The organism is Streptomyces sp. NPDC012935 (assembly GCF_042900345.1).
Taxonomy (GTDB): Bacteria; Actinomycetota; Actinomycetes; order Streptomycetales; family Streptomycetaceae; genus Streptomyces.
In genome coordinates this window covers 864,847-921,267 of sequence record NZ_JBIBBC010000001.1, presented here as the reverse complement: position 1 = coordinate 921,267, position 56,421 = coordinate 864,847, and the positions used below count along the sequence as shown (strand labels likewise).

Here is a 56,421-nt window from a genome sequence, read left to right as displayed (position 1 = left end):
GTCCCGCACGCAGCCTGCTTCGACACCGTCTTCCACGCCGGCCTGCCCGCCGCCGCCCGCGAGTACGCGGTGCCTGCCACTTGGCGCGAGAAGTACGGGATGCGCCGCTACGGCTTCCACGGGCTGTCCTACGCCTGGGCACTCGGCCGGACGGCCGAGCTGCTCGGTCAGCGCCCCGAGCACCTCCACCTGGTGATCGCCCACCTGGGTGGCGGCTGCTCCGCCTGCGCGGTGCGCAACGGGACCAGCGTCGACACCACCATGGGCTTCACACCGCTGGAGGGGCTGGTGATGAGCCATCGCAGCGGAAGCGTGGACCCCGGCGCCCTGACCTGGCTGCAGACGCGGCACCGTCTGTCCGCCGACGACATCGAGGACGTACTGAATCACCGTTCCGGTCTGCTCGGCCTCTCCGGCACCTCCGACGACACCCGCGACCTCGTCCGCAGCCGGGCAGCGGGCGACGAGCGCGCCGCTCTCGCCCTGGACGTCTTCACTCATCACTGTCGCCGCGGCATCGCGGCGATGGCCGCGTCCCTCGACAGGCTCGACGCCCTGGTCTTCACCGGGGAGATCGGCGAAGACCAGCCCGAGGTCCGTGAAGAGGTATGCACCCGGCTCACCGCCCTCGGCCTGACCGGTGGCCTGCGCACGCCCGACGACGAGAGCCGCCCGGCAATCGTCAGCGGGCCGGATGCGGAAATACCGATCGTGGTCGTACCCACCGGAGAGGCCCAGCAGATCGACCACGAGACCCGAACCCTTCTCCGTGGCCCGTGAGGCGCATGCGCGCCTTCCGCCCCGCCTCGTCGCGTTCCTGCGGTCAGCGCCCCCGCCCGCCCAGGATGATCTTCCAGACACGCGTTGCCACCTGCAGATTGAGCCGGGTGTCCACATCCGCCAGGTCGCGGTCGCTGATCTCACGGATGCGCTGCAGCCGGTAGCGCAGCGTGCTGCGATGGACGGTCAGCGTGGCGGCCGCATCGTCGTAGTTGCCTCCGCAGTCGAAGTAGCGCGAGAGCGTCTCCACCAACTCCGTGTCGTGCCCTGCGTCGTAGTCGATCAGCTGGCCGAGCCACTCTCGCACGAAGCTTTCGAGCTCCCGGAGATCGTTTCCGGGCCCGAGGATCCGGTACAGCCCGAGGTCGTCGAAGAACGTCGTCCCGCTGCGCTGGCGGGAGTTCTGCCGCACCTCCAGAGCCCGTAGTGCCTCCTGATAACAGCGGGGAATGCCGTCCGGGGAGTCGCAGCGGGTGCTCACCCCGATAGCTCCGTCGGGCGTCCCCAGCTCATGGGCCAGCGCCGCGTACACGGCATCGTCGTCGGGCCTCGCTTCGGTCAGCAGGACCATTCGGTCGCCGCGACGGGTGATCAGCGGCCGGGTCGCCGTGGTGGCCGTCGCTTGCTCGACGGCACGGGTGAAGGAGCTGGTCGCGGCATTGCCCGGCCACTGCACCACGACCACGTAGTGAGTACGTTGCAGGTCGTGGCCGACGGCTTCGGCCCGGGCATAGGCGCTCGTCTCGTCAGTGCCCTCCAACAGGTCGTCGATCAGCTGGCGGCGCAGCCGCAGTTCGACCTCGGTGAGTTCGCGTATATGTACGAGCTCCTGGGCAAGCGACCGCTGGGCGTGATCCAAGGCGAACATGGTGTGCTCGTTGGCCGTCGCCTCGGGGTCCTCGATGGCGAGTACGCCGAGGACGTCGCCGCGCGGCCGGGCCAGGGCGATCAGCCGGTCCTTGACCCTGACCGGGCCCGCCTCGCGCGTGACCTGGCTCAGCATCTCTTCCTGGGAGGTCGAGGACCGCACCGGATAGGGGTCGGGCCGGTCGGGACCGGCCCAGGACCTCAGGTTGCCGAACCGGTCCTCGATGAGCGCCGACAGCCCGGTGAGCTCGTACAGCGCTTGGGTGATGGCGTCCTCACCGCCGCCCCGGGCGGCGACACGGGCGAGGGTCTCGTCCACGGTCTTCTGCAGGTGCAGCTCGGAGCGCACTGTGTCCAGCTGCCGTAGTGCAGTGTCCCGTTCGGTGCGGAGGCGGCTCAGTTCGCCGGCGTTGTCGTGCTGCGGGGCGCGCGTGACAGTCAGTGACAGGGCCGCGGATGTGAGCCCTACAAGGGTCGCGAGGAGGAAGTGCCCCTGCTCATCGGGCTCGGAGTGGGAGGAGACCACGATGTAGCCGAGCAGACTGCCGGCCCCGCGCAGGCCGAACGCCCAGGTCCAGGACCTCTCTGGAAGGGATACGGAGCCGTCGGCCTCGCCCAACTCCTTCATCCCCGCGTCGTCGACCGTTGGCGCTCCCTCGTCGTGGCCGGGGATGCGGGACAAACCGTCGTCCGTCGCGAGGTATCCGGCCTCGGCGTGGTAGGGACCAACGGCACTGACGTGCCGCATGGCCAACCGCACGATCTCACTCTGCTCCGCGCAGGTGAACAGGGTGTGGGACAGCACCAGCAGCCCGTGTGGGTCCAGCGCCGCGAGCGGAAGGGGGTCGTGCCGTTCGGTGCCCGCGGTGTTGCTCGGGTGGTTCACCTTCTTGTCGGAGACGTGAGGGGAAAGCCTCCGTGACGGATGGGAGGCCATGGTCACTCCGTTCCCCTCCGGTCATCGGAGGCGATCGAGCGAGTTGTGGGATCCATGCCTGGGCGTGCCCTGGGCACCCAGCCTACGCGGCGATCCGACTTGTCCGATTTGAGCCTTGTTCTCGTGGGCCGACCGACCGCGTCGATTTCTGACCTATCGGGTGCAGGCGGAGCGCGCTGCTCTCTTGCAACTCTGGGCTTGTCAGGGATCACCGGGCGCATCGGTGGCCGTGGCAGGAAGGACTGGTTGATGAACGAGCAGGTCCGCAGGACCATCGCCTCGTACACGACCTACCAGGAGGCGGAACGCGCCGTCGATCACCTTTCCGATCACGGTTTTCCCGTCGAGAGGGTGGCCATCATCGGGCAGGACGTGCGCCTGGTCGAGCAGGTGACCGGCCGCATGGGACATGGCGGGGCCGCGCTGCAGGGCGCGGCGAGCGGCGCCCTGCCCGGCGCCCTGATCGGGTGGATCTTCGGGCTCCTGAACTGGCTGGACCCGGTCGTGTCCGGACTGCTCCTCGCCTTGTACGGGCTGGTTTTCGGAGCAGTCGTCGGCGCTCTGCTCGGCCTGCTGGTGCACGCGGCCCAGCGTGGCCGCCGGGACTTCGCCTCGGTGAGCTTCATGCAGCCCAGCCGGTACGACGTCGTCGCCGACGAAGCGGTCGCCGACGAGGCGGTGCAGATGCTGGCCGAGCTGCCCAGCTGGACCGGCACCAGCACAAGCAGCGGCGCTTGGAAGAGCAGCCGCCCGCGGAACGGTCCCGCCGTCACCTGAGCGAGTGCGGAAGACCGGGCGCGACTCCGAGGCGAACGGGGGCCGCCCGTCGCGGAAGGAGTTCCTCATGGCCAAGGCAGTAGGCATCGACCTGGGCACCACGAACTCGGTGATCGCCGTCTGGGAGGGCGGCGAGTCGGCGGTCGTTCCCAACACCGAGGGCAACCGCACGACGCCGTCCGTGGTGGCCTTCACCGACACCGGCGAGCGCCTGGTGGGCCAGCTGGCCCGCCGCCAGGCGATCCTCAACCCCAAGGGCACCATCTACTCGGCCAAGCGGTTCATCGGCCGGCACTTCGACGAGATCTCCGAAGAGGCCAAGGCCGTCGCGTACGACGTGGTCGAGGGAGACGGCGGCGCCGCCCGCTTCAAGGTGCGCGACAAGCTCTACGCGCCTGAGGAGATCAGCGCGCAGGTGCTGCGCAAGCTCGCCGACGACGCCTCCAAGCAGCTGGGAGAACGGGTCACGGAGGCGGTCATCACGGTGCCCGCCTACTTCAACGACGCCCAGCGCACCGCCACCAAGGACGCCGGACGGATCGCCGGCCTGGAAGTGCTGCGGATCATCAACGAGCCGACCGCGGCCGCCCTCGCCTACGGCATGGACAAGAAGCAGCACGAGACGGTGCTCGTCTTCGACCTGGGCGGCGGCACCTTCGACGTCAGCATCCTCGACGTCGGCGACGGCGTGGTGGAGGTACGGTCCACGGCGGGCGACAGCCATCTGGGCGGCGACGACTTCGACCGCCGGCTGGTCGACCAGCTCGCCGACGGCTTCCAGCAGGAGAACGGCATCGACCTGCGCCAGGACCCACAGGCCCTGCAACGCCTGTTCGAGGCCGCCGAGAAGGCCAAGACCGAGCTCAGCTCGGTGACCCAGACGCAGGTCAGCCTGCCGTTCATCACGGCTGACGCCTCCGGGCCCAAGCATCTGACCACGACGATCATGCGGTCCACGTTCGAGCAGATCACCGGCGACCTGGTGGAGCGCTGCCTGGGCCCGGTGCGGCAGGCCATGGACGACGCCAAGGTCAGTGACAGCGACATCGACGAGGTCATTCTCGTAGGCGGCTCCACCCGCATCCCCGCCGTCCAGGCCCTGGTGCGGAGGCTGACCGGCGGCAAGGAACCCAACATGAGCGTCAACCCCGACGAGGTCGTGGCGATGGGCGCCGCGATCCAGGCCGGGGTCCTCAAGGGCGAGGTCAAGGATGTCCTGCTGCTCGATGTCACCCCGTTGTCGCTGGGCGTGGAAACGCGCGGTGGCGTGATGACGAAAATTATCGAGCGCAACACCACCATCCCGGTGCGCCGCGCCGAGACCTTCTCCACCGCCGAGGACAACCAGCCCGCCGTCGATGTCGTCGTCCTGCAGGGCGAGCGTGAGAGGGCTGCCGACAACCGGGTCCTGGGTCGCTTCCAGCTCACCGACATCCGCCCCGCGCCGCGCGGCGAGCCGCAGATCGAGGTCACCTTCGACATCGACGCCAACGGCATCCTCAACGTCACCGCGCGGGACAAGGACACCGGCAAGGAGCAGGGCATCACCATCAGCGAGAGCTCCAACCTCGATCGCAGCGACGTCGAGCGGATGGTCCAGGAGGCCGAGCGCAACCGCGGCGAGGACCAGGCCCTGCGCGAGGCAGTCGACGCCCGCAACGAACTGGACGCCATCGCCTACCAGGTCGAAAAACGCCTCGGCGAACTCGGCGACGCCGCGCCCGCACACGAGAAGGCCCGCGCCGAGATGCTGGTGGCAGAGGCCCGCGAGGCGGTCAAGAGCGAGGCCGGGGTGGACAAGGTCCGGCCGCTGACGTCCGAACTCCAGCAGGTCTTCGCGGGGCTCGCAGCCCACCAGGCGGGAGCCGCAGCGGGCGGTCCGGCGGGCACCGGATCACCGGACGGATCCAGTCCCGGCGAGGCCGCGCCGGGCGGCGCCGGGGACGACGACGATGTGATCGACGCCGAGTTCGACAAGGGCTGAGGTGGCCCGCCATGCCCAAGCCACACCGGGGCCGAGAGCCCGACCCGCCGCCCAAAGGCGCCGTACAGCCGCCGCGCGGGAACCTTGAGCAGCCCGGACCACCGGCCGAGGAGGCCGAGCCGGGGCCCGACGCCGCAACCGCCCCCGCCGCGCCCGAGGACGAATACGCGGCCGCGCTGCGAGAAGCCGAGGACCGCTGGCGCCGCGCCCTGGCCGACCTCGACAACCTGCGCAAACGCCACGCCAGGGAGCTGGAGCGGGAGGCCGCGGCCGAACGCGCCCGTACGGCCGCAGCCTTCCTGCCCGTCGTCGACAACCTGGAACTTGCCCTGAGCCACGCGACCGCCGACCCCGACGCGATTGTCGAAGGTGTCCGGGCCGTGCGCGACCAGGCCGTGAACGTCCTGGAGCGGCTGGGCTACCCGCGCCACGCAGAGAGGGGCGTGCCGTTCGACCCGGCCCGGCACGAGGTGGTCGGCGTGGTCCAGGATTCCGACGCCGATCCGAACACCGTGGTCCAGGTGCTGCGACCCGGTTACGGGGAGGCCGAGCGGCAGCTGCGGCCTGCCGCCGTGACCGTCGCCAAGCGGGAGTGACCTCCATGGCACGCGACTTCTACGAGGTGCTCGGCGTTGCGCGCACCGCCGACCCGGACGAGATCCAGCGGGCCTACCGCACCCTGGCCCGCAGGTACCACCCCGACGTCAACAAGGACCCCCAGGCAGAGGAGCGGTTCAAGGAGATCAATGAGGCCTTCAGCGTCCTGTCCGATCCGGAGCAGCGAGCCCGGTACGACCGCTTCGGCGAGGACTTCCGGAAGATCCCGGAGGACTGGGAGGAGCGAGTCGCCGCCGGCGCCGGCGCCGGCGGCGGCTTCTGGGGGACCACCGGCGGCGGTCCCCGGGTGCGGTACTCCACGGCAGGCTTCGGGGGCGAGGGGGTCGACGTCGAGGATCTGTTCGGCTCGCTGTTCGGCGGCGCCGGGCGGATGCGTGTGCCCGGCGCCGACCAGGAGGCCGAACTTCCGCTCACCGTCGAGGAGGCCTATCGGGGCGGCCGCCGTACGGTCACCCTCGCCGGGCCGGCCGGGCAGCGGCGCTACCAGGTCGACGTGCCGCCCGGCGCCACCGACGGGCAGCGCATCCGGCTGGCCGGGGAGGGCGGGCGCGGGAGCGGCGACGACGCTCTCGCCGGGGACCTGTACCTGAGGGTGCGGATCCAGCCCCACCCCGAGTTCCGCCTCGACGGCCGGGACGTCCACGTGCGGCTTCCGGTCACCCCGTGGGAGGCGGCGCTGGGCGCGACCGTGCCGGTGCCCACACCGAGCGGTGCCACGGCGAAGGTGACCGTGCCCGCCGGGTCCTCCAGCGGACGGCGCCTGCGGCTGCGCGGCGAGGGCATGCCGGGCCCGCGCGGCGCGAACGGAGACCTCTACGCGGAGCTGCGGATCATGGTGCCGCCCCGGCTGAGCGACCGGGAGCGCGAGCTGCTGGAGGAACTTGCCGCTGTCTCCTCGTTCGACCCCAGGAGGACCTGATGAGCGACCGACCGGCCGGGGCCCGCCCGTCCCACGCACGCACGCACGAGGTGGCCGTGCAGTACGCGATCGTGCCCGTGCCCAGGCTCTCCCTGGAGACCGTGGCCCGCCGCTCAGGCCTCCATCCCGACCTGATCCGTCGGTTCGTCGCCCTCGGACTGGTGGACGCCGACCGTGATCCCTCCGGACGGCTGGTGTTCGCCCCCACTGCCCCGGCCGCCCTGGCCCGCGTCCAGCGGTTGCGCACCGGACTGTGCCTGAACTACGCATCCGTCGGTCTGGTGCTCGACCTGCTCGACCGCATCAGCTTGCTCGAAGCCGCGCTGCGGCGTGCAGGCGTGAGGAGTGATCTACCACCATGGACATGAACCGCCTGACACAGAAGTCCCAGGAAGCCCTGCAGGAGGCCCAGAGCGCCGCAGGCCGCCTGGGCCACACCGAGGTCGACGGCGAGCATCTGCTGCTCGCCCTCCTCGACCAGGACGAGGGCCTGATCCCGCGGCTGCTGCAGCAGGCGGGCACCGAGCCCGAGGAGTTGCGCGCGGCCGTACGCGAGGAGCTCTCCCGCCGGCCCAAGGTGACCGGCCCCGGCGCGGCACCGGGCCAGGTCTTCGTCACCCAGCGCCTGGCCCGGCTGCTGGACGCGGCGGAGCGGGAGGCCAAACGCCTCAAGGACGAGTACGTGTCCGTGGAACACCTGCTGCTGGCCCTGGCCGAGGAGGGCGCGGCGACCGCCGCCGGGCGCATGCTGAAGGAGCACGGCGTGACCCGGGATTCCTTCCTCGGCGCGCTCACCCAGGTCCGCGGCAACCAGCGCGTCACCTCCGCCAACCCCGAAGTGGCCTACGAGGCTCTGGAGAAGTACGGTCGCGACCTGGTCCTCGAGGCTCGGTCCGGGCGGCTGGACCCGGTCATCGGCCGTGACGCGGAGATCCGCCGCGTCACCCAGATCCTCAGCCGCAAGACCAAGAACAACCCGGTCCTCATCGGCGACCCCGGCGTCGGCAAGACCGCCATCGTAGAGGGCCTGGCCCAGCGCATCGTGCGCGGTGACGTGCCCGAAGGCCTCCGCGACAAGACGGTGTTCGCCCTCGACATGGGCTCGCTAGTGGCAGGCGCCAAGTACCGCGGCGAGTTCGAGGAACGCCTCAAGGCCGTGCTGAGCGAGGTCAAGGCCGCCGAGGGGCGGATCCTGCTCTTCGTCGACGAGTTGCACACGGTCGTCGGCGCGGGCGCCGCCGAGGGCGCCATGGACGCGGGCAACATGCTCAAGCCCATGCTGGCACGCGGCGAGCTGCACATGATCGGCGCGACCACCCTGGACGAGTACCGCAAGCACATCGAGAAGGACGCCGCCCTCGAACGCCGCTTCCAGCAGGTGCTGGTCGACGAACCCAGCCTGGAGGACACCATCTCCATCCTGCGCGGCCTGCGTGAACGCCTGGAGGTCTTCCACGGTGTCAAGATCCAGGACACCGCTCTGGTCGCGGCGGCGACGCTCTCCCACCGCTACATCACCGACCGGTTCCTGCCCGACAAGGCCATCGACCTCGTCGACGAGGCGTGCGCCCGGCTACGTACGGAGATCGACTCCATGCCGGCCGAACTCGACGAGATCACCCGCCGCGTCACCCGCCTGGAGATCGAGGAAGCCGCCCTGTCCAAGGAGACCGACCCCGCCAGCAAGGCCCGCCTGGAGGAACTGCGCAAGGAACTGGCCGACCTGCGCGGCGAGGCCGACGCCAAACACGCCCAGTGGGAGGCCGAACGGCAGGCGATCCGACGCGTGCAGGAACTGCGCCAGGAACTGGAGCAGGTCCGCCACGAGGCGGAGGAGGCCGAACGCGCTTACGACCTCAACCGCGCCGCCGAACTCCGCTACGGCCGCCTCCAGGACCTGGAGCGCCGACTCGCCGCAGAGGAGGACCAACTGGCCGCCAAACAAGGGCAGAACCGGCTGCTGCGCGAGGTCGTCACCGAGGAGGAGATCGCCGACATCGTCGCCGCCTGGACCGGCATCCCCGTCGCCCGCCTCCAGGAGGGCGAACGCGAGAAACTGCTGCGCCTCGACGAGATCCTGCGCGAGCGCGTCATCGGCCAGGACGAGGCCGTCAAGCTCGTCGCCGACGCCATCATCCGCGCCCGCTCCGGCATCCGCGACCCGCGCCGCCCCATCGGCTCGTTCATCTTCCTCGGCCCCACCGGCGTCGGGAAGACCGAGCTGGCCAAGACCCTCGCCCGGGCCCTGTTCGACTCCGAGGAGAACATGGTCCGCCTCGACATGAGCGAGTACCAGGAGCGGCACACCGTCAGCCGGCTCATGGGGGCCCCGCCCGGATACGTCGGCTACGAGGAGGGCGGCCAACTCACCGAGGCCGTACGCCGCAAGCCGTACTCGGTCGTGCTGTTCGACGAGATCGAGAAGGCGCACACCGATGTGTTCAACACCCTGCTGCAGATCCTCGATGACGGCCGCATCACCGATGCCCAGGGACGCACCGTCGACTTCCGCAACACCGTGATCATCATGACGTCCAACATCGGCTCCGAGCATCTCCTCGACGGCGCCACCGCCGAGGGTGAGATCAAGCCGGACGCCCGCGCCCTGGTGATGGGCGAGCTGCGCGGGCACTTCCGCCCGGAGTTCCTCAACCGCGTCGACGACATCGTGCTGTTCAAGCCGCTCGGCGAGTCCCAGATCGAGCGGATCGTGGAGCTGCAGTTCGACGAACTGCGCCTCCGCCTCGCCGAACGCCGCATCACCGTCGAACTCACCGACGCCGCCCGGGAGGTGATCGCCCACCAGGGCTACGACCCGGTCTACGGGGCCCGGCCGCTGCGGCGTTACATCTCCCACGAGGTCGAGACCCTGGTCGGGCGCGCCCTGCTGCGCGGCGACGTCGAGGACGGCGCGACGGTCCGCATCGACGCCCAGCACGGAGAGCTGGTGGTCACCTACGACCAGCCCGAGGACGTGAAGGGAGCGAGGGCGGCATGACTACCGTGGAGGCCGCCAACGTCACCTGCCCGCACTGCGGGCGCACCAACCGGGTACCCGTGGTGGCCGAGGGCAGCCCCAGGTGCGGCAACTGCAAGCACCCTCTGCCGTGGACGGCCGACGCGGGCGACGACGACTTCACCGAGGTCGTCGAACAGGCCACCGTGCCCGTCGTCGTCGACCTGTGGGCCACCTGGTGCGGCCCCTGCCGCATGGTGAGCCCAGCGCTGGAGAAGGTCGCCGCCGATCTCGCGGGAAAGATCAAACTGGTCAAGGTCGACATCGACAAGAACCCGCGCCTGGCACAGCGGTTCGAGGTCCAGGCGGTACCGACGCTGCTGGTCCTCGACAAAGGACAGACCATCGCCCGACAGGCGGGTGCCGCACCTGCCCCTGCCCTGCGGCAGTGGGTGGAGCACTCGATCGCGGGCCACGAACCGGCCGGGAAAGGGTGATCGGCCGTGACCGTAGGAACAGACCCACACCTCGCCCTCGTACGCCCTGTAACTCCGCGCGCCCCTGGGTGCGAGGAATGCCTGGCCACACGTTCCCCCTGGGTCCACCTCAGGCTCTGCCTGACATGCGGCCACGTCGGCTGCTGCGATTCCTCGCCGAACCGGCACGCCCGCCGTCACGCCGCCGCCGACGGCCATCCGATCGTGGCGTCGCTGGAGCCCGGCGAGGACTGGCGGTGGTGCTTCGTCCACGAGGCGCTCGTGTGATGCCCGGCGACGAGACGCGGCCGGGCACAGCGCCGGTGCCGGACGAGGCGGAGGAGAGCGTGCCCTTCGAGACTCCCGACATCTACGGCGCCTATCCCCGTCTGTCGGACGACCAGATGGCCCGCCTGGCGCAGCACGGCCAGAACCGCGCGGTTGACGCGGGTGACGTGCTGATCCGGGAGGGGGAGCGGTGCGAGGCGTTCTACGTCGTCCTCAGTGGCTCGGTCGCCATCGTCGAGGGCTACGGCACACCCGGCGAACGCCTGCTGCGTGTCCACGGTCCTGGCCGCTTCATCGGCGAACTCGGCCTCCTGAACGGACAGGTGGCTTTCTACACCGCCGTGGTCAGGGACCCCGGCGAGATCCTCTCCCTGTCCATGGATCAGCTGCGTGACCTGGTGACCCGGGACTCCATCCTCGGTGATGTGGTGCTGCGCGCCTGCCTGGGCCGCCGTGCTCTGCTCGTCGGGCAGGGCGCCGGCTTCCGCATCATCGGCTCGCGCTATTCGCCCGACACCCGGCGGCTGCGCGAGTTCGCCGCCCGCAACCGGCTGCCGCATCGCTGGATCGATCTGGAGACGGACGAGGAGGCCGAGGCGCTGCTGCGCCGCTTCGCGGTCGGTCCGGAGCAGACGCCGCTGGTGATCTGGCGGGACACGACACTGCTGCGGAATCCGAGCAACGCCGAACTGGCCCGGTTGATCGGCTTGCCGCCCCTGCCGTCGGGCAACGGCCGTGGCGATCTCCTCATCGTCGGCTCCGGTCCGGCCGGTCTCGCCGCCGCCGTGAACGCCGCCTCGGAAGGCCTCGGCACGACCGTGGTCGAGGCGATGGCCACCGGCGGCCAGGCCGGGACCTCGTCCCGAATCGACAACTGCTTCGGCTTCCCCTCCGGCATATCCGGCGCCGAACTCACCGAGCGGGCTGTGCTCCAGGCGGGCAAGTTCGGCGCCCGGATCAGCGTCCCGGCGGAGGCGGCCCGGCTCGAACGGCGGGACGGCCACTACGCCGTCAGGTTCGCCGACGGCAGCGAGATCACCGCCCGTACCGTCGTCCTGGCCACCGGCGCCCACTACCGCCGCCTCCATGTGCCCGGCATCGAGCCGTTGGAGGGCGCGAGCGTCCACTACTCGGCGACCGTCTACGAGGCCCAGCAGTGCCGTACCGACCCGGTGGCGGTCGTCGGCGGCGGCAACTCCGCGGGGCAGGCCGTGCTCTTCCTGGCCGGGTACGCACCGCAGGTGTATCTGCTCGTCCGTGGGCCGAGCATCGAGGCGCACATGTCCCGCTACCTGATAGATCAGATCGAGCGCCACCCTCGGGTGCACGTGCTGCTGCACACCGAGATGACCGAGGCACTCGGCGACAAGGCGCTGGAGGCGGTCACCGTGGTCGACCACCGGACGGGCGAGCACCGCCACCTCGCGGTGCGGGCCCTGTTCGTCTTCACCGGCGCCGGCCCCCACACCGAGTGGCTGTCCGGCGCGCTCGCCCTCGACGCGCGCGGCTTCGTGCTCACCGGCGCGGAGGCGCAGGCCTGCTCCGTTCCCGAACTGTGGCAGAGCCAGGGCCGCGACTGCCTGACATTGGAGACCAGCCTGCCTGGCGTCTTCGCCGCCGGCGACGTCCGCAGCGGCTCGGTGAAGCGCGTGGCCTCCGCGGTCGGCGAAGGCGCGATGAGCATCCACTTCGTGCACCGCTACCTGAACCACACGGCTGCGCCCGGCGGCACCGACAGTTCCTCGCGCACCCGTCCGAAGGAGTCCGCTTGGCTCGCATGACACCCAGCGGGCGACGAGATCACGAGAAGGAGAAGGAGGCGATGGGAATGACCGCGCCCGTCCGGCGTCACCGCGGTGGCGCAATGCAGGGCAGCCCCGTCGGCTGGGCACGCAATCCGCTGACGGAGTTCGACCAACTGCTCAGCGAGATGAGCGGACTGATCGAATCCACGGTGGGAGCCACTGCACCCGCAGTCGCGTGGACACCCCTGGCGGATGTCACGGAGTCCGACGACGCCTTCCACGTCGAGATCGAACTCCCCGGCGTCAAGAGCAAGGACATCAACGTCGAAGCGAACGGCCAGGAGCTGGTGGTCACCGGAGAGATCAAGGAGAAGGAACGCAAAGGCGTCCTGCGCCGGAGCACCCGCCGCACCGGATCCTTCGAGTACCGGCTGCGGCTGCCCGGAGAGGTCGACTCCGAAAAGATCAATGCGCAGATGTCGGACGGGGTGCTCAACATCACCGTCCCCAAGGCCGAGGTCGCAAAGCCCCGGCACATCGAGATCAGCGAGACGAGTGATAGCACCGAGAACAAGGGCTGAGACGCGAACGCCGCGGTTCCGGGCACCCATCCGGCACCGCGGCCGGGCCGGCGCGCTCGACACCCGGGGTGACTCATGAACCATCTCCCCTGTCAGAACCCCTCACGGCGGCGGAGACTCGGCACGCGCCTCCCCACCGGCGTCCTTTCGTCGCCGCAGACGCCAGGCGCGCAGCAGCCGAAGGGGGAGCAGGCCCAGCGGTGCTCGCCGGCCCATGTCCGCCTGGTCCTCGCGGTCGAATGCCTGTGCGTAACGCGCGGCGTCCTGGGCCGTCGGGTATCGCTTGCTGCCCTCCGCTCCGCACCCACGCGCGCAGTGCCAGAGCATCGTGTCGCCCTCATGGAGAAAGCGAAAACGGTGTCCCAGAAGGTGGCAGCGCAGCACAGAACACCACCCTATGCGGACCGGTCCCGTCCGGCCTGTTGTTCCTCTACAGGCAACAGCCCATGGCCCTGAACGAGGAGGCATGGCATGACCACCACTGCCGAGCTCGGTGTCGTCACGACCAAGGTCCCCGCCCGGCTTGACCGGCTGCCGTGGTCCCGATTCCACTGGCGGATCGTCATCGGTCTGGGAACCGTCTGGATTCTGGACGGACTCGAAGTGACGATCGTCGGGGCGGTCGCCGCCCGTATGACCGAGCCGGGCAGCGGCATCAACCTGACCAGCGCCGACATAGGCACTGCCGCCGCCATCTACGTGGCAGGCGCATGTGCGGGCGCTCTCCTGTTCGGGAGGCTGACCGACCGCTACGGGCGCAAGAAGCTGTTCATGCTCACGCTCGGCATCTATATCCTCGCCACCGTCGCGACCGCGTTCGCCCACGACGCCTGGTATCTCTACCTCGCCCGCTTCATCACCGGTATGGGCATCGGCGGAGAATACGCCGCGATCAACTCGGCCATCGACGAGCTGATTCCGGCCCGTAACCGCGGGCAGGTGGATCTGGCCATCAACGGCAGCTACTGGGTCGGTGCGGCGCTCGGCAGCCTGGTCGCCGTGCTGCTTCTCAACGAGGGTCTGCTGGCAGCCGACCTCGGCTGGCGGCTGGCCTTCGGCCTCGGCGGCATTCTGGGCCTGGGCATCATGCTGGTACGCCGCCACGTGCCGGAGAGTCCGCGCTGGCTGTTCATCCACGGGCATGAAGACGAGGCTGAACGCATAGTCGACCGTATCGAGGCCGAGGTGCACCAGGAGACCGGCCGTGAGCTGCCGGAGCCGGACGAGGCGGTCACCGTGAGGCAGCGCGATGTCATCCCGTTCACGGAGATCGCCGCCGTGGCTCTGCGGCGGTACCCACGTCGCGCCATTCTCGGTCTGGCGCTCTTCATCGGACAGGCGTTCCTGTACAACGCGATCGTCTTCGACCTGGGCACGATCCTGAACGGCTTCTTCGACATCGGCTCCGGCTCGATCCCCTACTTCCTTGCCCTCTTCGCGATCGCCAACTTCCTCGGACCACTCCTTCTCGGCCGACTGTTCGACACCGTCGGCAGAAAGCCGATGATCGCGGGCACCTACTTCGGCTCGGCAGTCGTGGCAGCCGTCCTCGCCGTCCTGCTCATCAACGGCTCCCTGACGACTTGGTGGTTCTTCCTGCTGGTCTCGCTGACCTTCTTCGTGGCGTCCGCGGGAGCGAGCTCGGCCTACCTGACGGTGAGCGAGGTCTTCCCCATGGAGACCCGAGCCCTGTCCATCTCGCTGTTCTTTGCGATCGGCACGGCCGTGGGCGGAATCACCGGCCCACTGCTGTTCGGCCACTTGATTCACACTGGCGATGCCAACCTGGTGGCCATCGGCTTCCTCGTCGGAGCGGCAGCCATGGCGCTGGGCGGGCTGGCCGAGGTCTTCTTCGGTGTCCGGGCCGAACAACAGTCCCTGGAGAACATCGCCCGCCCGCTCACCGCTGAGGAGACCGAGGCGGACTGGCGCAACGAGCCCGCCCCACAGGACGCACGAGACCGCCTCCGGCCCGCGCACGTCCGGCAGGCCGAGCACGAGCGGGAACTGCGGATCGCCGACCGCACCGCCCGCCGCCGGGAGCGGGAGCGCGCCGGAGCCCGCCGTTACCGGCCGGGCACCGGACCGGGCAGCACCTTGTACTCGCCGGGGATGGCCGGCACCACGGGCACGGCAAGCCGTACGTCCGCCATGGCCGAACAACGCCTCGACGACGAGATCGAACAGATCACCCACGCGCTCCAAGAAGCCGGCCCCACGAGCCGCGACCGACTCGAACAGGCCGTGGGCGGCCGTACCTGGGGCCCCGGTCGCTTCCGCCGTGCCTTGCGTGAATCCGTGCGGGAGTCCCGGGCCAAGGGCCTCGCGGACGGCAGCTACGCGCCGACGGACGGACCCGCACGGCCGGACAGCCCACCGGGCGACCGCCATGACCAGCGGTGACCGGGGCAGAAGGAGGCAGCGATGAAATACGACGGTTTCCTCGCCCGTGTACGCGAGCGAGGCGAATACAACGACCAGGACGAAGCCGCGGACGTCACCAACGCCGTGCTGGAAGTGCTGGCCCAACGGATCAGCCCGGGAGAGGTCAAGGACCTCGCATCCCAACTGCCCGGCCCGCTGGGACAAGTTCTGGAACATGCCACGCCGCAGCAGGCGCAGAGCTTCGGGATCGAAGAGTTCTACCGCCGGGTCGCCGAGCGCACCAATGCCCGGCCGCGTACGGCGCAGTGGGACGCCAGCGCGGTCCTGACCACCGTTGCCGACGCTGTCACGGGGGGAGAGCTGAATCAGATCATCAGCCAACTCCCGTCCAGTTACGCGGTCCTGTTCGGCAAGGCCGACCTCGCGGACTGAGCCCGTGGGCACCCAGAACGAAAGGCCCCCGAAATGGTCGATACAGGTTTCTCCTCGTTCGACACCATGGTGGACAAGGCCAATCGGCTCCTCAAAGACGTCGAGGAGGCCTTCGAATGGCCCAAAGACCGCCGCAAGCAGTCGTATGCGGCACTTCGGGCCGTACTGCACCCACTCCGGGATCGTCTCCCGGTCGAAACGGCCGTACAGTTCGGCGCCCAGCTGCCGACCATCGTCAGGGGCGTCTACTACGACGGCTGGAAGCCGGCCGAGACGCCCGTGAAGATGAACAACGAGGAGTTCTTTGCGCGGGTCCGGAGCGAATTCCCCTATGCGGTCGAGGGCGGCAGCGAGAAGCTGGTGCGCACCGTACTGAAATCCCTGGAACGCCATGTGAGCGCCGGCGAATGGCAGCACCTCAGGTCCCGTGTGCCGAACTCGTTCGCCGCGCTTCTGCCGTGACCAGCCCTTGCCTGCGCGGATTTGGCGCTGCAGATGTGCGGCGCCATACCTGCCGTCTCCCGGAGACTTAGCCATGCTCGGCATTTACCGACGTCAGCGTCGGCGTCCGCGGCATACCAACGCCACGGCTGCGCCCTCCGGCCCTTGCGGTCACGGATGAGGGGGCTGCCACTCGAACATCAAGATCGTGGCGTCGTCGCTGAGTTTGTCGTGCCGATGCTCGAGGATGGCATGGATGAGCAGGCGCAGCACTTCCGGGGCGCTCTGCCCCGCTGCGGTCGACCGGATGATGTAGTCGGTGAAGCGCTCCAGGCCGAACTCTTCGCCTGCCTCGTCGCGTGACTCCACGACGCCGTCCGAGTAGAGCAGTATTCGGTCACCGGGTTCGAGGCTGACGTCGTGCACCTCCCGGGCGGTCCCGGCGAGACTGGCGGGCAGACCCAAAGGGGTCTCAGGTGCCCGCTCCAAGGCCTTGTGGAGCAGGCGATGGCGACGGATGAGCAACGGAGGCGGGTGGCCGCAGTTGCACCATCGCAGCACACCGGTGGGCATGTGCAACTGGGTGAAGATACCCGTGCAGAACTGCTCCGGAAGCCACTTCGCCAGCGCCTCGTCCACGGTGCCCGCGAGTTGGTTCAGGTCTGCCCCGCTGCGCCGGGCGTTACGGCAACCTGCCATGGCGACAGAGGTGGCGAGTCCGGACGCCAGGTTGTGCCCCATGCCGTCGAGGATCGTTGCGTGCAGAACGTCCTCGGTGAACGCATGGTCGAAAGCGTCGCCGCCCAGTTCGTACGCAGGCTCCAGAACCGCCGTCGAAACGACCCGCCCGGTACCGATCGATCGGGGAGGGAGAAAAGCCCTCACCATCTCCGTGGGCAGGTGCATCGGCCTGGTACGCATGCGCTGCGCGATGGTGTCGCTGTAGGTGCGCTTCGATGTGATGATCAGCGCGAGGAGCAGCGCCATCGTTCGACAGCGCCGTAGCTTGAGCCCGTCCAAGGTGCTCATGTTCAGCTCCACGACGCCCAGCCGCTCCGCTCCGTCGGCCAGGGGCAGCCAGACGTTCATCCCGCCGGAGGGGCCTTGTTCCACTCGGAGAGAGTCGGTGCGGTAGGCCCATCCGGCCAGGGAGGTGTCGAGGTTCAGTTCCGATTCGCCTTCGACAAGCGGCACCAGCAGTCTTTGCTGGACGTCGACCAGATAGATGGCGGCCCTGCCCAGACCCATGGCCTCGGCATACCGGTTCAGGACCACGGGCAGTTCCGCAGGTGATGCAAGCTGGGCTGCTCTGACCAGTTCCTCCAGCAGCCGCTCCCCGGACCCGTTGGACACGTTCCTGTCCATGCCTTCGATGATCCCCGCGAGGTGGAGCCGCCACAATCTGAGCCCTCCGACACCTGAGATGTGGGCCGATCAGCCTGGCGTGCCAGGGCCCCTGACGGATCGGTCGGGAATCGGGATCGGGTTCGGCTGACACCAGCAGGTCGGGGATCGCGCGGATCCCCGCAAGCCGCACAGCGGTCCGCTCCAGCAGCCGGCGGGTGCCCGCCGCGGTCTCGGTCGGCTCACCGACCAGATGCGTCAGCCGCCCCATAGGCTTTTTGCCCATCGCGCGTCAGGCGTGGTGCTCCACCGCAGGACGAACCCGACGTGGACGCGGCGCTGCAGCGGCTGAGCAGGATCGTTGCGGCGGAGGAAGCAGAGCGCGCTCAAGCTGTTTGGCCCACGGCCTGCTCCGCCTGGTCCGGTCGCCACTCACAGCAGGAGGTCGAAGACGGCTCGAGCCTCGCCCCAGTGCTGGGTCTGGGGGTTCTTCAGGTCGGGGTGGAGGATCTTGAAGCTCTGGGCAAGGGCCAGGCTGAGTCCACCGATGATGTCCGGATAGGCCGCCTCGGTCTCCTCGTCGGGCGTGCGGTCCAGAGCCGGGTGGGTGGCGAGCTGTTCCAGGATCGGCTTGAGTTCTACTTCCTGGTCGATCTTCCGGAAGTGGTGAATGCTCTCCTGCAGGCCTTTCGTGATCGGTAGGTCACAGGTCCGGATGACGTCGCGCCCGTTGGCCTTGGCAGTGGCCTGGGCGACGGTCAGCAGATCGTAGAGCTTGGCGTCGACGAAGTCGCTGTAGCGTTTGAGATCGTTCTTGTCGACGTCCAGCCCCCCGGCCGCACGGAAGAACCTTTCGAACCTGGCGATGGACATCACGGTCATGACGGCAACCTCCGGCTGCGGGCGTCGGGTGGCTCCCGGCCCCTGGGCTTCCCCGTCAGCCTGGCCGACGGGGGTACGCGAACGCATGCGCATACCGGGCCCAATTAGCCTCCCTGTATTGCCCTGCCAGGCCCAGGCGTCCGACTGCCGGGGGAGTCGGACGGGCGTGCGGATCGACAGCAGGGTGAACACCGCGTCGCCGAGCGGCCGCGTAAGGGGTGCCCCCGATATCGCTGCTGATGCGGTCGAACGCTGCGGTGTCGAACACGCCAGGGATCGCTCGGGAGATGCCGGTGGACAGCGCCCGGGCCCGGTTGACGCGGGCCTCCCGCCTATCAGCCGCTCCGACGCCGGCAGGACGTAGTGCTGTGCCGCGCAGCCGTTCCGGATTCCCCGCGTGGCAGGGCTTTGCCGGACTCCGGCTCCCGGGCGGACGCCGAAGCGGGGTGGTCGGTGGCGCGGAGTGCGGTGCCTGCCGGGGTGTGCCTGAGCGAGTCCTCGCGCTGGCGGACGCGATCGCGGCCCGGTGCTGGGAGCAGGCCTTGTGCTGGGAAGACGAGGAGATCCGGCCGTACCGCCTGCACCTGCAGGCGGAGGCCGGCGTGTCACGCCGCGTCGACGTTACCTCTGCGGCTTCTGTGGGCACTTGGGATCGCGGGGCAGCCGACGAGGAGGGCCCAGTCATGCGGGTGTCGCAGGGCGTTACGGTCGTGGCTCTCCTGGCGGATCCGGACGCACCGACGGAGATCGCGCAGCGCATGGCCCGGACACTTTCTGCTCGGCTCGCCGACAAGTCGGGCCAGGGGCGACGGTTCGACGTCGAGGTGGTCAGTGAGCCCTTCACCTCGGGGACGGAGGACCCACCCACCTTGATGCGCCGGATCATGGACCGTGGGAGTGCGGAGAACTGGGACATCGTCGTGGCCCTCACTGACCTTCCGCTGCACTCACACGGGCGCAGGCTCGCTGTGAATCTGAATCACGAACACGGCTTGGCGCTGCTCTCTCTTCCTTCACTGGGGGGCCTGCGGCTGCAGACGAGGGCCCGGCGGGCCGTCGAAGAAGCCGTGCTTGGCTTGGCGGGTCCGCAAACCACTGGGGCTGAAGGACCTCCGCGAAGCCAGCCGCTTCTGGGGCCCTTCGTCAATCGTCTCGCGCCTATTCATCCGGGCCCAATCGGTGAGAAGGAGACCGACGAACTTCGGTACGTCGTCAGCGGGCCCCGTGGTTACCTCCGGGTGCTCGTCGGTATGGTCCGCGCCAACCGGCCGTGGCGCCTGGTGCCGGGCTTGTCGAAAGCCCTGGCGGCCGCACTCGCCACGGGAGCCGTTGCCACCGTGAACTCCACCGTCTGGAGCCTGGCCGCGTCCCTGAGCACGCCACGCCTCGTGATCGCCATGGTCGGGTCTGTCGCGATCATGATCGGCTGGCTGATCGTGGACGCGGAGCTGTGGCATCGATCAGCAGAGAGCTCGCCGGAGGCGAGGCAGAGGGCGCGGCTCTACAACGCCTCGACGGTCGTGACCGTGGGTATCGGGGTGCTCGTCTGCTACGTGGGTTTGATGGTCATCAACTGGGTGTGGGCGCTGTTCATCCTCAACGACCAACTTTTCGCTTCCGTGACACGAAACCCACTGCACGCCGGGGAGTACTTGACGCTGTCCTGGTTCGTCGCTTCGGTCGCCACCGTGGGCGGCGCGCTGGGATCAGGCCTGGAGAGCGACGAGGCGATCCGGGCAGCCGCATACTCCAAGCGCGAACAGGAACGTCGCCACGCGCTCCAAGGCGACCACGGTGACCAGCCCTCGAAGTGAACCGCTACCTGCCCAAATGGCTCCCGGACGCGCGTGGGCATCGCCGCTCACCGCTCGTCGGCGTACCGGGCGTTCGTGCTCCACGCGGCGGCCCTTCGGCGACGACGGGGCGTCCCGGTAGGACAGCGACGGCCTTGTTGCGGTGGACAACATCTGCCGCACCGTCTGCGAACGCCACGATGACTGGGCAGTCGTGGTCGACGACGACGTCGAGCTGGTTTCAGCAAAACATCGAGATGCCCCTTACGGCGCTTACACCACCATCAATCAGCTCGCTGCCGCTCCTGGACTGTCGGGTACCGCCCAAGGCCTGGCCGTCTTGCGTGGTCGACCACCTGGCTTCCTTGCGATCAGCGCACCATGGGCGACTGGGTCGGCGATCTTGGGGTCTCGTCCTGGAGGGTCGCGGCCATCACTGGAAGTCGCCGGCTCGGATCAAGCGAACATCCACATCCTCGGAGTGGTACTGAACAGTTCACTGCGCTACTGAACTGACCACTGAACTGTTTCGTGCGCAACTGAACTCTTCAGTGCCGTTCAACACGATCAGTCGCTCTTCTTGTCCCGCCCCGGCAGGAACTCCTGCATCTTCGCCTTGAACCCCTGCCGGATCATCGACCCGCGATCGGCGTCCCCCTTCAGGATCGACTCGGCCGTCGCCTCCATCTGGTCCCAGGTGGCGTGCGGCGGGATCGGCGGTACGGCCGGGTCGGTGAGGAACTCGATCACCGCGGGTCCGTCCGCCTCCAGCCCCGCTCGCCAGGCGGCCGTCACGTCCACCGGCTTCTCCACGCGGATGCCGGTCAGGCCGAGGGAGCGGGCGAAGGCGGCGTACTGGACGTCGGGGAGCTCCTGGGACGGCAGGAAGGACGGGGCGCCCTCCATGGCGCGCATCTCCCAGGTGACCTGGTTGAGGTCGTGGTTGTTGAAGATGCCCACGACCAGGCGCGGGTCCTCCCACAGGTCCTTGTACTTCGCCGCGGTGATCAGCTCCGCCAGGCCGTTCATCTGCATCGCCCCGTCACCGACCAGCGCGATCGCCGGACGGTCCGGGTGGGCGAACTTCGCGCCGATCGCGTACGGCACCCCGCAGCCCATCGTCGCGAGCGTCCCGGACAGCGACCCGCGCATGCCCGGCCGCATCGCCAGGTGGCGGGCGTACCAGTTCGCCGCCGAACCCGAGTCGGAGGAGACGATCGCGTTGTCGGGGAGCAGCGGGTCCAGGGCGCGGGTGACGTACTCCGGGTTGATGGGGTCGGCCGACAGCTTCGCCCGCCGGTCCATGACCTCGTGCCAGCGCGCCACGTTGTCGCACACCGTGTCGTACCACTCGCGGCCGCGCTCCTCGGAGCGGATCAGCGGGATCAGCTGCTCCAGCGTCGCCTTCGCGTCGCCGACGAGATTCACCTCGTACGGATAGCGCATCCCGACCATGTGCGGGTCGATGTCGATCTGCACCCCGCGCGCCTTGCCGAAGTCCGGAAGGAACTGCGTGTACGGGAAGGAGGACCCGATCGTCAGCAGGGTGTCGCAGTCCCGCATGAGCTCGTACGACGGGCGGGTGCCCAGCAGGCCGATCGCGCCGGTGACGTACGGCAGTTCGTCGCTCAGGGCGTCCTTGCCCAGCAGTGCCTTGGCGACGCCGGCGCCGAGGAGTTCGGCGATCTGCTCCACCTCGGCCCGGGCGCCGGACGCGCCCTGGCCGACCAGGATGGCCACCTTGTCACCTGAGTTGAGGATCTCGGCCGCGCGGCGCACCGAGTCGTCCGCGGGGGTCGCCGTCCAGCTGCCGCTGTCGAGGCTGGAGGGCACCATCTTGAACTCGTGCGTGGGGGCGGAGTACTCGAGTTCCTGGACGTCGCCGGGGATGATGATCGCCGTGGGGGCGCGTCGCGCGTAGGCGGTGCGGATCGCCCGGTCCAGGACGTTCGGCAGCTGCTCGGGGACCGTCACCGTCTCCACGAAGTCCGAGGCGACGTCCTTGTACAGCGTGTGCAGGTCCACCTCCTGCTGGTACGAGCCGCCCATCGCGGTGCGGTGCGTCTGGCCGACGATCGCCAGGACGGGGACGTGGTCGAGCTTGGCGTCGTACAGGCCGTTGAGCAGATGGATCGCACCCGGTCCGGAGGTGGCCGCGCACACCCCGAGACGCCCGCTGAACTTGGCGTAGCCGACCGCCTGGAAAGCGGACATCTCCTCGTGCCGGGACTGGATGAACAGCGGCTGGTTGTCGGCGCGTCCCCACGCGGCGAGCAGGCCGTTGATGCCGTCGCCGGGATAGCCGAAGACGTGCTCCACACCCCACTCGCGCAGGCGCTGCAGGACGTGGTCGGCGACCTTGGTGCTCATGCGGGACCTCCTGGGCTCCGTGGGACTGCGCGGCACCGCTCCGAGTGACCCCGCGCGCGGGTGGAAAACCTGCGTGGGTGTTTGCGGACCCGGAGTGAGGGCAGGCGAACAACCAGTGCTTCGGACAGGAGGCACGTCCGTGGGAGCGGCAATTCCCGCCACGGGTGTGTCCGGTCCCCGGCGCGCGCCCGCACTCCCTCGGTGACCGTCCAAGCCAGAGCACAACCAAGGGAGTTGCGACGCACGATGCCCACCTCAGTGAGCGCGAAGCACCACCCGCACGACGACGCCCCCGACACCGCGGAAGACTTCCGCAAGCTCGCCACCCTGCCCGAGGGGCAGCAGCGCGACACCGTCCGCGAGAGGATCGTCGAGGCGTGGCTGCCCATGGCCGACCGGCTCGCGGGACGTTTCCGCAGCCGCGGCGAGAGCTTCGACGACCTGCGCCAGGTGGCCGCCCTCGGGCTGGTCAAGGCCGTCGACCGCTACGACCCCGAGCGCGGCAACGCCTTCGAGAGCTATGCCGTGCCCACCATCACCGGCGAGATCAAGCGCCACTTCCGCGACCACATGTGGACGCTGCACGTGCCGCGGCGCGTCCAGGACCTGCGTAACCGCGTGCGGTTCGCGGTCCAGGACCTGCAGACCGTCTCGGGCCGCAGGCCGAGCGTCGCGGAGATCGCAAAGCACGCCGACATGAGCGAGGCCGACGTCAAGGTCGGTCTGGAGGCGCTGGAGAGCTTCACCGCTCTGTCGCTGGACGCGGAGCTGCCCGGCAGCGAGGACGGCTACTCGCTCAGCGACGCGCTGGGCTCCGCCGATCCCGCACTGGACACGGTCGTGGACCGCGAGGCCGTGGCGCCGCGGCTGGCGGCCCTGCCCGAGCGTGAGCGCGCCATTTTGTACATGCGCTTCTTCGGTGACATGACGCAGAGCCGGATCGCCGAACAGCTCGGCATCTCACAGATGCACGTGTCCCGGCTGATCAGCCGGTGCTGCAGCCGGGTGCGCGAGCAAGTGCTCGATGACGTGGGCTGACACAGCCGCGCGCCGATCAGGGCGTTGCTGTCACCGCCAGTGCGACGTGGCGGGCCATGGTGTCCATCGCGCGCGCCTCCGCCATCGAGAACGCCAGGCGGGCTCCGCATCTGAACAGCGTCAGGACGCCTGCCACGGCGCCCTCGGCGGTGAGAGGCACACACAGCAGTGACGTGACGTTCGCCTGTACGAGGACCGGGGCGCCCTCGGCATCATGGCCGAAGGCGTCCGGGTCCGGCGGGCGGACCTGGAGGGAGGGGGAGGCGGTGCGTGCCGTCTCCACTACGAGGGGGCACCTGGCCGGCGACTGGGCCGCCAGCGTCTTCGCCTCCTTCTCCGAGGGGGCCAGCACGGTCGTACGGGAGAGCCCGGCCGCGCCGGCCGTGCCCGTGTCGGCGATCACCCAGTCGGCGAAGCGGCCGTGCAGCACCTGGGCCGCCCGCCGGACCACTGCCTCACGGTCGCCGCGCGGTGCCGTCAGCAGGGTCGTGGTCATCTCGTCCAGGACGTCCATCAGGGCCGCGTGCCGGGTGGTCTCGGTGAGGTCGGGGACCTGGGTCGTCGGGCTGTCGCCCGGCCCCGGGGCCCCGGTCGCGCGCAGGTCGCCGGGCTGCAGCGCCACCAGCACGGTGGTGTGCGGCTCCCCGCTCGGGCGTACGGCCGTCAGGGTCGCGTGGACCGGGACGGACGGCCGCTGCTGGAGGTGCACGGTCAGGCTGCGGTCACCGTCGCCGCGTGCCACCGCGGCTGCCTGCGAACGGAACGCCGCCCGGTCGGCGTGGGCGAGGAACCCCGTCAGCGGCCGGCCCGTCGCATAACCCGCCCTGACGCCGGTGAAGGACGTCGCCGCGAAGTTCAGCCGGCGCACCACCGCTTCCCGGTCCACCAGCGCGACCGGCAGCGGAAACCGCTGGAACACCGCCCGCAGCAGATGCTGTTCCTGACGCTCGGCGGACGTCGTACGGGGCAGCCCGCCCGAGGTCAGCCGCTCGTACGACGGCCACAACTGGGCCGCGACATGGTCCAGTTCGAAGATGGCCGCGTCCAGGACGGTCGGCAGATCCCCTCCCGAAACGGACCGTGCCGCCTTGAGCTCCGCGACGCGGCGCACGAAATCCGCAAGTTCTTCACCGAATTCGTCGGTCTTCGCCATGGGGACGAACCTAGCTCGCGGCGACGTGGTGCGGGGCGGCGGGGATCCAACTGGTCCCCCCTGTTCTCCGACTGTTTTCCCCACGCAGTACCGGGAAAGCGCCCAAAATGAGGAGGAGTTGAGGATGCCCGCTCACGATCGCGTCGGCCGCTGGGCAGACCAGTCCGCCGAAGCCGCCCTTCCCGGGCGCAGGTTGTCCGAACTGGTCGAACAGGCCGTGCGCTGCACCGCCGACTGCTGTGGCGCGAGCAGCATGGTGGCCGATGCAGGTGCCGAGCGGCCGGCGGCCGTCACCCACCCCGACCTGGCCGGCCTCGTCGCCGTGCAGCTCCGCTCCGGGGACGGGCCCATCCCGGCGGCCATGGAACGCGGCGAGCCCGTCGACTCGGCTGACCTGCTGCGCGACGAACGCTGGCCGGAGTACCGCGCCATGGCGCTCGACTCGGGGGTGCGCTCCAGCGTCACGCTCCCGTTCCGCCGGTCCGGGCTCACGGTGACGCTCAGTCTCTACAGCTTCCGGCCCGGCGCCTTGGAGGACGTCGTGCACGGGCCGGTGCAGGCCTTCGGCGAACTCGCCGCCACCTGCCTGGTCCGCGACCGCTCCTACCGCGCCGCGCTCACCGAGCTCGACCATCTGGGCACCGCCCTGCGCACACGGCCGGTCGTCGACCAGGCGTGCGGCATCGTCATGCACGTCCTGGGCTGCGACGCCGACACCGCCTTCGGCGTGCTGCGCCGCATCTCCCAGGGCACCAACCGCAAGCTGTCGGACGTCGCCGCCGGGGTGGTCAGCAGGCGGGGGCGGGGGCTGGAGCGCGACTTGGCCGCGCTGCTGAACTGACGGAGCGGTCGACCGTACGGCGTCACCCACTCGGCCGTCCCCGTCCCGCGAATGGTGCCCGGCCGCGCGCGCCCGGCCGCCGGGCGGGCTGTCATGGCTGCGGGGGCACGACCGCCGTACCCCCGCAGCCGGCCGAAGGAGCTCACCCCATGCGCCGCACCGCCCGCGCCCTGTCCGTCGCCGCCCTGGCCGGTGTCGTCCTGGGCTTCGTCGCCTCGGCCGCCTTCGCGGAGCCGGCCGCGGAGGTCAGCCCCGGCTCCGTCTCCCCGGGCGGCAGCGTGACGGTCTCGGTCTCCTGCGACGCCCTCGGCACAACCGCTCCGGCCACCATCGACGCCACCTCGCAGGCCTTCGAAGAGGGCACCGTCCAGCTGAAGCGGGTCTCCGGCAACGACGAGAAGGACGCCGGGCCCGCCTACAGCGGCACCGCTCGCATCCCCCCTGCCGAGAACTTCGAGGACGACCCGGACGCGGCCGGAGCGGCCTCCGCATGGACGGTGGACGGCACCTGCCCGGCGGCGCCAGGCGGGGAGGGCAAGGAGTGGAGCGCGACGCTCACGGTGGCCCTCGACAGCGGTGGTGGCAAGGGTGGTACCGAAGGCGGGGGCAAGGGCAGCACCGAGGGCGGCAGTGCGGGCGGCGGAACACAGGAGGGCGGCGAGGCCGGCGGCACGGGCGGCACGCAGGGCGGTGGTGAGGGCGGCACCGAGGGCGGCTGGAGCGGCGCCGACGGGGGAGGCGATCCCTGCACCGAGCCCCACTCGGGCCACACCGAACCCGACAAGGCCGGGAGCGGGTGGGAGGAAGCCGCGCCCTCGGGCAAGGGCGACCAGGGCGGTACACACGCGCAGGACTGCGACGGTGGGGCCATCGACCACGGCGTGCGCGCCGGTGACGGCGGCACCTTCACCGACTCCGTCCCCGCCCTTGTCGCCGGTGGCGTGCTGATCGCGGGCGCGGCCGGCGGTGCGGTGTACCGGCTGCGCCGCAAGACGCCCATCACGCAGGACTGACCCCTGCGGGCACTGATGGGGTGGCGGCACGATGGGTACCCGGAGCGCGAGGGGTACACGACACACCGTGCGTCCCCTCTCGCCGTACGAACCCCGCAACCCGCACCACGGAACCAACGACCCGCACCACGGAACCAGCGACCCGCACGGAGCACCGCACGACGAACCACTGAGCACCTGGCACAGCGCGGAGGCAAGGATGCGCCCGACGGACCTCGAAGGCCACGGCCCCGTCCGTTACGGGCCCCCGCTGCCGGGCGACGGGCTGCCCGTGCTGCCCGAACTGGCCGCCGTCCTCGCGGCTGCCGCCGACCGTGCCGAGAGCGAGCTGATCGGCGGCGGCGACGGCCTCCTGGCAGCCGCGTGCGGTTACTGGAGGCGGCGCGGTCTGCCGACCGAGTCCGGGCGGGCGGTGGCCGCTCCCGGAGCGCCCGCACTGCTGCTCGCGCTGACCGCCGCGATCGGCGGCGACATCCTGGTGCCGCGCCCCTGCGCCGCCTGGTGGGCGCCGTACGCACGCCTGCTGGGCCGACCCGTCTTCCATGTGGCGACACCGGCCGAGTGCGGCGGTGTACCCGATCCGTACGCCCTGCTGGAGACCGTACGCCGGGTCCGGGCCGAGGGCGGTGACCCCCGGCTGCTCGTGCTGTCCGTCGCCGACGACCCCACCGCCACCGTGGCCCCGCCCGAGGTGCTGCACGAGACCCTGGAGGCCGCCACCGGCGAGGGGCTGCACCTCGTCAGTGACGAGACCTGGCGCGACACGGTGCACGCCCTCCACGACACCGTGCTGCTCAGCCCCGCCGAGATGCTGCCCGAACAAGTCACCGTCGTCACCGACCTGTCCGGCGCCCACCTCCCGCCGGGCTGGCCCGCCGCGGTCGCCCGCTTCCCCGCCGGCGATGCCGGCGACGGTCTGCACGCGCGCGTGCTCGACGTGCTCACCGCGCTGGGAGCCCGGATCGCCGGCCCGGTCGCCCGCGCGGCCCAGTACGCACTGGAGGAGCCGGAGCCGGTCACCGCACGAGTCAGCGCCACGGTGCGCCTGCACGCACGCCTGGCGGCCGCCGCGCACGCCGCTGCCGTAGCGGCGGGCGCCGTGGCCCGGCCCCCGCAGGCCGGGCGGCACGTGTACGTCGATCTCGGCCCGCTGCGTGCCGGGCTCTCCGCGCACGGCGTGGGGGACGCGCAGGACCTGGAGGACTTCCTCGCCGAGCGGCTCGGGATGCCCGCACCGGGCGGGCACCGCTTCGGCGACGACCTCGGCGCGCTGCGCGTACGGCTGTCCACCGGCCCCCTGCTGGCGGGTACCGACGAGGAACGCGCGGAATGCATCACGTCACCCTCGCCGTTGGAACTGCCACACGTGCACCGTGCGTTGATCCACTTGAAGTCGGTCTTCGACGATCTCCGTGACGAAGCTCAGCGATGGGAGCCTCCTCGATGACGCAGCAGTCCGAGTCATCCATGTCGACACCACCGCTTGCGGCCCCCCGGGAAGCCGACGCCCCGGCGGACCCGCCCCCCTTCGCGCCCGCGTCCTCCTTCGCGCCCCCGTTCCCGCCGCTTGCCGCACCCCGCCCGCTGGGCGAACACCGGGTGTGGCCGCGGACCTTCCACGACCGGCTCACCGCCCCGCTGCCCGGAATCAAGACCCTCGCCCGCTTCGCCCGCGAGGGCGCCGTACGCCCCGGCCGGGAGGGCCTCGCCGACATCCCGAAGCTGCCGTTCGAGCCGGGCCCGGTGCCCCGCGTGGACGCGCGCACGGTCGCCGTCTCCTGGGCGGGCCACGCCAGTTGGGTGGTCAGCATCGGCGGGCTGACGGTCCTCACCGACCCCGTCTGGTCGCGCCGCATCCTCGGCACCCCGGCCCGCATCACCCCGGTCGGCGTCGCCTGGAGCGCCCTGCCGCGCGTCGACGCGGTCGTCATCAGCCACAACCACTACGACCACCTGGACGCCCCCACACTGCGCCGACTCCCGCGCGACACCCCCGTGTTCGTGCCGGCCGGCCTCGCCGCGTGGTTCCGTCGCCGCCGGTTCACGCAGGTCACCGAGCTGGACTGGTGGGAGGCCGCCGAACTGTCCGGCGTCCGCTTCGACTTCGTACCGGCCCACCACTGGTCCAAGCGCACCCTCGTCGACACCTGCCGCAGCCTGTGGGGCGGCTGGGTGCTGACCGCCCCCGACGGACAGCGCGTGTACTTCGCGGGCGACACGGGTTACGGCCACTGGTTCACCCGCATCGGTGAGCGCTACCCCGGCATCGACCTCGCCCTCCTCCCCATCGGCGCCTACGACCCCCGTTGGTGGCTCAGCGACGTCCACTGCGACCCGGAGGAGGCGGTGCGGGCGGCCCAGGATGTGGGGGCCCGCCGGATGGCGCCGATGCACTGGGCGACCTTCGTCCTGTCGGCGGAGCCGGTCCTGGAGCCGCTCACCCGGGTGCGGGCGGCGTGGGAGAAGGCGGGGCTGGACCGCGAGGACCTGTGGGACATTCCGGTCGGCGCGTCCAGGGTGCTGTAGGGCAGCCCGCCAGGGTCGCGGGGAACCGCGCGAGCGACCCCCACTACCGGCAGTCGCCCCACGACCGTGGTCCGCGCCCCGTGGGCGCACCACGACTCACCCCGAGGAAGCGTTGCGCATGCGACGCCACACGCCCGGCGCCACGCTGATGACCAGCGTCAACGCGACCGCCGCCACAACTCCCTCCCATGGCTCGCTGAACAGCGACCCTCCGAGAATCCCGATCAACTGATACGTGACCGCCCACGCCAGACACGCCGGAAGGTTCCCGCGGGCAAAGCGCCGCATCGGCCACTTGGCCAGCAGGCAGGCCAGCATCACCGGCAACCGGCCCGCAGGAACCAGCCGGGACAGCACCAGCACCGCCACACCGTGTTCGGCGAGCTTCTCCTGGGCCTGGCTGAGCCGCTCCTCCGGCGCCCGCGAGCGGATCGCCTCCAGCCAGCGCGAGCCGTTCTTCGAGTGCATGCCGCGCCGCCCCAGCCAGTACAGCGTCGCATCGCCCAGGAACGCCGCCGTCGACGCCGTCACGAACACCAGCGCCAGCGAGAAGGGTGCCGTCTGGTGAAACGCCACCACCGCCGCCGAACTCACCAGCGCGCCCGTCGGGATCACGGGCACCAGCGCACCGATCAGCACCAGCAGGAACAGCGTCGGATAGCCGATCGCCTGCTGGGTCGACTCGTACGGCACCGTCGTCGTGGCGGCGGCCCACACCGTCACCGGGCCACCTCCGGGCGCACGCGCTCCCCGTGCGCGAGCCGGTGCACCGCCACGCCGGGCGCGCGCTCCGCCGCGAGCCGTACGAACTCCTCGCCGGGCGCGTGGAATTCATGGGGGCGCACGGCGTCCATGCCGATCGGCCAGTACGTGCCGTAGTGCACCGGCACCGCACTGCGCGGAGCGAGCCGGGCCAGCGCCTCGGCTGCCCGCCCCGCGTCCAGATGCCCCTCCCCGAGATACGGGCCCCAGCCGCCGACCGGCAGCAACGCCACGTCGACCGGCCCGACCTCCTTCGCCATCGCGTCGAACAGCCCGGTGTCCCCGGCGAAGTACGTGCGTGCCTCGCCCTCGAAGACGTAGCCGAGGGCGGGTGAGCGATGCGGGCCTACCGGCAGCCGGCGTCCGTCGTGCCGCGCGGGAACGGCGCGTACGGCCACGTCGCCCACCGTCGTCACGTCCCCCGGCGCCATCTCGGTCATCCGCAGATGCGTGAGCCGGCGCAGGCCCGGCACCGCCCGGCGCGCGCCCCGGGGCACGAGCAGGCGGGTGCCCTGCGGCAGCCTGGCGAGAGACGGAACGTGCAGGTGGTCGGCGTGCAGATGGGAGATCACGGCGACGTCCGCGCGCCAGGCGCCGGGCGCGGGCGGGGCGCCCCGGCGGCGGCGCAGGTGTGCGAGCCGGCGTGCGAACAGAGGGTCGGTGAGGAGGCGCACGTTCGAATCCTCGACCGTGCAGGTGGCGTGGCCCCACCAGGTGATCTCCACCGGCACCTCTTTGCCTCCTTCGCGCGACTCCCCGAAGCGTACGGGCTGGAGTAGGGTCGGCGGCGAAACCCGGAGGTGAGGGGGACGCCATGGGGTCATCCGTAGTGCGCGTGACGGCGATCGCCAGTCTGACGCCGCTCGAAGAGCTGGACACCGAACCCTTCCTGGTGGACTCCCGCAGCCAGCACGCCATGTGCGCGCGCTGGGCCGCCGAGCACGGGTACGTCGTCGCACGCGAACTCCTCGTACGCCGGTTGCGGGCGGACCACAGCGTGCTGTGGGAGGGCGTCCGCCCCGGCCTCGACCTGTTCGTGGCGCCCAGCCGGAGAGTGCTGGAGAGCGCGCTGTCGTCCGTCGACGACTTCTTTGCGGAGTGCGCCCGGCGGGGCGTGCGGGTGGAGATCGTGGGGCGTGCGGAGCCGTTGTACGACGCGCAGATGAAGGCGCGTGTGCACCGGAGGCTGTCGATGCCGACGGCCGGCTACGACGGCCGTTGACGATCACCGCCTGCGGCGCGTGACGAGGCGGCCGGGCGGGACGACGTGTCCGGTGCGGTGTCACAGGGGTGTGCCAGGCTGGGGGCGTGAAGGCCCGTTTCGGGGTGGCGGGCCGGGACGTGAGGTGGGCTGGGCATGCGTGGTGGGCGTTGGCGGCGGGTCGCCAGTCAGATCGGGCGGAGCGTGACCGTGTGGGCCGTCTCCACCGTCACCATGCTCGTGCTCGCCGGGATCCTGCCGGATTTCCAGCTGCAGTCCGCGGACGGTGACAGCGCCACCCACATCGCCATGACCGCCGCCCTCGGCGCCGGCGCCTTCGGCCTGCTGTCCGCGCTCGCCTGGCCTCTTCTCGTACGGCTGCTGCTGCTCGTGCCCGCGCTCGTGCTCGGCCTGCTGGTGTTCTTCCTCAACGGCTCGCTGCTGATCGTCGCTCTGCGCCTCGTCCCCTCCGGCGACAGCGAGGCCGCCCCCGAGACCGCAGTCATCGTCGCCGCCGTGATGTCCGCCGTGGCCTCCGCCACCGGCGCCGCCCTCGCCGTACGGGACGACGACGCGTACCGGCGCCGCCTGTACCGCCTCGCCGACCGCCGCCGCAGGGCCCTGCCGCCCGGCCCGTCCAGCCCCGGCACGGTCTTCATACAGCTCGACGGCGTCGGCCACGACATCCTCCTCGACGCCGTCGGCAAGGACCTGATGCCCACCGTCGCCCGCTGGCTCGGCAACGGCGGCACGGGTGCCGCGGACGGCGCCGGTGCCACCCACCGGCTCACCCCCTGGCGCACCGACTGGTCCAGCCAGACCGGCGCCAGTCAGCTCGGCATCCTGCACGGCAGCAACTACGACGTCCCCGCCTTCCGCTGGTACGAGAAGGCCGCCCGCGAGGTCATGGTCTGCAACCGCCCCACCAACGCCGCCGAGCTCCAGCGCCGCGCCATCGACCGCACCGGCGAGGGCGGACTGCTCACCGCCGACGGCGCCAGCCGCGGCAACCTCTTCAGCGGCGGCGCCGACGAACAGGCCCTCGTGCTGTCCATCGCCACCAAGCGCCGCAGCCGCGAGAACCGCTCCCGCTCGGGCTACTTCGCCTACTTCTCCGACCCGGCCAACGCCGTGCGCACCGCCCTGTCCTTCACCGCCGAGGTCGGCCGCGAGATCGGCCAGTCGACCCGGGCCCGCGCCCGCAAGGTCAGACCGAGGGTCTCCCGCGGTGGTCTCTACCCCCTCGTCCGCGCCTTCGCGACCGTCGTCGAACGGGACGTCGTCGTCGCCGCGGTGATGGGCGACATGCTCGCCGGCCGCACCGCCGTCTATGCCGACCTCGTGGCGTACGACGAGGTGGCGCACCACTCCGGGCCGCGCGGTCGCGACACCGAGAAGGTCCTCGAACGCCTCGACCGGGCGCTGGCGTTGATCGAGAACGTCGCCGAGCACGCGCCGCGGCCGTACCGGATCGTCGTGCTGTCCGACCACGGCCAAAGCCCCGGCGAGACCTTCCGCGCCCGCTACGGGCTCGGCCTCGGTGACCTGGTGCGGGCCGGCTGCGGCCTGCCCGTGCCACGCAGGGCGCGGCGCACCCACAGCGGCGCCGAGGCCCGCGCGGCCGTGCGTGCGGCGCTGCGCCGGCCCGTCGAGGACGGCGGCGAGCAACACCGCCCCTCGCGCCGCCGCTCGGAGCCGATCGTGCTGGCGTCCGGCAACCTGGGCCTCATCTCCTTCCCGAACGTGCCGCACCGGATGACCAAGGAGGAGATCGACGCCCGCCACCCCGCCCTGCTCACCACCCTCGCCAACCACCCCGGCGTCGGCTTCCTGCTCGTGCGCAGCGAGGAGCACTCAGGGGTCGTGCTCGGCGCGTACGGCGCCGAGATCCCGCTGGACCAACTCGACGACAAGTCGGGCCCGTTGGAGGCCTTCGGACCGGGCGCCGCCGACGCCGTGCGCCGTACGCACTCCTTCCCGAACGCCGCCGACATCATGGTCAACTCCGCCTTCGACGAGGCCGACGGCGAGGTCCTCGCGTTCGAGGAGCAGATCGGTTCGCACGGCGGGCTCGGCGGGGCGCAGGGCAAGCCGTTCCTGCTGTCACCGCTCGTCTTCTCCGCTCCGGCCGGCGACGGGGAGGACCTCGTGGGCGCCGAGCAGGTCCACCGTGTGCTGCGGCGCTGGCTGCGGGAGGCGGACGGCCCTCAGGTGCCCTTGGACGTGGAGCCGCAGGAGCGGGCCGCCTGAAATTCGGCTGCGTCCGAGAGCCTCACGGGCACACACTGTTCGAGTCGCAAACTGCTCGAACATCCCCGAGGGAGACCTGCTTTGCAGGCAGCCGTAACCGTCACGCCCGCCCGTATCCCCGACCTGCTTCTCGGCCTCGCCACCGTGCGGCCGGTCTTCATCTGGGGCGCACCCGGCATCGGAAAGTCCTCCCTCGTCAGGAACTTCGCCGAGTCGCTGGGCCTGGAGTGCGTGAGCCTGCTCGGCACCCAGCTGGCGCCGGAGGACCTGATCGGCGTGCCGCAGATCCGCGACGGGCGGTCGGTGTTCTGCCCGCCGCAGGCCATCGCCCGCGACGAGCCGTACTGCCTGTTCCTCGACGAGCTGAACGCGGCCGCCCCGGATGTGCAGAAGGCGTTCTACTCGCTGATCCTGGACCGCCGTATCGGCAACTACGAGCTGCCCAAGGGTTCCATCGTCATAGGCGCCGGAAACCGGGCCACCGACAACGCGCTCGCCCGCCCCATCGCCTCCGCGCTCGTCAACCGCCTCACCCACGTCCACCTGGAGGCCTCCGCCAAGGACTGGCTGACCTGGGCCGCGGACAACGGCATCCACCCCTGGATTCTGGACCACCTCATCGACCGCCCCGACCACCTGTGGTCCAAGCCGCCGAAGACCGAGGAGCCGTTCTCCACGCCCCGCTCCTGGCACATGCTCTCCGACGCGCTGCACTCCTTCGGCCGGGACCTCGACGAGGAGACGCTGAAGGTCCTCGCGCACGGCACGCTGACGCCCGTGCACGCCACCGCGTTCTGCGGATACGTCAAGATCGTGCGCAGCCAGTACGGCATCGAGGCCATCATCAAGGGCGACGCCCGCTGGCCGCACCGCATGCAGGACCGCGACCTGCTCTACTACCTCGCCGAGTCGTTCCGGGGACGCCTGGTCAAGGAGCTGCCGGTCAGCAAGGAGCACATGTCGGCGAGCGGCCGCCAGACCGCGTACCGCGCGAAGTCGCTGCTGGTGCAGCTCGCGGAGATCTCCGTCGAGGTCGCCCAGAGCGTGATCGCCTCCGACGCCGACGGCAACCCCGTCCTGCCGTCCTGGTTCCTGGTGGAGGCCGCGCGGGACATGCCCCGGCTGGTGGAGGCGCGCCGATGAGCCGTACCTCCGACAAAGGGAAGGGGAAGGGGAAGAAGAAGCGGGACCTCGCGGCGGAGGCGTTCGCCGAGGGCCTGCGACTGGTGCGTGCCAATCCCGCGCTCGCCACCGTCGAGTTCGCCGTCTGCCGCCAGGACAAGTGCGAGCAGGCGCCCCACGACGGACTCGTCCGCGTCGACTCCGACGGCGATCTGCACGTCCACCCCGACCGCATCGCCGAACCCGCCGCCTGGGCCTGGGCGATCGCGCACGCCGTCCTGCACCTCGGCTTCGGTCACGTCCCTTCCAAGAAGGGCAGGCCCGTGCAGCCCGACCGCGCGGACCTCGCCGCCCGCTGCGTCGTCGTCAACCGTTTCCTGCTCAGCTTCCCGGTCGGCAAGGCCCCCGACCACCTGCCCCTGACCTACCCGGACGGCGACGAGGAACAGCTCGCCGCGCGCTGGCGGCGCGACGGCGTCCCGGTCGCGTACGAGCGCTGCGGCACCGCGGGCTCCGAGGCCGACCAGCTGCTCGTGGAGTGGATGGGCTGGTTCGGGTCGCCCCCGGACCACCAGCTCGCCTTCGCCACCGCGCTGACCCGCACCGTCTCCACCGCGATGGACCTGGCGGGCGGCCGCCGCGAGTCCATGCTCGGCGAGCCGGTCAAGAAGCGGCCGTGGCAGTGGGCACTGGAGTGGTTCATCACCTCCTACCCGCTGCTCGGCGGCATCGCGGCCGGCATCAAGCTGGTCGCCGACGCCGAACTCGCCCGCGCGCACGGCATCGCCGTCGCCGCCGTCAACGCCGAGGCCGGCGAGATCTACATCAACCCGCTGCGGACGTTCGAGGACGAGGAGTGGCGGTTCATCCTCGCCCACGAGATGCTGCACGCCGCCCTGCGCCACGGCGACCGCTGCGGCACCCGCGACCCGTACCTGTTCAACGTCGCCTGCGACTACGTCATCAACGGCTGGCTGCGCGAGATGCAGGTCGGCGAGATGCCCCAAGGACTGCTGTACGACGCGCAGTTCGGCGGCCTGTCCGCCGAGGAGGTGTACGACCGCATCGTCGGCGACCTGCGCCGGATGCGCCGCCTGGCCACCCTGCGCGGCAAGGGCGTCGGCGATGTGCTGGGCGCCCCGCTCGGCGCCCCCGGCGACTACTGCGACCTCGACGAGTTCTACCGCCGCGGCCTCTCCCACGGCCTCGACCTGCACCAGCAGCACGAACGCGGCTTCCTGCCCGGCGGCCTGGTCCAGGAGATCCGCGCGCTCAGCCATCCGCCGCTGCCCTGGGACGCCCGACTGGCCCGCTGGTTCGACGAGTTCGTGCCACGTCCCGAGCCGGTGCGGACATACGCCCGCCCCTCGCGCCGCCAGTCGTCGACGCCCGACATCCCGCGCGCGGGGCGCTACTTCCCGCCCGAGGAGATCGCCCGCTGCACCTTCGGCGTCGTCCTGGACACCTCCGCCTCGATGGGCAGCGTGCTGCTCGGCAAGGCGCTCGGCGCCATCGCCTCCTACGCCGCCGCCCGGGACGTACCGGCCGCGCGGGTGGTTTTCTGCGACGCGGGACCCTACGACGCCGGCTATGTGCCGGTGACGGAGATCGCGGGGCGGGTACGGGTGCACGGCCGTGGCGGTACGGTCCTGCAGCCCGGGATCGACCTCCTCCAGCGCGCCGACGACTTCCCGCCCGGCGCGCCCGTCCTGGTCATCACGGACGGCTGGTGCGACGTGCTGCGGGTGCGGCGCGAGCACGCGTACCTGCTCCCGCAGGGCCGTCGCCTGCCGTTCACCCCGCGTGGGCCGGTCTTCCGGGTGAGTTGAGCCGGAGTGTGATCGGATGGGGGCACGGACCCAGGAAACGGGCCCCCACGCGAAAGGAAGAACCGTGGCTACCACGCGCTCCGCACACACCGTCTGGGAAGGCAACCTGCTCGAGGGCAACGGTGTCGTCAACTTCGACTCTTCTGGTGCCATCGCCGCCCAGCCGGTCACGTGGGCCTCGCGCTCCCAGGACGCGAACGGCAAGACCAGCCCCGAGGAGCTGATCGCCGCCGCGCACTCCAGCTGCTTCTCCATGGCGCTGTCGCACGCCCTCGCGGGTGCCGGCACCCCGCCCACCAAGCTCGTCACCTCGGCGGACGTGAACTTCCAGCCGGGTGAGGGGATCACCGGGATTCACCTCACCGTGGAGGGAACCGTGCCCGGCCTCGATGACGAGGGCTTCGCTGCGGCGGCGGAGGATGCGAAGAAGAACTGTCCGGTCAGTCAGGCGCTGACCGGCACGACGATCACGTTGTCGGCGAAGTTGGCGTAGCGGGTCGTCTGCGGGGGTGCCACGGTTTGCTCGTCCGGCGGCTGCGGCGCCGCGGTGGCTGGTCGCGCAGTTCCCCGCGCCCCTCGGGGGGCGGCCCTTCGGGCCGGCCTCCCGAACCCTGAGCGATCGCTCAGCCACTGTTTGGTGGCCGTCCCCGCGGTCACCCGTCCCATTGACAAGAACCCGCTCAAGTTTTGTGCTGGAGTTCAAGGGGTGCCCTGGCGGAAGGGGACAGCGATGGCACGCGCGGTCGGGATCGATCTCGGGACCACGAACTCGGTGGTCGCCGTCCTGGAGGGCGGCGAACCCACGGTCGTCGCCAATGCGGAGGGGGCCAGGACCACACCGTCGGTCGTGGCCTTCGCCAAGAACGGCGAGGTACTCGTCGGTGAGGTGGCCAAACGGCAGGCGGTGACGAACGTCGAGCGCACCGCCCGCTCCATGAAGCGGTACATGGGCGATGCGAACTGGCGCTTCCCGGATCAGGGCGACATCGACGGCTCCCGCTACCGGGCGCAGGAGCTGTCGGCCCGGGTGCTGCAGAAACTGAAGCGGGACGCCGAGTCGTATCTCGGCGAGGATGTCACCGACGCGGTGATCACCGTTCCCGCGTACTTCGACGACGCCCAGCGGCAGGCCACGAAGGAGGCCGGGGAGATCGCCGGCCTGAAGGTGCTCAGGATCATCAACGAGCCCACGGCCGCCGCCCTCGCCTACGGCCTCGACCGGGGCGAGGAGCAGACCGTGCTGGTCTTCGACCTCGGTGGCGGCACCTTCGACGTCTCGCTGCTGGAGATCGGCGACGGCGTCATCGAGGTCAAGGCCACCAACGGTGACACCCACCTGGGCGGCGACGACTGGGACCAGCGGATCGTCGAGTACCTGGTGAAGAAGTTCAAGGGGCAGTACGGCATCGACCTCGGCAACGACAAAATGGCCTTGCAGCGGCTGCGTGAGGGAGCCGAGAAGGCCAAGATCGAACTGTCCAGCTCCACCGAGACGACGATCAACCTGCCCTACATCACGGCCTCCGCCGAAGGGCCCCTCCACCTCGACGAGAAGCTGACCCGCGCCCAGTTCCAGGAGCTCACCGCGGACCTCCTGGACCGCTGCAAGACCCCCTTCCACCAGGCGGTCAAGGACGCCGGCATCAAGCTCTCGGCTGTCGACCACGTCATCCTCGTCGGCGGCTCCACCCGGATGCCCGCCGTCACCGACCTCGTGAAGGAACTGACCGGCAAGGACCCGCACAAGGGCGTCAACCCCGACGAGGTCGTCGCCGTCGGCGCCGCCCTCCAGGCGGGTGTCATCCGCGGCGACGTCAAGGACGTCCTGCTGCTCGACGTCACCCCGCTGTCCCTCGGCATCGAGACCAAGGGCGGCATCATGACCAAGCTCATCGAACGCAACACGACCATCCCCACCCGGCGTTCGGAGATCTTCACCACGGCCACCGACAACCAGCCCTCGGTCGGCATCCAGGTCTACCAGGGCGAACGCGAGATCGCGGCGTACAACAAGAAGCTCGGCGTCTTCGACCTCACCGGCCTGCCGCCGGCCCCGCGCGGCGTCCCGCAGATCGAGGTCGCCTTCGACATCGACGCCAACGGGATCATGCACGTCTCCGCGAAGGACCTGGCGACCGGCCGTGAGCAGAAGATGACGGTGACGGGCGGCTCGGCCCTCCCGAAGGACGACATCGACCGCATGATGCGGGAGGCCGAGCAGTACGCCGAGGAGGACCGCAAGCGCCGCGACGACGCCGAGACCCGCAACCAGGCCGAACAACTCGTCTACCAGACCGAGAAGTTCATCCGCGACAACGAGGACAAGGTCCCGGCGGACACCAGGTCCGAGGTCGAGTCGGCGATCACTGAGCTGAAGCAGCAGTTGGAGCAGAACGCCGAGACGAACGTCCTGCGCACCGGCATCGAGAAACTCGCCTCGGTCAGCCAGCAGATGGGCCAGGCGATGTACGCCCAGTCCCAGCAGGCGCCGAGTGACAGCGCCACCGGCGCGGGCACCGAGCAGAGCGCACCGCAGGACGACGACGGTGTGGTGGACGCGGAGATCGTGGACGACGAGAAGGACCAGAAGGGCGGCGCCGCCTAGGGCCTGTCGTTCGGCGGCGCCGGCATGATCCGAACGACAGGCCCTGGGGACCGCTCAGGGCCCTGTCTTCTCCCAGCCCCGCCGCTCCGGCCGGGGCCCCAGCTGCTCGGGGTCCCGGCTGCGGTACACCACGTACGGCCGGAACAGGTACTGCACCGGCGCGCTGAACATGTGGACCAGCCGGGTGTACGGCACCAGCGCGATGAGCACCATGCCGATCACCGCGTGCACCTCGTACAGCACCGGCACGCCCGCCATCCGGTCGACGTCCGGTTGGAGGGTGAAGAGGCTGCGGGCCCACGGGGCGATGGACTGGCGGTAGTCGTAGCCGTCTCCTGAGGAGTGGAACAGCTTGGCGACCATGCCCATCACGATCGCCGCCGCCAGCACGACGTACATGAGCTTGTCGTTGGCCGTGGTCGCCCGGAACACGGGTGCCTTCGTGCGGCGGCGGTAGACCAGCAGGACGATCCCGGCGAGCGTCAGCACCCCCGCCGCCGTGCCGCCGTAGAGGGAGAACACGTGGTACGTCCGCTCGCTGACGCTGAGCGCGTCCGTCCAGGACTCCGGGACGAACAGGCCCACCAGATGGCCGACCAGCACGAACAGGATGCCGTAGTGGAAGGCGGGCGAGGCGATGTTCAGGAGCCTCGACTCGTAGACCTGGGACGAGCGCGTGGTCCAGCCGAAGCGGTCGTAGCGGTGGCGCCAGATCAGGCCGGCGACGAGCAGGGCGAAGACGACGTAGGGCAGGACGCCCCACAGGAGTGTGGTCATGGGCGTGCCCCCGGTTGCGCGGACGGCAGGGTGGCGCACACGGCGTCCAGGACGGACGCGTACGGGGTGCCGAAGTCGGTGAGCCGGGCGCGCAGCTCCTCCAGGCAGTCCCGGTGTTCCAGCAGGAGGTCGGTCTCGCCGGTGCGGGCCGCGAACTCCAGTACCGCGGGCAGGAAGTCGGGCAGCTCCTCGCCGGTGAACTCCAGGCCGTGGGCGCGGTAGACGTCCTTGAAGCGCAGCAGTGACATGCCGCGCCGCCGGGTGTCGCCGTCGCGCCACCAGCTCAGGTACAGGCTGTGGCGGTTCTTGAAGTCGAAGACCTCGACGTAGTGGGCGGCCAGCTCCTGCGGGGGCGTGAGGGCCGCGTGGTCGGTGAACTCCCGTAGCTGCGGGGCCGCCTCGCGCAGCAGCGGGAGGCGGGCACGGAAGTCGTCGTCGGGGTAGGTCAGGCACAGTGCGGCCGCCTGGTACAGCACCTCGAAGGACGGCATCAGGCCTCCTCGGTCTCGGCTGTGTCGGCTGATTGGGCCATGGGGGCTGTGGGGGGAAGGTCGGCCGCGTCGTCCGCCGTCTGCCGTCTGCGCAGGGCGTGGAAGTTCTCCACCGACACCAGCGGCAGCAGCTTGCGGCCCGAGTCCTGGCCGAACGGGCCGTCCCCGCCCATGCCGGGCCCGCCGTCGTAGTCGAGGCTGCACCCCTGCGGCAGTGCGGACTCCTCCAGGTGCCGGGCGTCCGCGACGGCGGCCGTCGGAATCACGTACCGGTCCTCGGACTTGGCGATCGCCAGCAGCCGGTACATCTCCTCGATCTCGTGCGCCTCCATACCGACGGCGGCCGACACCGAGGGATCCGGCTCCTCACCGAGGTTGATCGCCCGCATGTGGGAGCGCATCGCGGCGAGCTTCTCCAGCGAGGACCGGACCGGGCCGATGGCGCCGGCCGTGAACATCTCCGCCAGGTACTCCAGCGGAATGCGCAGGCTGTCGATCGCGCCGAACAGGTTCTGCGCGTCCTCACCGTCGTGCCCGGTCTCCGTCAGCACGTCCACGACCGGGGAGAGAGGCGGGATGTACCAGACCATCGGCATCGTCCGGTACTCCGGGTGCAGCGGCAATGCCACCCGGTACCTGCTGATCAGCGCGTGCACGGGGGAGCGGCGCGCCGCCTCCACCCAGTCGTACGGAATCCCCGCCGCGTCGCAGGCGTGCCGCACCCCGGCGTCCTCGGGGTCGAGGAAGACACCCAACTGCGCCTCGTACAGATCCCGTTCGCTGCGCACCGACGCCGCGGCGGTCACCCTGTCGGCGTCGTACAGCACCACCCCGAGATAGCGCAGCCGGCCCACGCACGTCTCCGAGCAGACCGTCGGCAGACCGACCTCGATCCGCGGGTAGCACATCGTGCACTTCTCGGCCTTGCCGGTGGCGTGGTTGAAGTACACCTTCTTGTACGGGCATCCCGTCACGCACATCCGCCAGCCCCGGCACCGGTCCTGGTCGACGAGGACGATGCCGTCCTCCGCCCGCTTGTACATCGCCCCCGACGGACACGACGCGACACAGGACGGGTTGAGGCAGTGCTCGCAGATGCGCGGCAGATAGAACATGAAGGTCTGCTCGAACTCGAACCTCACCTTGTCCGAGGCCTGCGTCCGCGCCCGCTCCACCATCGGGTCGAGGTTGCCGTAGGCGGGGGCGCCGGCGAGGTTGTCGTCCCAGTTCGACGACCATTCGATCTTCATCGGTTTGCCGTCGAGCTCCGAGATCGGCCGGGCGACCGGGTAGTCGTCGCCGAGCGGGGCGTCGGTGAGGTTCCTGTAGTCGTACGTCCAGGGCTCGTAGTAGTCCTTGATCTCCGGCAGTTCGGGGTTGGAGAAGATCCCGGCGAGCTTGCGGAAGCGGCCGCCCGCCTTCAGCTTCAGGGCCCCGCGCCGGTTCAGCTCCCAGCCGCCGCGCCACCGCTCCTGGTCCTCGTAGCGGCGGGGGTAGCCCTGGCCGGGGCGGGTCTCGACGTTGTTGAACCAGACGTACTCCATGCCGCGCCTGTTGGTCCACGCCTGTTTGCAGGTGACCGAGCAGGTGTGGCAGCCGATGCACTTGTCGAGGTTCATCACCATCGCGATCTGGGCCATCGGACGCATCAGTACTCGACCTCCTGGCTGCGGCGGCGGATCACCGTCACCTCGTCGCGCTGATTGCCCGTCGGGCCCAGGTAGTTGAACGCCCAGGACAACTGGGCGTACCCGCCGACGAGATGGGACGGCTTGAGGATCAGCCGGGTGAGCGAGTTGTGGATACCGCCCCGCCTGCCGGTGGCCTCCGTCTTCGGGACGGCGATGGTGCGTTCCTGCGCGTGGTGCATGTAGACGGTCCCGGGCGGCATCCGGTGCGAGACCACGGCCCGGGCGACGACCACGCCGTTGCGGTTGGCCGCCTCCACCCAGTCGTTGTCGACGACGCCGATCGCGTCCGCGTCCTGCGGGGACATCCAGATGTTCTGGCCGCCCCGGGAGAGCGCCAGCATGAACAGGTTGTCCTGGTACTCGGAGTGGATGGACCACTTGTTGTGCGGGGTGAGATAGCGGACCGTCACCTCCTGCTGCCCGTCCGGTCCCAGGCGCGGTTCGCCGAACAGCTTGTGCATGTCCAGCGGCGGCCGGTAGACGGGCAGCGCCTCGCCCAGCTCGTGGATCCAGTCGTGGTCGAGGAAGAAATGCTGGCGGCCGGTGAGGGTGTGCCACGGCTTGAGGTGCTCGGTGTTGAGGGTGAAGGCGGTGTAGCGCCGCCCGCCCGACTCGCTGCCCGACCACTCCGGTGAGGTGATCACCGGCACGGGCGCGGCCTGGGTGTCCGCGTACGTGACCCGCTTGCCCTCGTGCTCCGCCGCCAGGTGCGCCATCTCCTGCCCGGTGCGGGCCTCGAGCGTGCGGAAGCCCTGGGTGGCGAGGCGGCCGTTCGTGGTGCCCGACAGGGCGAGGATGGTGTTCGCCGCCTTCACGGCCGTATCCAGCAAGGGCCGGCCGTCGGATGTCACGCCGTTCAGGTGCCGGAGGTCCTCGACCTCCTCGTCCGGCTTCAGCGTGATGCCCTTGGCGGGCAGGCCGAGCTCTTCCGCCAGCGGCCCGAGAGCGGCGAACCTGGCGCCGATCGCCGTGTAGTCGCGCTCCACGACGGTGAGGTTCGGCATGGTCTTGCCCGGCACCGGATCGCACTCCCCGCGCCGCCAGTCCAGGACGACCCCGCCCGGCTGGGCCATCTCACCCGGGGTGTCGTGCTGGAGCGGGGTCGCCACCAGGTCCTTGCGCACCCCCAGATGGCCGACGGCCAGCTCACTCAGCCGCTCCGCCAGCGCCTTGAACGCGTCGAAGTCGGTGCGGGCCTGCCACGGCGGGTCCACGGCCGGGGTGAAGGAGTGCACGAAGGGGTGCATGTCCGTGCTGGACAGGTCGTGCTTCTCGTACCAGGTCGCGGCGGGCAGGACCACGTCCGACAGCAGCGTGGACGACGTCTGCCGGAAGTCCAGCGACAGCAGGAGATCGAGCTTGCCCTCGGGCGCCTCGTCGTGCCAGGTCACGTCCCGCGGCCGTACGTCCTCGGGGGCCTCCTCCGCCTGCAGGGACGAGTGCGTGCCGAGCAGGTGCCGTGTGAAGTACTCGGCGCCCTTCGCCGACGAGCCCAGCAGGTTGGCCCGCCACAGCGTGAGCACCCGCGGCCAGTTCTCCGGCGCGTCCGGGTCCTCGCAGGCGAACCTCAGGGTCCCCGCGCGCAGTTCGGCCACCACCCGCGACACCGGATCACCGAACACCTCGCCCAGCTCCAGCGGATTGCGGTCGAACGTCGGATACGACGGCATCCACCCCGTCCGTGCCGACAGCGCGAGACAGTCCGCACCCGTCATCCCCCGCAACCGGCCCGTGCCGAGCGGCGAGGCGAGCACGTCGGCCGTGAACCGGTCGTAGCGCCACTGGTCGGTGTTGAGGAACCAGTACGCCGTGCCGATCATCTGGCGCGGCGGCCGCGACCAGTCCGACGCCGAGGCGAGCGTCGCCCAGCCGGTCACCGGACGGCACTTCTCCTGGCCCACGTAGTGCGCCCAGCCGCCGCCGTTGCGGCCCTGGCAGCCGGTGAGCTGGAGCAGGGCGAGGAAGGCGCGGTAGATCGTCTCGGAGTGGAACCAGTGGTTGGTCCCGGCGCCCATCAGGATCATGCAGCGGCCCTTCGACCGCTCGGCGGTGCGCGCGAACTCCCTCGCGATGCGTATGCACTTGGCGGCCGGGACGGAGGTGTGCGCCTCCTGCCAGGCGGGGGTGCCGGGCGCGTCACGGTCGTCGTACGACGCGGGCCAACGGCCGGGCAGCCCCTCCCGCGCCACCCCGTACTGCGCCAGCAGCAGATCGAAGACCGTCGTCACCAGCGGTCCCCGTGCGCCGCCGAGCTTCGTCGCCGGGACACCACGCCTCACGACGTCCCCGCGCCCCTGCCCGTGCACCCCGCCCTCGGTGTCGAAACGTGGCAGCAGCACCTCGACACCGACGGCCACCTCACTGCCGTACAGGCTCAACGTCGGACGTATGTCGCCGAGTTCGAGATTCCACTTGCCCATTCCCGACTCGGACCAGCGGAAGCCGAGGGAGCCGTTCGGGGCGACCGCGCGACCGGTGGCGGCGTCCAGCACCACCGTCTTCCACTCGGCACTCGCGCCCTCCTGGCCCAGGTCCGAGGCGCGCAGGAACTTCGCCGGGACGTAGGCGCCGCCCCGCTCCTCCAGCGTGACCAGGAAGGGCAGGTCGGTGAACTGCCGGACGTAGTCCGCGAAGAACGGCGTCTCGCGGTCGACGAAGAACTCCTTGAGGACGACGTGCCCCATGGCGAGGGCCAGCGCGCCGTCCGTGCCGGGGTGCGGGTGGAGCCACTCGTCGGCGAACTTGGCGTTGTCGGCGTAGTCGGGTGCGACCACCACGACCTTCTGGCCCCGGTAGCGGGCCTCCGCCATCCAGTGCGCGTCGGGCGTCCGGGTCACCGGGACGTTCGAGCCCCACATGATCAGATACGCGGCGTCCCACCAGTCGCCCGACTCCGGTACGTCGGTCTGGTCGCCGAAGACCTGCGGGGAGGCGATCGGCAGATCGGCGTACCAGTCGTAGAAGGAGAGCATCGGGGCGCCGATGAGGGAGTGGAAGCGGGCGCCCGCCGCATGCGACACCATCGACATCGCGGGGATGGGGGAGAAGCCTGCGATGCGGTCCGGGCCGTACGTCTTGATGGTGTGGACGTGCGCGGCTGCGACGATCTCGATCGCCTCGTCCCAACTCGCCCGCACCAGGCCGCCCTTGCCGCGCGCCTGCTGGTAACGGCGGCGGCGTTCGGGGTCGTTCTGGACGTCGGCCCAGGCCAGGACCGGATCGCGCAGACGTTGCTTCGCCTCCCGGTACATCTCCAGGAGGACGCCCCTGACGTACGGGTGGCGGACCCGGGTGGGGGAGTAGGTGTACCAGGAGAAGGCGGCGCCCCGGGGACAGCCGCGGGGCTCGTACTCGGGGCGGTCGGGGCCGACGCTCGGATAGTCGGTCTGCTGGGTCTCCCAGGTGATGATCCCGTCCTTGACGTACACCTGCCAGCGGCACGAGCCCGTGCAGTTCACGCCGTGCGTGGAGTTCACGACCTTGTCGTGGCTCCACCGGTCCCGGTAGAAGGCGTCCGCCTCGCGCCCGCCCGTCAGCGCGACGCTGTGCAGATCGGACGCGGGCGTGCCCGGCCGGAACCACCTGCCCGCCTTGAGCAGCGCCGCGCCCGGTTCGGCGGGCGGGACGGGCGGTATCCGCGTGTCGGTCACAGGCGCTCCCTTGCTTGCCCGGGGGCCGGGGCTCTGGTCCCGAACCTAGGGCGGGGCGCGGGAGCGCACCCTTTCACCGCACCCGTACGGGTAACCGCACCCGGGCACCCGTCCTGCTAGGGCTTGCGCGCCACCCCCGCGTACACCGGCACGATGCCCTCCGCCTGGGCCGCCACGTCCGGCGCCTCCGGCCGCCAGCCGTAGACCGGGATGACGCCGGGGCCGAGCAGCTCAAGGCCTTCGAAGAAGCGGGAGAACTCGGGCAGCGACCGGGGAAAGAACGGGGTGCCGCTGTGCCGGAAGTGGTTCGCCGCCTTCTCGATGGCCGCCGGGCTGAGGTCCGGGGTGACCTGGGAGAGGATCAGGTAGCTCCCCGGGGCGAGCGCGGCGACGTACTTCTCCACCAGGCCGTACACGTCGTCGCCGTCGGGGTCGTCGCCCAGGTAGTGGGTCAGCGCGACCAGCGACAGCGCGACCGGCCGGCCGAAGTCCAGGGACTCACCCGCCCGGCCCAGCAGCGTGTCGGCGTCGCGGACGTCGGCGTGCACATAGTCGGTGCTGCCCTCTGCCGAGCCGTGCAGCAGTGCCTGAGCGTGCCGCAGCACGATCGGGTCGTTGTCGGCGTACACGACCCTGGACTCCGCGGCGACGCCCTGCGCCACCTGGTGCAGATTGGGCTCGGTGGGGATGCCCGTGCCGATGTCCAGGAACTGGCGTATCCCGGCCTCGGCGACGGTACGCACGGCACGGACCATGAACCGGCGGTTGGCGCGCGCCCCGCGCAGGACCGTGTCGTCCACGGCGAGGATCTTCCGGGCCAGCTCCTCGTCCACCGGGTAGTTGTCCTTGCCGCCGAGCCACCAGTCGTAGACGCGGGCCGGGTGCGGCCGGCTGGTGTCGACGCGGGCGGGCACGGCCTCGGAACCGGTCATGCGGTGTGTTCTCCTCGGGGATCGACGGCCTTCGAGGCCGGCTGCCTCAACAGTTCTCGCGGTGCTCCCGCAGGATCTTCCTCGTGCGCTCGGCCGACGCGGCGGCCGTCGACATGTGGTCCAGGACCTCCAGATGCGCGGCGACCTCCTTGCGGGAGTCCAGATACAGGGCGCCGGTCAGGTACTCGGTGTAGACCATGTCGGGCAGCTCGGGCTCGGCGAAACGGAACAGGGTGAACGGCGCGTACGTCCCCGGGTGCGGGCCGGAGGCGAACTCGGCGATCTGCAGCGTGACGCGGTCGCGCTCGGCGAACTCCAGGAGCTTGTCCAGCTGGTCACGCATCACCTCGCCGCGGATGCTCACCGGACGCAGCAGCACCGTCTCGTCCATGATCACCCACATGTGGGGCGGGTCCGGACGCTCCAGCAGCCGCTGCCGTTCCATGCGCAGCGACACATGTCGCTCGATGGTCTCGGGTCCCGTCTGCCCGATCGTCCCCGCCTCCAGTACGGCGCGCGCGTAGTCCTCGGTCTGCAGCAGGCCGGGCACGAAGTGCGGCTCGTAGGAGCGGACGATGCGGGCGGCGCCCTCCAGGCTCACGTACAGGCTGAACCAGTCCGGCAGCACGTCGTGGAACCGCTGCCACCAGCCCGGCTGGTTGGCCTCCTCGGCCAGCGAGACGAACGCCGCCGCCTCGTCCTCCGGTACGCCGTACGTCTCCAGCAGCACCTGCACGTACGGGATCTTCAGCGCGACCTCGGCCGTCTCGATCCGGCGTACGGTCGCCGCGGCCACGCGCAGCACGCGGGCGGCCTCGTCACGTCCCAGCCCGGCCGCCTCCCGCAGCTCCTGCAGGCGCCTGCCGAGCACCACTTGACCCACGGTCGGCGCGGGCCGCCGCTCACTCACGCCACGCCTCCCCTACGCGCCGAAAGTACGTCGAGCAGTGTGACATGTTCCGGGTTCGCCTGGGGCGGCCGGTGCCGTCTGCGGGGTGCCGGCGCGTGGCAGTCGACAGCGCCCACGCGGCGGAGCCGCACGCCGACAGGCCTCCGCGCCCCTGCGGCGCCGGCATTACCCCGCAGGTAATCGACCGCCCCGCCTTCCCGCGAGACCGTGGAGGCACCGGGTTCCGGGTCGGCGCACTCCGTCCCGGGATCCGGACCACCACCGCAACCCAACCCCGACGGAGGGTGATTCGCCATGTCCGCCACCTCGCTCACCGCGCTCGCCCGGACCTCCGACCCGCAGACCGTGCTGCGCCGATTCCTGGCCCTGGACGCCGTGGTGACCGGGGCGAACGGGCTCGCCTACCTCGCCGCCTCCGGCCCGCTGGGACGGCTCCTCGGGGTCGACGGCACTCTGCTGCTCGCCGTCGGCGCCTTCCTCACCGGGTACGCCGCCGCCGTGGGCCTGCTCGCCTCCCGTGCCCGGCCCGCCGCACTCCCGGTCCGTGTCGTGATCGAGGCCAACCTCGCCTGGAGCGTGCTGAGTGTGGCCGCCCTCGCGCTGTGGCTGTCGCCGTCCCCGGCGGGTGGCGTGTGGACGGTCCTGCAGGCGCTCACCGTCGCCGGGTTCGCCGCGCTGCAGCACTTGGCCCTGAAAGCCCGTCAGGGCATCAGCGACTGAAGGTACTTGACCGTCGCCGGGTCGGCCGGGAGCAGGGTCTCGATGGCCAGCTCGGCGACGGTCACGTCCATGGGGGTGTTGAAGGTGGAGATGGAGGAGATGAAGGACAGCACGCGGCCCTCGTGCTCGATCTGCATCGGCAGCGCGAAGTACGGGACCGGCCCGGCGGATTCGGCGCCGGGCGTCTCCTGCGGAACCGGGTAGGCGGCCACCTCCTCGTACAGCCTGCGCAGCGGCTCGGAGCGGTGCAGCGCGATCTGCCGCTCCATCTGCGCGAGGAGATGGCCGCGCCACTCGCGCAGGTTGCGGATGCGCGGTGCGAGGCCCTCCGGGTGCAGGGTCAGGCGCATCGCGTTCAGCGGGGGCTCGAGGAGGTGCTCCGGGATGCCGTCGAGGATCATGAGGATGCCGCGGTTGGCCGCCTGGACGTTGTACATCGCGTCCACGACGAGAGCCGGGTAGGGCTCATAGCCCTGGATCAGCTGTTCCATGCCCGCGCGCAGTGCATCCAGCGCCGGGTCGTCCAGCGGGGTCTCCGGATAGCGCGGGGCGTACCCGGCGGCCAGCAGCAGCGCGTTGCGCTCGCGCACCGGCACGTCCAGGTGCTCGGCCAGCCGCAGCACCATCTCCTCGCTCGGCCGCGAACGGCCCGTCTCGATGAAGCTGATGTGCCGCGCCGAGGAGTCGGCCCGCAGCGCCAACTCCAGCTGACTGACCCGCCGTTGCTCCCGCCAGACCCGCAGCAGCGGGCCGACGCCCGGGCCGGTGGGGGTGGTGGCGGGCTCGGTGCTGCCGGACGGGACAATGGTCATGAGTACGACCGTAGTCGAGGAGCGCGCCGAATGAACGAGCCGTGGATGTCGTCCCTGGCGGACGAGGCCGTGTACCGAGCCCGGGTGCGTGGCTGTCTGCTCGGCGGGGCCCTCGGGGACGCGCTCGGCTATCCGGTCGAGTTCAGCTCGCTGGAACGGATCCGCGCCGCCAACTCAGAGCGCGGAGTGACGGGACTCCTGTTCGCCGCGGACAGCGACGTGGCCCGCATCAGCGACGACACGCAGATGACCCTGTTCACCGCCGAGGCGCTGATCCAGGCCCACCGACGGGAGCGGCTCAAGGGCATCGGCGGCGGGTGGGCCCTGCTGGTGCGCTGGGCGTACGAGCGCTGGCTGGAGACCCAGCGGCACCCCGGCCCCGAGCAGGCGGCACCGCCGCAGAGCGGCGCGCCCGAGGGCGGTCTGATCACCCAGGCATGGCTGTACGCCCGCCGCGCTCCAGGCAACGCGTGCGTGTCCGGGGTCGCCCAGATGTACGCACCCGACCCCGGGCTCGCGCTCGACGGCAAGCCCGGCGAGGTCAACCCCGACTCCAAGGGCTGCGGCGCGGTGATGCGCTCCGCCCCCTTCGGCCTGGTGAACTCCGCCGACGGCGCCTTCGCCATGGCCGCCCGGGCCGCCCAGATCACCCACGGTCACCCCACCGGCTACTACGCGGCGGGAGCCCTGGCCGCGATCGTGGCGCACCTCGTGGCGGGCGACTCCCTCGAGGGCGCGGTCCTGCGCACGCTGCGGCTGCTGGCGTGCCACCCCGGCCACGAGGAGACGTCGGCCGCGCTCACCGAGGCCGTCGACCTGGCCGGGCAGGGCGCAGCCACCGCGGAGAAGGTCGAGACCCTGGGGGAGGGCTGGGTCGCCGAGCAGGCGCTCGCCATCGGCGTCTACTGCGCGCTCGTCACACCCACCGTGCGCGACGCTCTGCTGCTCTCCGTCAACCACTCCGGCGACAGCGACTCCACCGGCTCCATCTGCGGAAACCTGCTGGGCGCCCGGTACGGCGACCACGGCCTGCCGCACGAGTGGGTGGAGCGCGTCGAGGGCCGGGCGCAGATCGCCGCGCTCGCCGACGACCTGGCGGCCGAAGGCGTGCGGCGCTGACCCTGGGGGACCCGCCTGACCAGGGCCGCCGCGCGCAGGCTGTGGCAGGCTGAAGACGAACCCTCCCGGTGCTAGGAAGGAGCGAGGCCATGCCCCTCGAACCGCTGTCGCAGAAGGAGATCGAGGACCGGCTCGCGGAGCTGCCGGGCTGGTCGCAGGCCGGCGACCGGATCGCCCGCTCCTACCGGCTCGCCTCGCACTTCGCGGCCACGGCGATGGTCGTGCACATCGCCCAGGTCCAGGAGGAGCTCGACCACCACTCCGACCTCACCCTCGGTTACAACACGGTGTCCCTCACCGTGAACACGCACACCGTGGGCGGCGTGACCGAGCGGGACTTCGCACTCGCCCGCAGGATCGAGGAGCTCGCCCCCGGCCACGGGGCACAGTGAGGAGCGGCCCGGACCACGACGAGGAACTCTGACGCGCGTGCTCGACTACAACAAGGAAGCGGAGCGGTACGACGCCTCACGCGGCGGCGAGCCCAGGGCGGCCGCCGCGGCGCAGGCGGTGCTGGGCCTCCTGCCGGACGGGACGCGGCACCTGCTCGACGTCGCCTGCGGCACCGGCATCGTCACGCGGCGGCTCGCCGCCGGGCGCCAGGGCCTGTGCGTGACGGGCATCGACCTCGCACCCGCCATGGCCCGCCAGGCCGCCGCCCGGCTGCCTGGCGCCGTCGTGCTCGCCGACGGCCGCAGGCTGCCCTTCCGGGCCGGCCGGTTCGACGCCGTCAGCAGCGTGTGGCTGCTGCACCTGGCGCGGACCGCCGAGGACGTGCGGACCATCGTCGGCGAGTGCGCCCGGGTGCTGCGGCCCGGCGGGGTGTACATCACCACCGTCGACAAGGCCGCCGCCCACAACGTCGGCAGTGACATCGATGCCGTCCTGGCATCCCGTCCCCGCCGCCCGGCCACGGACGAGTCGGCCGTGGTCGAGTCCTACGCCCACGACCACGGCCTGCTCCCGGCCGGGCACGCCCGCTTCCCGGGCCGGGGCCAGGGCCGCAGCCCCCGCCGCACCGTCGCCGACCTGAACCGCGGCTGGTTCGTCACCCTGCCACCCGGCGGCGCACTGGCAGACGGCTTCGCGGCCCGCCTGGCCGAACTCCCGGACCAGGACCGCCCCCGCCCCGACCCGGTCTTCAGCCTGCGGGCGTTCGTGAAGGCCGGGTGAACTCCATGGTCCAGTTCGTCAGCCAGGTCCGTCCGTCGTCGAGGGAGAACGCCTGCTCCCAGCGGGCCGACTCGGCACAGACGCCCGACCAGACGAACCGCACCCGTACGTCCTTGCCGTCGTGCGTGTCGTCGCCGTAGAACTCGCCGCGGTCCCCCTCGAACCGGCCGATGACGGGCGGGAACAGCTTGCCGCTGCCGCTGGAGGACCAGTTCAGCGACCACTGCTCGCTCTCGCGGTCGAAGAGCCGCAGCGTCAGCCCCTTCGAGCCCACCTGCGGCATGTCGACCTCGTCGATGTTCGCGGCCCCGTCGAAGTACGACCGGCACCTGCTCGTGCCGGGGAACTCCACCCACGCGCTGCCGGGGTCGAGGAAGTCCGTGCGGCGGCGGTGGAGGACCTGCCAGTCACCGTGGAAGAAGTCGAAGTCGTGCGGGCTGCTCATGTGCGGTCTCCAGTGGTTCCGTCAGGTAGGGAGTCGGCCAAGTAGGCCGTCAGGTCAGGGACTTCGGGCGCGAGCATGTGCCGCACCCAGGCGTCCCGTTCGTGCAGGATCGGCGGGAGCTCCCAGACGCAGCCGATCCACGGCAGGTCGGGCGTGATGAAGTGCGTCGGGTCGTTGTCCGGGCAGCCGAGCACCGGCTGTCCCGCCGCCGCGCCCTTGAAGTGCAGGACGTTGTCCCACACCCAGCTGTAGGCGTTCAGGTAGGCGCCGTCGTCGCCGCCCCGGTGCAGGACCACGAACGTCGCCGGGGGAGTGCCGTCCGGCTCCGGCAGCAGCTCCGGCAGGATCGCGTACGCCGCCTTCTCGACCTCGGGCGCGATGCCCGCCGGGTCGGCGGTGACGTGGTAGCGCTTGATGTGCCGCCCGGCCACCTCGATCGGCGGCGGCACGGTCAGCAGTTTCTCGGTGAAGGCGGGGGTCTCCGTCAGGGCCATGGCAGGACGCTATGACCGCTTCACTGACATCCTGTGTCAGTGAAGTCCAGCCGACTCGTCTCGATCCTGCTCCTCCTCCAGACCCGGGGCCGGATGACCGCCGCCCAACTCGCCGCGGAGCTGGAGGTGTCGGTGCGCACGGTCTACCGGGACGTCGAGGCGCTGAGCGCGGCCGGCATCCCGCTGTACGGCGACGCGGGCCACGCCGGCGGCTACCGCCTCCTCGACGGCTACCGCACCCGCCTCACCGGGCTCACCGCCGACGAGGCCGAGGCCCTCTTCCTCGCGGGCGCCCCGGGCCCCGCCGCCCAACTCGGCCTCGGCTCCGTCCTGGCCGCCGCCCAGCTCAAGGTGCGCGCCGCCCTGCCCGCCGAGCTGCGCACCCACGCCGACCGGATCAGCGGCCGCTTCCACCTCGACGCACCCGGCTGGTACGCCGACGCCGACGAGACGCCGCACCTCCCGGCGGTGGCCGACGCGGTCTGGAACAGTCGTGTCCTGCACGTCCTGTACCGCCGCTGGCGTGAGCCCACCGACGTCGAGCGACGCCTGGAGCCGTACGGACTCGTCCTCAAGGCGGGCCGCTGGTACGTGGTCGCGGGCCCCGGACCCCGCACGTACCGCGTCGACCAGATCCTCCAACTCGACACAACCGAAACCGAGTTCACCCGACCCGCCGACTTCGACCTGCCCGCGTACTGGACGGCGTACCAGCACGCCTTCCGCGACCGCCTCCGCCGGGGCGAGGCGGTGGTCCGGCTTGCGCCCGGCGTGGGACTCGCCGGGCCGGTGAAGGGTGACGCGCACACGGAGGAGGACGGCTGGACGCGGGTCACCGTCTCCATCGAGTCCCTCGACCACGCCCATGCCGAGTTCCTGCGCCTGGGCACCGGCGTCGAGGTGCTCGAGCCGCCCGAGCTGCGCGAGATGATCGCCCGGACAGTGGCCGAACTGGCCGAGAGATACGGCAACTTCGGCACGCACGGCGGCGACTGAGGGAGCGGAACCCGTCCGTCCTCCCGAGGAGGTACGTCACGTGCAGCACCCGCGCAAGCACCGCAGACGCCGGGCCGCGTTCGCCGCGACCCTCGCCACGGCAGCCCTGGTCGCCGCCGGGCTCACCACCCTGAACGGCGCCGGAACAGCCGAGGCCGCCACCGCCCGCCAGGTCGAGAAACTGGACCGTGGGGTGGTCAGCGTCCACACCGCCGGCGGCAACCTGGTCAGCTGGCGCTGGCTGGGTACCGACCCGAACGACGTCTCCTTCAACGTCTACCGCGCCGGTACGAAGGTCAACTCGACCCCGGTCACCGGCTCCACGAACTACTTCCACTCCGGCGCCCCCGAACAGGCCGACTACACCGTCCGCGCCATCGTGAACGGCGTCGAGCAGGCCGACTCGGTCCACGCCGTCCAGTTCCGCCCGGGCTACAAGGACGTCCCGATCAGCCCGCCCGCCGGCGGTACGACGCCCGACGGTGTGGCGTACACCTATGAGGCCAACGACGCCTCCGTCGGCGACCTCGACGGCGACGGCGCCCTCGACATCGTCCTCAAGTGGCAGCCCACCAACGCCAAGGACAACTCCCAGTCCGGCTACACCGGCAGCACGGTCGTCGACGGCATCAAGCTCGACGGCACCCGGCTGTGGCGCGTCGACCTGGGCCGCAACATCCGCTCGGGCGCGCACTACACGCAGTTCCAGGTGTACGACTACGACGGCGACGGCAAGGCCGAGGTCGCCATGAAGACGGCCGACGGCACGCGGGACGGCACGGGCACGGTGATCGGCAGCTCGTCGGCCGACCACCGGAACTCGTCCGGCTACATCCTGGCCGGACCCGAGTTCCTGACCATGTTCAACGGCCGGACCGGCAAGGCGATGGGGACGGTCGACTACGTCCCGGCTCGCGGCACGGTCTCGTCCTGGGGCGACTCGTACGGCAACCGGGCCGACCGATTCCTCGCCGGTACCGCGTACCTGGACGGCTCCCGACCCTCCCTCATCATGGCCCGCGGCTACTACACCCGTACGGTCATCGCCGCCTGGGACTGGCGCAACGGCAGTTTCACGCGCCGCTGGACCTTCGACACCAACTCCTCCACCAACAGCGGCAAGGGATTCGACGGCCAGGGCTCGCACAGCCTGTCCGTCGGCGACGTCGACGGGGACGGCAGGGACGAGATCGTCTACGGCTCGATGGCCGTCGACGACAACGGAAACGGCCTGTGGACCACGAGGACGGGCCACGGCGACGCCCAGCACTTGGCCGACCTCGACCCCGCCCACGCGGGCCTGGAGTACTTCAAGGTCTCGGAGTCGACCGGCCAGCCGGCCGAGCTGTACATCAACCCCGCAGGCGGCACCGTGAACTGGAAGCTCGCAGCCTGCTGCGACAACGGCCGGGGAGTCGCCGGGGACATCTGGGCGGGCAACGACGGCGCCGAGATGTGGTCCGCCTCCGACACCTCCATCCGCGACGAGGCCGGTGCCACCAAGGGCCGTGAACCGTCCTCGGTCAACTTCCTGTCCTGGTGGGACGGCGACACCGTCCGCGAACTCCTCGACGGAACCCGCATCGACAAGTACGGCACCTCGTCCGACACCCGCCTGCTCACCGGCTCCGGAGTCTCCTCCAACAACGGCACGAAGGCCACGCCGGTCCTGTCCGGCGACATCCTCGGCGACTGGCGCGAGGAGGTCATCTGGCGCACGAGCGGCAACACGGCGCTCAGGATCTACTCGACGCCGTACGAGACGAACACGAAGATCACGACCCTGCTCCACGACTCGATGTACCGCACGGGGCTGGCCTGGCAAAATACCGCCTACAACCAGCCGCCGCACCCGAGCTTCTTCATCGGCAACGGCATGCCGACTGCACCGCGCCCGACCGTCCACACCCCGTGAACGGTGGTGGGTGCGCACCCCACGGGAGGCGCGCACCCACCGGCTCGGGGCGGCGTGTGGCCTGGCTGAAGCCGCCGGAGAAACTGAGCCGTCACCTGACGATCCCCAGTGCGGGTGGGGACCGCCCGGCCAACGGGGCGGTGACGCCCCAAAGGGGCGCGGGGAACTGCGCGACCAGCCACAACGGACCCGCAGACAGGTCACGGCCCTTCCCGCGCAGCGCCCCGCGCAGGCCGGCTATTCGAGAAGCTCCGCGTACGAACCCATCGCCAAGGCGATGTCCGCCTGAGCCCAGAACCGGTGGTACGTGAACGACGGCGCCGCCCCGCCCGCGAGATACGCCTCGATCTTCGACCACGCAGGATCGTCCTCGTAGAACGACCGGATCGAGTCGAAGGTCGACGACGAGTTGATCGCGTCACCGTTCGGCATGGTGCCGCTCCACCCGCTCGGGACGTAGATCGCGTCGTCGAAGCGGTTGTAGTCGGCGCGGGTCTCCGGGACGGCGATGCCGAGGTCGTCCTGGTGGTTGTCCCACATGCCGTCCAACAGCGCCTTCGCCGTCGTCGCGGCCGCCGTGTCACCGGAGCGGTCGGCGTAGTACGTCAGTGTCTTGGCGTACGCTGCCGCAACTCCGACGTCGTTGGTGTAGTCGGCGACGGTCACGTGAAGTCCGTTGTTCGCACCTGGACTTGACGGGCTCCAGGTGTCGGGCTGCCCCGACCACTGGAGCGTGGACGGGATCCGGTATGTACCGTCCGGATTGACGGTCGTCTCGGACAGCGCCCAGTCGACCCACTTGTCGAGGACGGTCTTCGCGGCAGCGTTCCCCGTCTGCTGGTAGTACTCGGCCACCCGTTCCATCGACCACGCCTGGAAGCCGAACCACTGGTTGGACGGCGGGTCGTGGTAGACGGGCTGCTGGTCGTAGTACATGCCGTAGAAGGTCGACTTCCCGGCCGGCGGGGTCGCGTAGCGGCCTGCCCAGCTGTTGGTCGCACCGCCCGCGATCGCGCCCTCGCTGGACTGCAGCCATCGATAGAACTCGACCTGCCGCTCCAGCGACTTGGCCCAGTCCGCTTGCCCCGTCGCCGACTTGGGCTTCAGATCGGCGTACGCGCTGAGCGCGTACGCGGCCATCGGATTCTGGTAGCCGCCGTGCGCGTGGCTGGAGCCGATGCGCCAGGCCCAGCCCGCCGACGTGTCGGTGGCGCCGCCCCAGGCGTAGTACCAGGAGAGCAGGTAGTGCGAGGCGTCCTTGCCGGTTCCGGCGGGGCAGCCGGCGGGCCCCACGCAGTTGCCGATCTTCTTGAAGTACTTGTCGTACATCGCGTAGCGCAGGTAGTCGCCCATCTTCGCGGCCTTCGCCACGGTCGCGGAG

49 protein-coding genes and 1 pseudogene (2 of these 50 cut by a window edge) are annotated in these 56,421 nt (G+C 70.7%); 32 read left to right on the top strand and 18 right to left on the bottom strand.

All coding sequences use genetic code 11. The features are described 5' to 3' along the window. Positions 1–780, top strand: partial view of an acetate/propionate family kinase gene (locus ACFY5C_RS03970; RefSeq protein WP_389440051.1) — the 3' portion only. 339 nt of this gene lie to the left of the window's left edge; 780 of the gene's 1,119 nt are visible here — the last part of the coding sequence; its start codon lies off the left edge, out of view; its stop codon occupies positions 778–780. Positions 781–823: 43 nt separating this feature from the next. Here ACFY5C_RS03970 and ACFY5C_RS03965 read toward each other — a convergent pair whose 3' ends face one another. After that, positions 824–2,584 (bottom strand): PucR family transcriptional regulator, encoded by a 1,761-nt coding sequence (locus ACFY5C_RS03965; RefSeq protein WP_389440049.1) that lies wholly within the window; start codon positions 2,582–2,584, stop codon positions 824–826. A gap of 249 nt (positions 2,585–2,833) precedes the next feature. Here ACFY5C_RS03965 and ACFY5C_RS03960 point away from each other — a divergent pair, with 249 nt between their 5' ends. From ACFY5C_RS03960 to ACFY5C_RS03900, 13 genes are all read left to right on the top strand, one after another. Further along, on the top strand, positions 2,834–3,361 hold the full coding sequence (locus ACFY5C_RS03960) for a general stress protein (RefSeq protein ID WP_389440047.1): 528 nt from the start codon (positions 2,834–2,836) through the stop codon (positions 3,359–3,361). A gap of 67 nt (positions 3,362–3,428) precedes the next feature. Further along, a complete protein-coding gene (gene dnaK / locus ACFY5C_RS03955; RefSeq protein ID WP_389440045.1) occupies positions 3,429–5,345 on the top strand; it encodes a molecular chaperone DnaK in 1,917 nt (638 codons plus the stop codon). Positions 5,346–5,356: 11 nt separating this feature from the next. Further along, positions 5,357–5,941, top strand: coding sequence for a nucleotide exchange factor GrpE (locus ACFY5C_RS03950; protein WP_389440043.1), 585 nt, complete (start codon positions 5,357–5,359; stop codon positions 5,939–5,941). A gap of 5 nt (positions 5,942–5,946) precedes the next feature. Then, complete coding sequence (locus ACFY5C_RS03945) at positions 5,947–6,882, top strand: DnaJ C-terminal domain-containing protein (protein WP_389440041.1); 936 nt, start codon at positions 5,947–5,949, stop codon at positions 6,880–6,882. Next, complete coding sequence (locus tag ACFY5C_RS03940) at positions 6,882–7,250, top strand: chaperone modulator CbpM (protein ID WP_389440039.1); 369 nt, start codon at positions 6,882–6,884, stop codon at positions 7,248–7,250. Before ACFY5C_RS03945 ends, ACFY5C_RS03940 begins: the two co-directional genes overlap by 1 nt. Then, the gene (gene clpB / locus ACFY5C_RS03935; RefSeq protein WP_389440037.1) at positions 7,241–9,880 is read left to right on the top strand and encodes an ATP-dependent chaperone ClpB; all 2,640 of its coding nucleotides are present in this window, start codon (positions 7,241–7,243) and stop codon (positions 9,878–9,880) included. Before ACFY5C_RS03940 ends, clpB begins: the two co-directional genes overlap by 10 nt. Then, a complete protein-coding gene (gene trxA, locus ACFY5C_RS03930) occupies positions 9,877–10,335 on the top strand; it encodes a thioredoxin (protein WP_389440035.1) in 459 nt (152 codons plus the stop codon). Before clpB ends, trxA begins: the two co-directional genes overlap by 4 nt. Positions 10,336–10,341: 6 nt before the next feature. Beyond that, on the top strand, positions 10,342–10,602 hold the full coding sequence (locus tag ACFY5C_RS03925) for a UBP-type zinc finger domain-containing protein (protein ID WP_289935608.1): 261 nt from the start codon (positions 10,342–10,344) through the stop codon (positions 10,600–10,602). Continuing rightward, positions 10,602–12,383, top strand: coding sequence for an FAD-dependent oxidoreductase (locus ACFY5C_RS03920; RefSeq protein WP_389440033.1), 1,782 nt, complete (start codon positions 10,602–10,604; stop codon positions 12,381–12,383). The genes ACFY5C_RS03925 and ACFY5C_RS03920 overlap by 1 nt, the downstream gene beginning before the upstream one ends. 47 nt (positions 12,384–12,430) lie before the next feature. Beyond that, on the top strand, positions 12,431–12,928 hold the full coding sequence (locus ACFY5C_RS03915; RefSeq protein WP_389440031.1) for an Hsp20/alpha crystallin family protein: 498 nt from the start codon (positions 12,431–12,433) through the stop codon (positions 12,926–12,928). A 471-nt stretch (positions 12,929–13,399) separates the two neighbouring features. Then, on the top strand, positions 13,400–15,331 hold the full coding sequence (locus ACFY5C_RS03910; protein ID WP_389440029.1) for an MFS transporter: 1,932 nt from the start codon (positions 13,400–13,402) through the stop codon (positions 15,329–15,331). A 21-nt stretch (positions 15,332–15,352) separates the two neighbouring features. Continuing rightward, complete coding sequence (locus ACFY5C_RS03905) at positions 15,353–15,745, top strand: DUF2267 domain-containing protein (RefSeq protein ID WP_389440027.1); 393 nt, start codon at positions 15,353–15,355, stop codon at positions 15,743–15,745. Positions 15,746–15,778: 33 nt separating this feature from the next. Further along, positions 15,779–16,207, top strand: a complete 429-nt coding sequence (locus tag ACFY5C_RS03900; protein WP_389440025.1) for a DUF2267 domain-containing protein — start codon at positions 15,779–15,781, stop codon at positions 16,205–16,207. A 150-nt stretch (positions 16,208–16,357) separates the two neighbouring features. Here ACFY5C_RS03900 and ACFY5C_RS03895 read toward each other — a convergent pair whose 3' ends face one another. The 3 genes and pseudogenes from ACFY5C_RS03895 to ACFY5C_RS03885 all read right to left on the bottom strand — a co-directional run bounded on the left by ACFY5C_RS03895 (position 16,358) and on the right by ACFY5C_RS03885 (position 18,412). Continuing rightward, on the bottom strand, positions 16,358–17,551 hold the full coding sequence (locus ACFY5C_RS03895) for a PP2C family protein-serine/threonine phosphatase (protein WP_389440023.1): 1,194 nt from the start codon (positions 17,549–17,551) through the stop codon (positions 16,358–16,360). Positions 17,552–17,615: 64 nt separating this feature from the next. Beyond that, positions 17,616–17,822, bottom strand: a pseudogene (locus ACFY5C_RS03890) (ISNCY family transposase); the annotation flags it as partial. Between the two features lie 140 nt (positions 17,823–17,962). After that, entirely contained in the window at positions 17,963–18,412 is a 450-nt protein-coding gene (locus tag ACFY5C_RS03885; protein ID WP_383407191.1) for a DUF1931 family protein, read from the bottom strand. A gap of 683 nt (positions 18,413–19,095) precedes the next feature. On the opposite strand from ACFY5C_RS03885, the gene ACFY5C_RS03880 reads away from it, so the two are divergent. After that, positions 19,096–20,226, top strand: a complete 1,131-nt coding sequence (locus ACFY5C_RS03880) for a hypothetical protein (protein ID WP_389440707.1) — start codon at positions 19,096–19,098, stop codon at positions 20,224–20,226. 546 nt (positions 20,227–20,772) lie between these two features. Here ACFY5C_RS03880 and ACFY5C_RS03875 read toward each other — a convergent pair. Next, complete coding sequence (locus ACFY5C_RS03875; RefSeq protein ID WP_389440020.1) at positions 20,773–22,575, bottom strand: thiamine pyrophosphate-requiring protein; 1,803 nt, start codon at positions 22,573–22,575, stop codon at positions 20,773–20,775. 246 nt (positions 22,576–22,821) lie between these two features. On the opposite strand from ACFY5C_RS03875, the gene ACFY5C_RS03870 reads away from it, so the two are divergent. Then, on the top strand, positions 22,822–23,613 hold the full coding sequence (locus ACFY5C_RS03870; RefSeq protein WP_389440018.1) for an RNA polymerase sigma factor SigF: 792 nt from the start codon (positions 22,822–22,824) through the stop codon (positions 23,611–23,613). Positions 23,614–23,629: 16 nt separating this feature from the next. Here the strand turns inward: ACFY5C_RS03870 and ACFY5C_RS03865 are convergent, their stop codons facing one another. After that, positions 23,630–24,766 carry a GAF domain-containing protein gene (locus ACFY5C_RS03865; RefSeq protein WP_389440016.1) on the bottom strand — a complete coding sequence of 379 codons (1,137 nt, stop codon included), beginning with the start codon at positions 24,764–24,766 and terminating at the stop codon, positions 23,630–23,632. Positions 24,767–24,890: 124 nt separating this feature from the next. On the opposite strand from ACFY5C_RS03865, the gene ACFY5C_RS03860 reads away from it, so the two are divergent. The 4 genes from ACFY5C_RS03860 to ACFY5C_RS03845 all read left to right on the top strand — a co-directional run bounded on the left by ACFY5C_RS03860 (position 24,891) and on the right by ACFY5C_RS03845 (position 29,146). Then, a complete protein-coding gene (locus tag ACFY5C_RS03860) occupies positions 24,891–25,607 on the top strand; it encodes an ANTAR domain-containing response regulator (RefSeq protein ID WP_389440014.1) in 717 nt (238 codons plus the stop codon). A gap of 149 nt (positions 25,608–25,756) precedes the next feature. Next, positions 25,757–26,620, top strand: a complete 864-nt coding sequence (locus tag ACFY5C_RS03855) for a hypothetical protein (RefSeq protein ID WP_389440012.1) — start codon at positions 25,757–25,759, stop codon at positions 26,618–26,620. A 199-nt stretch (positions 26,621–26,819) separates the two neighbouring features. Next, positions 26,820–28,067 carry an aminotransferase class I/II-fold pyridoxal phosphate-dependent enzyme gene (locus tag ACFY5C_RS03850; RefSeq protein WP_389440704.1) on the top strand — a complete coding sequence of 416 codons (1,248 nt, stop codon included), beginning with the start codon at positions 26,820–26,822 and terminating at the stop codon, positions 28,065–28,067. Beyond that, positions 28,064–29,146 (top strand): MBL fold metallo-hydrolase, encoded by a 1,083-nt coding sequence (locus tag ACFY5C_RS03845; protein WP_389440010.1) that lies wholly within the window; start codon positions 28,064–28,066, stop codon positions 29,144–29,146. Before ACFY5C_RS03850 ends, ACFY5C_RS03845 begins: the two co-directional genes overlap by 4 nt. 96 nt (positions 29,147–29,242) lie before the next feature. On the opposite strand, the gene ACFY5C_RS03840 is transcribed toward ACFY5C_RS03845, so the two are convergent. Beyond that, positions 29,243–29,869 carry a DedA family protein gene (locus ACFY5C_RS03840; protein ID WP_389440008.1) on the bottom strand — a complete coding sequence of 209 codons (627 nt, stop codon included), beginning with the start codon at positions 29,867–29,869 and terminating at the stop codon, positions 29,243–29,245. Beyond that, positions 29,866–30,639 (bottom strand): MBL fold metallo-hydrolase, encoded by a 774-nt coding sequence (locus ACFY5C_RS03835; RefSeq protein ID WP_389440006.1) that lies wholly within the window; start codon positions 30,637–30,639, stop codon positions 29,866–29,868. Before ACFY5C_RS03835 ends, ACFY5C_RS03840 begins: the two co-directional genes overlap by 4 nt. An 83-nt stretch (positions 30,640–30,722) precedes the next feature. Here ACFY5C_RS03835 and ACFY5C_RS03830 point away from each other — a divergent pair, with 83 nt between their 5' ends. The 6 genes from ACFY5C_RS03830 (at position 30,723) to dnaK (ACFY5C_RS03805) (ending at position 38,915) form a co-directional block, all read left to right on the top strand. Further along, the gene (locus ACFY5C_RS03830) at positions 30,723–31,130 is read left to right on the top strand and encodes a hypothetical protein (RefSeq protein WP_389440004.1); all 408 of its coding nucleotides are present in this window, start codon (positions 30,723–30,725) and stop codon (positions 31,128–31,130) included. A gap of 135 nt (positions 31,131–31,265) precedes the next feature. After that, complete coding sequence (locus ACFY5C_RS03825) at positions 31,266–33,359, top strand: phage holin family protein (protein ID WP_389440002.1); 2,094 nt, start codon at positions 31,266–31,268, stop codon at positions 33,357–33,359. An 81-nt stretch (positions 33,360–33,440) separates the two neighbouring features. Beyond that, on the top strand, positions 33,441–34,502 hold the full coding sequence (locus ACFY5C_RS03820) for an ATP-binding protein (RefSeq protein WP_389440000.1): 1,062 nt from the start codon (positions 33,441–33,443) through the stop codon (positions 34,500–34,502). Further along, positions 34,499–36,310, top strand: a complete 1,812-nt coding sequence (locus ACFY5C_RS03815; protein ID WP_389439998.1) for a hypothetical protein — start codon at positions 34,499–34,501, stop codon at positions 36,308–36,310. The genes ACFY5C_RS03820 and ACFY5C_RS03815 overlap by 4 nt, the downstream gene beginning before the upstream one ends. Positions 36,311–36,374: 64 nt before the next feature. Further along, positions 36,375–36,803 carry an OsmC family protein gene (locus tag ACFY5C_RS03810; RefSeq protein WP_365053885.1) on the top strand — a complete coding sequence of 143 codons (429 nt, stop codon included), beginning with the start codon at positions 36,375–36,377 and terminating at the stop codon, positions 36,801–36,803. Positions 36,804–37,040: 237 nt separating this feature from the next. Further along, the gene (gene dnaK, locus ACFY5C_RS03805) at positions 37,041–38,915 is read left to right on the top strand and encodes a molecular chaperone DnaK (RefSeq protein ID WP_389439996.1); all 1,875 of its coding nucleotides are present in this window, start codon (positions 37,041–37,043) and stop codon (positions 38,913–38,915) included. A 54-nt stretch (positions 38,916–38,969) separates the two neighbouring features. On the opposite strand, the gene narI is transcribed toward dnaK (ACFY5C_RS03805), so the two are convergent. The 6 genes from narI to ACFY5C_RS03775 form a co-directional block, all read right to left on the bottom strand. After that, positions 38,970–39,692: a respiratory nitrate reductase subunit gamma gene (narI, locus tag ACFY5C_RS03800; RefSeq protein WP_389439994.1), complete on the bottom strand. Its 723-nt coding sequence runs from the start codon at positions 39,690–39,692 to the stop codon at positions 38,970–38,972. Further along, positions 39,689–40,183: a nitrate reductase molybdenum cofactor assembly chaperone gene (gene narJ / locus ACFY5C_RS03795; protein ID WP_389439992.1), complete on the bottom strand. Its 495-nt coding sequence runs from the start codon at positions 40,181–40,183 to the stop codon at positions 39,689–39,691. The genes narI and narJ overlap by 4 nt, the downstream gene beginning before the upstream one ends. Further along, the gene (gene narH, locus ACFY5C_RS03790; protein ID WP_389439990.1) at positions 40,183–41,832 is read right to left on the bottom strand and encodes a nitrate reductase subunit beta; all 1,650 of its coding nucleotides are present in this window, start codon (positions 41,830–41,832) and stop codon (positions 40,183–40,185) included. The genes narJ and narH overlap by 1 nt, the downstream gene beginning before the upstream one ends. Continuing rightward, entirely contained in the window at positions 41,832–45,524 is a 3,693-nt protein-coding gene (locus tag ACFY5C_RS03785; protein ID WP_389439988.1) for a nitrate reductase subunit alpha, read from the bottom strand. The genes narH and ACFY5C_RS03785 overlap by 1 nt, the downstream gene beginning before the upstream one ends. 116 nt (positions 45,525–45,640) lie before the next feature. After that, complete coding sequence (locus tag ACFY5C_RS03780; RefSeq protein WP_389439987.1) at positions 45,641–46,456, bottom strand: SAM-dependent methyltransferase; 816 nt, start codon at positions 46,454–46,456, stop codon at positions 45,641–45,643. A 46-nt stretch (positions 46,457–46,502) separates the two neighbouring features. After that, positions 46,503–47,366 (bottom strand): helix-turn-helix domain-containing protein, encoded by an 864-nt coding sequence (locus ACFY5C_RS03775; RefSeq protein WP_389439986.1) that lies wholly within the window; start codon positions 47,364–47,366, stop codon positions 46,503–46,505. 294 nt (positions 47,367–47,660) lie between these two features. Between ACFY5C_RS03775 and ACFY5C_RS03770 the strand changes: the two genes are divergently transcribed. Then, complete coding sequence (locus ACFY5C_RS03770; protein WP_389439985.1) at positions 47,661–48,086, top strand: hypothetical protein; 426 nt, start codon at positions 47,661–47,663, stop codon at positions 48,084–48,086. On the opposite strand, the gene ACFY5C_RS03765 is transcribed toward ACFY5C_RS03770, so the two are convergent. After that, on the bottom strand, positions 48,068–48,898 hold the full coding sequence (locus ACFY5C_RS03765) for a helix-turn-helix domain-containing protein (RefSeq protein ID WP_389439984.1): 831 nt from the start codon (positions 48,896–48,898) through the stop codon (positions 48,068–48,070). The genes ACFY5C_RS03770 and ACFY5C_RS03765 overlap by 19 nt on opposite strands. A 30-nt stretch (positions 48,899–48,928) precedes the next feature. Here ACFY5C_RS03765 and ACFY5C_RS03760 point away from each other — a divergent pair, with 30 nt between their 5' ends. The 3 genes from ACFY5C_RS03760 to ACFY5C_RS03750 all read left to right on the top strand — a co-directional run bounded on the left by ACFY5C_RS03760 (position 48,929) and on the right by ACFY5C_RS03750 (position 51,190). Beyond that, positions 48,929–50,017 carry an ADP-ribosylglycohydrolase family protein gene (locus ACFY5C_RS03760; protein WP_389439982.1) on the top strand — a complete coding sequence of 363 codons (1,089 nt, stop codon included), beginning with the start codon at positions 48,929–48,931 and terminating at the stop codon, positions 50,015–50,017. An 89-nt stretch (positions 50,018–50,106) separates the two neighbouring features. Continuing rightward, positions 50,107–50,409 (top strand): 4a-hydroxytetrahydrobiopterin dehydratase, encoded by a 303-nt coding sequence (locus ACFY5C_RS03755; RefSeq protein WP_389439980.1) that lies wholly within the window; start codon positions 50,107–50,109, stop codon positions 50,407–50,409. Between the two features lie 37 nt (positions 50,410–50,446). Further along, on the top strand, positions 50,447–51,190 hold the full coding sequence (locus tag ACFY5C_RS03750; protein WP_389439978.1) for a class I SAM-dependent methyltransferase: 744 nt from the start codon (positions 50,447–50,449) through the stop codon (positions 51,188–51,190). On the opposite strand, the gene ACFY5C_RS03745 is transcribed toward ACFY5C_RS03750, so the two are convergent. Continuing rightward, positions 51,159–51,635, bottom strand: a complete 477-nt coding sequence (locus ACFY5C_RS03745; RefSeq protein WP_389439976.1) for a hypothetical protein — start codon at positions 51,633–51,635, stop codon at positions 51,159–51,161. The two genes, ACFY5C_RS03750 and ACFY5C_RS03745, sit on opposite strands and share 32 nt — an antisense overlap. Beyond that, complete coding sequence (locus tag ACFY5C_RS03740; protein ID WP_389439974.1) at positions 51,632–52,129, bottom strand: hypothetical protein; 498 nt, start codon at positions 52,127–52,129, stop codon at positions 51,632–51,634. Before ACFY5C_RS03740 ends, ACFY5C_RS03745 begins: the two co-directional genes overlap by 4 nt. Positions 52,130–52,168: 39 nt before the next feature. Between ACFY5C_RS03740 and ACFY5C_RS03735 the strand changes: the two genes are divergently transcribed. Together ACFY5C_RS03735 and ACFY5C_RS03730 are read left to right on the top strand one after the other, a co-directional pair. Continuing rightward, on the top strand, positions 52,169–53,125 hold the full coding sequence (locus ACFY5C_RS03735; protein ID WP_389439972.1) for a helix-turn-helix transcriptional regulator: 957 nt from the start codon (positions 52,169–52,171) through the stop codon (positions 53,123–53,125). Positions 53,126–53,165: 40 nt separating this feature from the next. Further along, positions 53,166–55,040 (top strand): rhamnogalacturonan lyase, encoded by a 1,875-nt coding sequence (locus ACFY5C_RS03730; RefSeq protein ID WP_389439970.1) that lies wholly within the window; start codon positions 53,166–53,168, stop codon positions 55,038–55,040. A 237-nt stretch (positions 55,041–55,277) separates the two neighbouring features. Here ACFY5C_RS03730 and ACFY5C_RS03725 read toward each other — a convergent pair whose 3' ends face one another. Beyond that, positions 55,278–56,421, bottom strand: the 3' end of a protein-coding gene (locus tag ACFY5C_RS03725; RefSeq protein WP_389439968.1) for a glycoside hydrolase family 48 protein. The gene runs 1,772 nt beyond the window's last position; only the last 1,144 of its 2,916 coding nucleotides appear in the window; the start codon falls outside the window, past its right edge; the stop codon is at positions 55,278–55,280.

Excerpts from the sequence above, each read along its gene's own strand:
- ACFY5C_RS03880 (WP_389440707.1), top strand. The coding sequence starts at position 19,096 with ATGCGGGTGTCGCAGGGCGTTACGGTCGTGGCTCTCCTGGCGGATCCG.
- dnaK (WP_389439996.1), top strand. The coding sequence starts at position 37,041 with ATGGCACGCGCGGTCGGGATCGATCTCGGGACCACGAACTCGGTGGTC.
- ACFY5C_RS03870 (WP_389440018.1), top strand. The coding sequence starts at position 22,822 with ATGCCCACCTCAGTGAGCGCGAAGCACCACCCGCACGACGACGCCCCC.
- dnaK (WP_389440045.1), top strand. The coding sequence starts at position 3,429 with ATGGCCAAGGCAGTAGGCATCGACCTGGGCACCACGAACTCGGTGATC.
- ACFY5C_RS03755 (WP_389439980.1), top strand. The coding sequence starts at position 50,107 with ATGCCCCTCGAACCGCTGTCGCAGAAGGAGATCGAGGACCGGCTCGCG.
- ACFY5C_RS03830 (WP_389440004.1), top strand. The coding sequence starts at position 30,723 with ATGGGGTCATCCGTAGTGCGCGTGACGGCGATCGCCAGTCTGACGCCG.
- ACFY5C_RS03895 (WP_389440023.1), bottom strand. The coding sequence starts at position 17,551 with ATGGACAGGAACGTGTCCAACGGGTCCGGGGAGCGGCTGCTGGAGGAA.
- ACFY5C_RS03815 (WP_389439998.1), top strand. The coding sequence starts at position 34,499 with ATGAGCCGTACCTCCGACAAAGGGAAGGGGAAGGGGAAGAAGAAGCGG.
- ACFY5C_RS03850 (WP_389440704.1), top strand. The coding sequence starts at position 26,820 with ATGCGCCCGACGGACCTCGAAGGCCACGGCCCCGTCCGTTACGGGCCC.
- ACFY5C_RS03900 (WP_389440025.1), top strand. The coding sequence starts at position 15,779 with ATGGTCGATACAGGTTTCTCCTCGTTCGACACCATGGTGGACAAGGCC.
- ACFY5C_RS03845 (WP_389440010.1), top strand. The coding sequence starts at position 28,064 with ATGACGCAGCAGTCCGAGTCATCCATGTCGACACCACCGCTTGCGGCC.
- ACFY5C_RS03875 (WP_389440020.1), bottom strand. The coding sequence starts at position 22,575 with ATGAGCACCAAGGTCGCCGACCACGTCCTGCAGCGCCTGCGCGAGTGG.
- ACFY5C_RS03905 (WP_389440027.1), top strand. The coding sequence starts at position 15,353 with ATGAAATACGACGGTTTCCTCGCCCGTGTACGCGAGCGAGGCGAATAC.
- ACFY5C_RS03910 (WP_389440029.1), top strand. The coding sequence starts at position 13,400 with ATGACCACCACTGCCGAGCTCGGTGTCGTCACGACCAAGGTCCCCGCC.
- ACFY5C_RS03855 (WP_389440012.1), top strand. The coding sequence starts at position 25,757 with ATGCGCCGCACCGCCCGCGCCCTGTCCGTCGCCGCCCTGGCCGGTGTC.
- ACFY5C_RS03865 (WP_389440016.1), bottom strand. The coding sequence starts at position 24,766 with ATGGCGAAGACCGACGAATTCGGTGAAGAACTTGCGGATTTCGTGCGC.
- ACFY5C_RS03940 (WP_389440039.1), top strand. The coding sequence starts at position 6,882 with ATGAGCGACCGACCGGCCGGGGCCCGCCCGTCCCACGCACGCACGCAC.
- ACFY5C_RS03770 (WP_389439985.1), top strand. The coding sequence starts at position 47,661 with ATGTCCGCCACCTCGCTCACCGCGCTCGCCCGGACCTCCGACCCGCAG.
- ACFY5C_RS03945 (WP_389440041.1), top strand. The coding sequence starts at position 5,947 with ATGGCACGCGACTTCTACGAGGTGCTCGGCGTTGCGCGCACCGCCGAC.
- ACFY5C_RS03915 (WP_389440031.1), top strand. The coding sequence starts at position 12,431 with ATGACCGCGCCCGTCCGGCGTCACCGCGGTGGCGCAATGCAGGGCAGC.
- ACFY5C_RS03860 (WP_389440014.1), top strand. The coding sequence starts at position 24,891 with ATGCCCGCTCACGATCGCGTCGGCCGCTGGGCAGACCAGTCCGCCGAA.
- ACFY5C_RS03745 (WP_389439976.1), bottom strand. The coding sequence starts at position 51,635 with ATGAGCAGCCCGCACGACTTCGACTTCTTCCACGGTGACTGGCAGGTC.
- ACFY5C_RS03780 (WP_389439987.1), bottom strand. The coding sequence starts at position 46,456 with ATGACCGGTTCCGAGGCCGTGCCCGCCCGCGTCGACACCAGCCGGCCG.
- ACFY5C_RS03765 (WP_389439984.1), bottom strand. The coding sequence starts at position 48,898 with ATGACCATTGTCCCGTCCGGCAGCACCGAGCCCGCCACCACCCCCACC.
- ACFY5C_RS03740 (WP_389439974.1), bottom strand. The coding sequence starts at position 52,129 with ATGGCCCTGACGGAGACCCCCGCCTTCACCGAGAAACTGCTGACCGTG.
- trxA (WP_389440035.1), top strand. The coding sequence starts at position 9,877 with ATGACTACCGTGGAGGCCGCCAACGTCACCTGCCCGCACTGCGGGCGC.
- ACFY5C_RS03960 (WP_389440047.1), top strand. The coding sequence starts at position 2,834 with ATGAACGAGCAGGTCCGCAGGACCATCGCCTCGTACACGACCTACCAG.
- clpB (WP_389440037.1), top strand. The coding sequence starts at position 7,241 with ATGGACATGAACCGCCTGACACAGAAGTCCCAGGAAGCCCTGCAGGAG.
- narI (WP_389439994.1), bottom strand. The coding sequence starts at position 39,692 with ATGACCACACTCCTGTGGGGCGTCCTGCCCTACGTCGTCTTCGCCCTG.
- ACFY5C_RS03825 (WP_389440002.1), top strand. The coding sequence starts at position 31,266 with ATGCGTGGTGGGCGTTGGCGGCGGGTCGCCAGTCAGATCGGGCGGAGC.
- narH (WP_389439990.1), bottom strand. The coding sequence starts at position 41,832 with ATGCGTCCGATGGCCCAGATCGCGATGGTGATGAACCTCGACAAGTGC.
- ACFY5C_RS03920 (WP_389440033.1), top strand. The coding sequence starts at position 10,602 with ATGCCCGGCGACGAGACGCGGCCGGGCACAGCGCCGGTGCCGGACGAG.
- narJ (WP_389439992.1), bottom strand. The coding sequence starts at position 40,183 with ATGCCGTCCTTCGAGGTGCTGTACCAGGCGGCCGCACTGTGCCTGACC.
- ACFY5C_RS03950 (WP_389440043.1), top strand. The coding sequence starts at position 5,357 with ATGCCCAAGCCACACCGGGGCCGAGAGCCCGACCCGCCGCCCAAAGGC.
- ACFY5C_RS03965 (WP_389440049.1), bottom strand. The coding sequence starts at position 2,584 with ATGGCCTCCCATCCGTCACGGAGGCTTTCCCCTCACGTCTCCGACAAG.
- ACFY5C_RS03885 (WP_383407191.1), bottom strand. The coding sequence starts at position 18,412 with ATGACCGTGATGTCCATCGCCAGGTTCGAAAGGTTCTTCCGTGCGGCC.
- ACFY5C_RS03760 (WP_389439982.1), top strand. The coding sequence starts at position 48,929 with ATGAACGAGCCGTGGATGTCGTCCCTGGCGGACGAGGCCGTGTACCGA.